Origin of the sequence: Mesorhizobium sp. CO1-1-8 (assembly GCF_020164875.1) — a bacterium.
Taxonomy (GTDB): domain Bacteria; phylum Pseudomonadota; class Alphaproteobacteria; order Rhizobiales; family Rhizobiaceae; genus Mesorhizobium.
This window is the reverse complement of record NZ_JAIUGZ010000002.1, coordinates 346,029-400,747: the sequence shown is the minus strand read 5'-3', so window position 1 is coordinate 400,747 and position 54,719 is coordinate 346,029. Positions and strand designations below refer to the sequence as shown.

The window sequence follows — 54,719 nt, the reverse complement described above, 5'->3', positions numbered from 1 at the left end:
CTGCCCGGCATCGGAGCCGGCTTAAGGTTGCCTTCTATTGGCGTTTTTCACAGGGGTCAAACTGTGATCTGGCGGATTTAGTTTTGACACATTCGGTTGGTTTCTGCTCTGCTCCATCCGCCGTTGAACGCCCGCCGCCATGCCGGCGCAATGATAATGAGGAACGATTATGCGTACCCTGATTGGCGCCATTGCCGCCACGCTGCTGCTTTCCACCGCCGCTTTCGCCGGCCAGACGGAAGGCCTGATCAAGAAGATCGACAAGGACACGGCGACGCTGACGCTGGATGACGGCAAGTCCTACAAGCTGAACGCCGAGACCGACCTCGACGCGCTGAAGCCGGGCATGGACATCGTCATCGCCTACGATGTGACCAATGGCGAAAACATCGTCACCGACATGGAACTGCCGGACAGCTCTGCGAACTAGAGCTCCAACCTCAACTGAATTCAGCTTTCGCCGGGCCGCCTGCCAAATGGCCTAAAGCCACTCCAGACTCTTGCCTTCGAGCTTGAGCAGGCGATCCTGCGGTATTTCCAGGTTCGCTGCCTCGTCCTCGGCCAGCCCCAGAACGAAGCGAAACAAGGTGCGCATGACGCCGCCATGGGTCACGCATATCGTCTGGCGTTCGATCGCGTCGAAGCATGGCCTCACCCGTTCGAGCAGCATTTGATAGCTCTCGGCGCCTTCGCCGGGCGGCTGAAAGTTCCACTTGTCCAGAGCGCGCGTGCTGCTTGCTCCGGGATACCGTGTCTCAAGCTCGGGAAAGGTAAATCCCTGCCAGTCGCCGAAATTGACCTCGACGAGGCGCGGATCGGTTCGATAGGCACCCGGATCGAGCTTCATCGCGGCGCGAATACGCTGCATCGTTTCGCGCGTCCGTTTCATCGGGCTGGCGACGAAATCGAATTCCCAGGGATTTGGGACCAACGCGGCCAGCCGAAGCCCGTTTCCGGTCGCCTGCTCGCGGCCAAGAGCGTTGAGATCGGTGTCGGCCTGCCCCTGAAGCCGCATTTCGGCGTTCCACGCGGTCTGGCCGTGGCGCGCGATATAAACCAGCGGGTACATCAGGTCTTCCGGTGCGGGATCGGGACGGACGACGGTTGGCGGGGTGTTAGTCCTTGACGGTCGAAATATCAGGCGCGTCGACCGCCTTCATGCCGACGACGTGGTAGCCCGAATCGACGTGGTGCACTTCACCGGTGACGCCGCGCGACAGGTCGGACAGGAAATAGACGCCGGAATCGCCGACTTCCTCCTGCGTCACCGTCTGCTTCAACGGCGAATTGTACTCGTTCCACTTCAGGATGTAGCGGAAATCGCCGATGCCGGAAGCGGCAAGCGTCTTGATCGGGCCGGCCGAAATCGCGTTGACGCGGATCTTCTTGGCGCCGAGGTCGACCGCCAGGTAGCGCACGCTGGCCTCGAGCGCGGCCTTGGCGACACCCATGACGTTGTAGTGCGGCATGACCTTTTCGGCGCCGTAGTAGGTCAAGGTCAGCAGCGAGCCGCCATCGGTCATCAGCGCCTCGGCGCGCTTGGCGATGGTGGTGAAGGAATAGACCGAAATGTCCATGGTGCGCAGAAAATTGTCGCGCGTCGTCTCGACATAGCGGCCGGTCAGCTCGTCCTTGTCGGAGAAGGCAATGGCGTGGACGAGGAAATCAAGCTTGCCCCAATGTTTGGCGACATTGGCGAAAACCTCGTCCAGGCTCGCCGGATCGGTGACGTCGCAATGGCCGGCGACAAAGGCGCCCAGTTCCGTCGCGAGCGGCTCGACGCGCTTCTTGAACGCCTCGCCCTGATAGGTCAGCGCGATCTCGGCGCCATGGTCGACGCACGACTTGGCGATGCCATAGGCGATCGACCTATTGTTGGCGACGCCAAGAATGAGGCCGCGCTTGCCGGCCATTAGGCCCTGTCCACCCGCCATGTCAGCGCTCTCCGCAAGATTTCAGCTTTGTGGGTTGCCCTATCGCACAGGCACAGAGCCCCTTCAAGCGCTCAAACCGGACAGTTCAGGGGACAAAAGCCGCCGATCAGCCTTTTTGGCTGCGCAACAGCGCTTCGAGCGCGCTATCACCGCCTTCCGGCAGCATGATGCGCACATGAGCGTAGAGATCGCCGTGGCCGCCGGCCTTTTCCGGCAGGCCCCTGCCCTTGAGCCGCAGGACCTTGTCGGAGCTCGACCAGGCCGGAATGTTGACCGCGAGCCTGCCGGTGGGCGTCTCGACCGGCACCTTGGCGCCGAGCACCGCATCCGCCAGTGTCACCGGCAGATCGGCGTGCAGGTCGCGGCCCTCGATGCGGTAGCGTGGATGTCGGCGCAGATGGATCTTGACCAGCGCGTCGCCTGGCTGGCCCGGCCCCTGCTCGCCTTGGCCCTTGAGGCGGATGGTCTGGCCATCCTCGACATAGGCCGGCAGCTTGACCGCCACCTTGCGGCCGTCGGGGAACATCGCCGTCACCTTTTCGGCGGTCGCCGCTTCCTCGATGGTGATGTCGAGCGTCACGTTCAGATCGGCTGCTGTCGCCTGCCGGCGGCGATCGCCCGCGCCGGAACCGCGCGCGCCCGAAAAAGTGTCGCCAAAAATCTGGCTGAAGATGTCGCTGTTGCCGTCGAACGGATCGCCACCCGGTCGGCCGGAGCGGAATTCGAACCGCGAGCCGCCAGGACCTTGCTGCCGGCGGAATCCGCCGAAGGGATCGCCGCCACCGGCAGCGCCCTCAAAGCCCTGGAATCGCGGCTTACCATCGGCGTCGATCTCGCCGCGATCGAAGGCAGCGCGATTCTTTTCGTCGCCGACGATCTCGTAGGCTTGGTTGGCCGCGGCAAAACGGTCCTTCGCCTTGGGATCATTCGGATTCTGGTCCGGATGATGCTTCTTGGCGAGTTTCCGATACGCCGACTTTATGTCTTTGGCCGATGCGTTCCTGGCAACGCCCAGCACCTCATAGGGGTCGCGCATGCTTACCGCCCTGGAGAAGAGTTGAGTCTATGATTGCCTCCTATATGCGCTCGCATAGGAAGAAATTCCAGTGCTGGAGCAGCATATCGGACGCGGAAAATCAGAGTGCCTTGAAGTCCTGCATGCGCCAGCCGCCGGCGCTGGCCAAGCACAGTTCGCCTTCGAACATGGCAACGCCGTCAAAGCTTTCGCGCGAGGCCTTGAAGCGGCGGCAGGTCTGGCCGTTGTCCTTCAATTCCGCCAGATCGGTGATGGAACCGCGTGAGCCGGTACCGGCATTGGCCCATGGGACGGCCTGCCCGCCGAGCTGCTCGATGTCGGCCGAGGAGACTGCATTGCCGATCGTCGTCTGGTCGGAGTCGCGATCCAAATTGGCCGGCGCGGGCGAGGCCGACGTGCTGCTGGTCAGAATCGAGCGGTCGACTTCGGCTTTTTCCAGGCTGAAGCCGCCGGCGCCACAAGCGGCAAGCGGCAAGGCGACCGCCACGATCGCGGCTTTCGCGCTGGCCGAAGCGATAACGCTCCATTGCCTGCTGTCAAAAGCTTGCGCGATACGCGACAATCGGCAGCCTCCCCCTTGCTTCGTTAAGAATCTTGGCTTCGTTAAGAATCTTGGCTTTGTAAGAATCTTCGCTTCGTGACAATTTGAGAAAAACTATGAGTGACACTGAGTTAACAAGCGGTGACTTTACCGAGGCTGCCGAGCCGTTTCGCCTCTTTGCCGCATGGCTGGACGACGCAACGAAAAGCGAGCCGAACGACCCCAACGGCGTGGCTCTGGCGACCGTCGATGCCGACGGCATGCCGGATGTGCGTATGGTGTTGCTCAAGGGGTTCGATGAAAGCGGGTTTGTCTTCTACACGAATTTCGAGAGCGCCAAGGGCCGGGAGATTCTTGGCAGCATGAAGGCGGCGATGTGTTTCCATTGGAAATCGCTGCGCCGCCAGGTGCGCATTCGCGGACCGGTGGAGATCGTCAGCGACGCCGAAGCCGACGCCTACTATGCGACACGGCCACGCGGCAGCCGCATCGGCGCGTGGGCCTCGAAACAATCGCGGCCGCTGGAAAGCCGCTTTGCGCTGGAGAAGGCAGTGGCCGAATACACGGCACGCTATCCGATCGGCGAGATCCCGCGGCCAAAGCACTGGTCCGGCTTCCGAATCGTGCCCAGCGCCATCGAGTTCTGGCACGACAGGCCGTTCCGCCTGCACGACCGGCTCGTCTTCAGCCGCGACGCGAAAGGCGCCTGGGAAAAAACGAGGCTTTATCCCTGAAGAAGAGGGTCAGGCCTTCTTTCTCGTCATGAACGCGGTGAGCGCGGCGCGGGCCTCATCCGATTTCAGGCGCTCGCGAAAATGCTCGCTTTCCTCGCCGATCCGGGCGACGAGATCGTCGCGCGAACCACGCATCAGGTCGCGCGCGATCATCAGCGCCTGCGGCGGCTTGGCTGCGATCTGGCCGGCTGCCGCCAGCACCGAGGCCTCGAGCGCCGCTTCCTCGACCACCTCGTAGATCAGGCCGGCGGCCTTCGCCCGTTCAGCCGAAAAGCCTTCGCCGAGGCCGAGCAGCGCGAAGGCACCCTGCTGCCCGAGGATGCGCGGTGCCAGAAGGCTCGATCCCGCCTCAGGCACCAGGCCAAGGTCGACGAAAGGCGTTCTGAACACGGTGCGCGGCGTGGCGAAGGTCAGGTCGCAATGCAAATTGAGCGTCGTGCCGATGCCGACCGCGATGCCGTCGACGCCGGAGACCATGGGTTTTTCGACCTTGGCCAGCGCCATCAGGAAATCCCAGACTTCCGTGCCGCCGTCGCCGCCCGTGGCGACGACCATGAAATCGGCAAGGTCGTTGCCTGAGGAGAAGGCGCCGGGCACGCCGAGGAAGACATGGACCCGGATCGCAGGATCGGCGTCGCCTTCGGCCAGGGTTTTTGACATTTTCGCATACATGGCGCGCGTCAGCGCGTTCTTCTTGTCCGGCCGGTTCATGCGGATGATCTGGATGGCGCCCTGGCGCTCGACGAGGATATGGTCTGTCACGATGTTTTCCTTATGAACGTCAGGCAGAGACAAGCGTCGTGCCGGCAGCGGCGAGGCTTTCGGCGCCACCGATGACGCGCGCCCTCAAAGCGCTCACCTCGCCGAGCAGGTTTTCGGCGAAGAAGCGGCAAAGCGGAACACGGCCTTGATCGACAAGAGCGCCGCGCGCCAGATAGGCGCCGCCAGCGGCAAGCGAGATCAGCCTGAGATATGGCGTCGCACCCGCCAGCGCCTCGTCCGACCGGCCTTCGGCCGCCAGTTTCTGCAGGAAGCGGGTCGCTTCGCCGAGATCGCCAAGTGCCGCGTCGAGAGCGTCGGCGGTGCGGCCGAAACCCTGCACGTTCGAGGTCCGCACCGCTCCGGCCATATCAGCCAGTTCGGCGATGTAGCCATGCACATGGTCGCCGCCGCCGAGCGGCAGCTTGCGCATCACCAGATCGATCGCCTGGATACCGTTGGTGCCCTCATAGATCGGGGCGATGCGCGCATCACGATAGAAGGCGGCCGCTCCCGTCTCCTCGATGAAGCCCATGCCGCCATGAACCTGGAGGCCGAGTGAGGCAACCTCGACGCCGATATCGGTCGAGAACGCCTTTGCCAGCGGCGTCAGCAGATTGGCGCGGTCGCGCCAGTGTGCCGCCTCGTCACCGGCGGAGACACGGGCCATGTCGATGGCGTGGGCACAGGAATAGCTGATGGCGCGTGCGGTTTGGGTCAGCGCCTTCATGGTTAACAGGTTACGCTGGACATCGGGGTGATGGACGACAGGCGCCATACCCGTGCCAGTGTAGCTCGCGGCCTTGCCCTGCCGGCGCTCATTGGCATAGGCGATCGCCTTCTGCGTTGCGGCTTCCGCGACCGCTACCCCCTGCATACCGACACAAAGCCGCGCATTGTTCATCATGGTGAACATGCAGGCGAGACCCTTGTTCTCCTCGCCGATCAGCCAGCCGACGGCGCCTGGCTTGGCGCCCTGGAAACCATCGCCATAGATCATGGTGCAGGTCGGCGAGGCATGGATGCCGAGCTTGTGCTCGAGGCCGGAACAGAAGACGTCGTTGCGCACGCCGAGCGCGCCATCGTCGCCAACAAGGAATTTCGGCACCAGGAACAGCGAAATGCCGCGCGTGCCGGCCGGCGCATCGGGCAGCCTTGCCAGCACCAGATGGATGATGTTGTCGGTAAAATCGTGCTCGCCATAGGTGATGAAGATTTTCTGGCCGAAAATGCGGTAGCTGCCGTCATCCGCCGGCTCGGCGCGGGCGCGCAAGGCGGCGAGGTCCGAACCGGCTTGCGGCTCGGTCAGGTTCATCGTGCCCATCCACTCGCCCGAGACGAGCTTTTCGAGATATTTCACTTTGAGGTCTTCGGAGGCGTGTTTGTCGAGCGCTTCGACCGCGCCCATGGTCAGCGTCGGGCCGATGCCGAAGGCCATGGCGGCGGAGTTCCACATTTCGAGCGCGGCGACGCCGAGCATGGTCGGCAGCGCCTGGCCGCCATAGGCTTCAGGCCCGGAGAGCGCGTTCCAGCCGCCGTCGATCCAGCGGCGATAGAGTTGCTTCCAGCCGGGCGGGGTGGTGACGGCAGCGTCCTTCAGCACGGCACCTTGCCGATCGCCGATCGTGTAGAGCGGTGCGACCTCTTCGGTGGCGAAGCGGCCGGCCTCACCCAGAACGGCATCGACCAGATCCTCGCCGAGATCGCCGAACCTGCCGGCATCGAGCGCCGATTTCATGCCGGCCACGTGCTTGAGCGTGAAGGCGATATCCTCGACCGGTGCCCGATACATGCCTCTCACTCCTCCTGATGCATCGGCCCTGCTACCCTAGAGTTAGTGCCGCTGCAAAACCATCCGCCCTTTGGGGGGATCTCCCATCTTCTTTTTACGTAAACGTCAAATTTTGTCACGTGGATTTTGCAATCGCGGCGGCGCGTATTAAATTCAAACGGCGCCGAACCAAATCAACCGGCGGCAGATCAGAACCAGCACACCGGAACCATCCCCATGCTCGCCAGACCCGACGCCTATCGCTGCATCGAATGCGGCCTGCCCTATCGAGCGGAGGGGTTCTGCTACCATGAGGGCAAACTCGAACACGGCGCCGCCTACTGGTCTGATCGCGGCATATTGTGCTCGCCGCAATGCTCGCTGGCCCACCACCGCAAACGCGCCGCCGAAGGCACGCTGCGGCAGGAGCCGGCGCCGGACCCGTTTGAATTCTAGCCACTGATGCGACGCCAGCTTTTCCGACGCCGGCCCCCGGAAAGCAAATCCTTAACCATACCGGTTCAGCATCTGCTTTTGATCAACGGGGATTCCGTGTTTTGAAAAGGACGGCACGGCTCCTTCGCCGCACAGCGCTTCTCGCCTTTGTTACGACGATGGCACTGTCGATGGCGGCCAAGGCTTCGGACTTCTCCGAGCCCTGGAAGAATGCTGACCGCGCCCTGGTCATCGATGCCTATGAATACAATTCCATCGACTGGTCCCAGCTCGCCACCGACAAGCGCATCGTTGGCTTCATCAACAAAGCGTCCGACGGCATGCCACCGCCGTATTTCTGCCTGGGCAACGACACCGAAGTGAAGCTTTGCAAGGCGCTGTGGAAACGCCACGCGGTGACGCGCGAACTGTTCCAGACGCGCCGGGTGGTCGCCAAGGCGCTCGGCCTGAAATGGGGCGCCTATCACCTCGCCCGCCCCGGCAATCCGGTCGAGCAGGCCAATAATTTCCTCGATTTCGCCGAGCCCGGGCCGGACGATCTCATGGCTCTCGACATCGAGGGCAATGATCCTTCGCAATGGATGTCGCTCGACGATGCCGAGGAGTTCGTGCGCCAGGTGCATCGGCGCATCGGCCGTTTCCCGGTGCTCTACACCAACGGCAAGACCGCCCAGTACATTGCCGACAACAGCTACCGATACCGGCTCCTGTCGCGGTTGCCGCTCTGGTATGCGCGCTACACCAACGACATCGACGTGCATTTTCCGATGGGCAACTGGCAAGGCTACGCACTGTGGCAGTTTTCGGCGCAAGCCAATTGCGGCCGGTTCCGCTGCCCTTACAGGGTCGCCGGCACGCCCAACGACATCGACGTCAATGTCGCACCGATGGACGCCGCCACACTGCGTGCGCAATGGCCGTTCGGTGGGCTCATCGATGTGCCGCCCGACTATCTCGCCTCGATACCGCTGCCGGTCTCTCGCGAGGCCGGCCTCGCCGGCAATGTCACCATCACCTACGCCTCCGTGGCCGCGCCACCGACTTTCGAGGAAATGGTGGCAGCGCTGGGCACACGCTGGTCGCGGTTCCGCGACGGCTTCCGCATGCCAGTGGTGAAGACGGTGCCGCGGCGGCCGGGCTTCGGCATTGTCCAATATGTCGCCTGGAAGCGGACCGAGCAACGTTCGCCGGCACAACTCGACGCCGCCTTTGCCGCGGCCGATCCGCTCAGCACCGCTTCCACCGAACTCGATCGCGGCCAGCGGTAGACCGCGGTTTTCTCCTTCAGCCAGCCTGCTCGCGCGCCACGGCCTGCCAGCCAATGTCGCGCCGGCAGAACCCATCCGGCCAGTCGATGCGGTCGAGCGCGGCATAGGCTCGTTTCTGTGCCTCGCCGACCGTGGCGCCTGATGCCGTGACGTTGAGGACGCGGCCGCCATTGGCCACCAGTGCACCGCCATTGATGGCGGTACCGGCGTGGAAGATCTGGACGCCGTCGCTCGCCGCATCTTCGACGCCGCGGATGACCGATCCTTTTTCCGGCGTGCCGGGATAGCCTCTCGCCGCCATCACTACGGTGAGTGCTGCGTCGTCGCGCCAGCGCACGGACATATGCGCAAGCTGGCCGTCGCTCGCAGCGTTGAGCAGGACCAGCAGATCGTCCTTCAGCCGCATCATCAGCACCTGGCATTCAGGATCGCCGAAACGGGTGTTGTATTCGATCAGCTTCGGCCCCTTGTCAGTGATCATCAGCCCGGCGAACAGCACGCCGGAGAATGGCGCGCCAAGTTCAGCCATGCCGCGCATGGTCGGCTCGATGATCTCGCGCATGGTGCGCTCGACCAGTTCCGGCGTCATCACCGGGGCCGGCGAATAGGCCCCCATGCCGCCGGTGTTGGGGCCGGCGTCGCCATCGCCGACCCGCTTGTGATCCTGCGCGGTGCCGAAGGGCAACGCAGTGGTGCCGTCGCAGAGGCAGAAGAAGCTCGCCTCCTCGCCGGTCATGAACTCCTCGACCACAACTTCCGCGCCGGCGGCGCCGAAGGAACCATCGAAGCAGGCATCGAGTGCGGCCTTTGCCTCACTGAGCGTCATGGCGACGGTGACGCCCTTGCCGGCAGCGAGCCCGTCGGCCTTGATGACGATCGGCGCCCCCGTCTTTTCGACATAGGCCTTGGCCGAGGCCAGGTCACTGAAACGGCCATAGGCGGCGGTCGGGATGTTGTAGCGGGCGCAGAGGTCCTTGGTGAACCCCTTCGAGCCTTCGAGCTGTGCCGCAGCCTTGGAGGGACCGAAGACGCGGATATTTTCGGCGCGCAGATCGTCGGCAATGCCGGCGACGAGCGGCCCTTCCGGCCCAACCACCACGAGGTCAATTTTTTTGTCCTTGCAGAACGCGGCCACGGCCGCATGGTCGGCGATGTCGAGCTTCACCTGTTCGGCCTCGCTGCCGATGCCTGGATTGCCGGGGGCGGCATAAAGCTTGGTCAGCAGCGGTGATGCGGCGATCTTCCAGGCGAGCGCATGTTCGCGGCCGCCGGAGCCGAGAAGAAGAACGTTCATGGTCACCTCTTGATGCCAACCCTTGGAGAGCACCCGCTATTGCTCTCTGGACGATGGGTCAAGACATCAGGGCGTTTTGAGCCGAATTGCGCACGGGAACGTTATCCCCAGCCGAATATGGGCGCCGAATACCGGCGCCCATATTCGGCCCGCTTCAGCCTTGGTAGACCACTGGAAACCAATCCTCGCGCAGCCTCTCGCCCGGCTGCATCCCGTGGCCGTGATAGGGCGGCGAGGTACGCCCCGGCCGCTCGACATAGCGCGCATCGTCACCGACCCAGCGCAGCGACAGCGCCCGGCGCCGCGCCGCGGTCAGGTTGCCGCGCGCGCCATGTGCGGTCCTGAAGTCGAACAGGATGGCGTCGCCCGGCTCCATTTCCCACTCGAGCACCTTCATCGACGGATCGTTGTCGGGATCGGGCACCGGCAGATAGTCGCCCTCGCCGGCATAGAAATTGCTGTCGTCGAGCCAGCGCACCGGCAGGATCATCTTGCCCCATTTATGCGAACCGGCGATCAACCGCAGCGTCGCCTCCTTCACCGGATCGATGGGAATCCAGAAACTGACCGTCTGCCGGCCATCGACGAAGTAGTAGGGGATGTCCTGGTGCCAGGGCGTCGGTTTCTGCGTGCCGGGTTCCTTGACCAGCACATGATCGTGGAAGAACTGCGCGGTGCGCGACTGCATCACCGCCGCCGCCAGTTCGGCGGCGGGTGAGTCCCGCACCAGGCTGACGAATTCGGGGATGCGCTCCCAGTTGCAGTAGTCATCGAAGAAACTTCCGCGGCCGTTGGCGATGTCGGATGCGGTGGCGCTGCGGTTCTGCATGTTGCGTTCGATGCCGGCGGCGATCGTGTCGACCCAGCCCTTGAAGGCGCCGCGAATGCAGACAGCGCCGTCACGCTGATAGTCGGCAATCGTGGATGCGCCGATCATGGTGGCGTCGAGGGGGCAGTCTGGGAAGCCATGGCGTTCTCCTTTTGGAATGAAGCCACTATCGCAACACCTATTCATTCAGTAAAATAATAACTTTCCATCTGACATATAGAGTATTCCTATGAGTGTGACCCTCACGCAGCTGCGCTATCTGGTTGCCGTGGCACGTCACGGCAGCGTCACCGGCGCGGCCAGGGTGCTGAACGTTTCACAGCCGTCGATCTCGGTGGCCATCGACGCCGTCGAAAAGAATTTCGGCCAGAAACTGTTTGTCCGCCAGCGGGGAAGTGGCGTGTCGCCGACATCGTTCGGCCGCGCCGTCGTGGCCAAGGCAAGGCAGGTTCTCACCGAAACGGAGGAGCTCATCGGCCTGGGTTCAAGCAAATCGGCTGTCAGCGGTGAGTTGGTGCTGGGATGCTTCGAGGATCTGGCGCCTTTCTTCGCGCCGGCTTTGATCCGCGCCTTCTCCGAACGCTATCCGGCCGTCAAAATCGTCGTTCGCGACGAGACGTTCGAGACGCTGGGACGACGGCTGGGGGATGCGGCCATCGATCTCGGCCTGACTTACGATCTCAGCCTGCCCACGCATTTCGCCCGCATCCTGCTGCGTGAACTTCGCCCGCACGCGCTGTTGCCGGCGGGCCATGCCCTGGCGGACCAGCCAACGGTCAGCCTTGCCGATCTGGCTGCCTATCCGCTGATCACCACGGACCAGCCGCACAGCTGGCAGCATATGCTCGACCTTTTTCGCAGCCGTGGCCTTTCGCCGGTGGCCGATACAACGACAAGCTCGTTCGAACTGCAGCGCAGCATGGTCGCCAACGGCTTCGGCGTTGCGGTCAGCTACACCCGCCCGCATGGCGATCGCAGCTATGACGGCCTGCCGCTCATCTGCAAGCCGCTGTCCGATCCGCTGCCCATGCAGCGGATCCTGCTCACCTATGACACGCATCAGCGTGTATCGAATGCAGCGCTGGCCTTCATCGAGGTGGCCAAGGACTGGTTCGCCACCCGCGACATCTTTGCCTCGTGAAAGGCTGACGGGCGCCGCGTCTCCGCTTGCCGCTTGACGGTTTCCGCCGCTGCTGCCACTCCATGGACATGGAAAACGTCCAGTCGAAAGCGGCCCAGGGCCGTGTCGCCGATGCGCCGAACGGCCATTGGGTCTACCGCGTGCTGCCGCGCTCGATATGGCCCTATGCGCAGCTTGCGCGGTGGGACAGGCCAATCGGCTGGCAGCTGCTGCTGTGGCCGTGCTGGTGGTCGGCGGCCTTGGCGGCAAGCGCCTATCCGCGTCCCGGCGACCCGCTGCTCTCACTGTTGCCGGCACCAGTGTATCTCGTGCTTTTCCTGGTCGGGGCCATCGCCATGCGCGGCGCCGGCTGCACCTACAACGACCTCGTCGACGAGGACATCGACAACCAGGTGGAGCGCACGCGCTCGCGACCGTTGCCGTCGGGCAAGGCGACGCGCTGGCGGGCATGGCTGTTTCTCGTCCTGCAGGCTCTGGTCGGCCTCGTGGTGCTCATCCAGTTCAACAGCTTCGCCATCCTGCTCGGCATCTGCTCACTGGCGGTCATCGCCATCTATCCATTCATGAAGCGGATAACCAACTGGCCGCAACTGGTGCTTGGTCTTGCCTTTTCCTGGGGCGCGCTGATGGGATGGGCGGTCGAGTTCGGCGATCTCGATGGGCCTGCCGTCATGCTCTATATCGGCTCGATCCTGTGGGTGATCGGCTACGACACGATCTATGCGCATCAGGACAAGGAAGATGACGCCATTGTCGGCGTGCGCTCGACGGCACGCTTGTTCGGCGACAGCACCAAGTCGTGGCTGGCCGGGCTTTATGGCGGCGCGCTGATCTGTTTTGCGATCGCTTTCGCGTCGGCGCAGGCGCCGGTGGTGGCGCTGGCCGGACTGATCGCCGCCGGCGCCCATATGGCCCGGCAGATCGCGGTTCTGGATATCGACAATCCGGACCAATGCCTGCGCCTGTTCAGATCGAACAACCAGGTCGGCTGGCTGATCTTCCTCGGCCTGATCGGCGGCGCAGTGTGGGTGGCTCTGAAGCCGCTGGTTTAGCGGCTTCGCGTTTCAGCATTCCCAGCGGGATCATGCTCAGTCGCGCGAGATGATCTCCTGACCGTCGATGACCAGCCTGAGACCGAGGTCGCCAGCTCGGCGGCGAGCGAGGAAACGCGGGCGGCGCGTGTTCGAAATCCGCCCCTTGCGCCGATCCTGCGGCGGCAGCGTCTTGATGGCGGCGCCGAGCGATTCTTCCAGGGTGCGGGCGACGCCGTCCGATTCGATCAGCAGCATCGGCAGACGGTAGGCGTCGGCCCAGGCGCGCCAGTCGGCGGCGACATCGTCGAGATCGTCGGCCACCAGCAGCGGCACCGACAGCATCGGGTCGTTGTGCAGGAGTTCCAGCGTCACCGTGACATTGCCGTCCGGGTCTTCCATGGCACGGGCGGCAACGCCGCGGAACGCATTGGAGGGCAGAACGATGATCGCGGGCAGGCCGCTCATCTCGAGCAAGCGGCGGATCACGGCGCCGCGCTGGTCGATGGTGAAGGTTACATCGCCGTAGTCGTCACGAGTCGCGTAGCTCACCACTTGCGGCAGGCGGAATGGGTCGAGACGCATGTTGCGTCCCGCCCAGACTGGCTTCAGTCCGGTGTTCATAGAGTGGCCTTCCTGTCTGTCTCCTGAGAGCCGGTGTCCGGTTCTCTCCGGGCCGGTTTTTCCAGCCTCGTTTGTATGGAGACAGTAGCGCGGGCTCCTTACCGCCCCGCTTAAGAAAGTCGGTTAAATTTTGCTGATCTCAGGGATGGTTATCGGAATCCCACCAGCCACAAGATGTCGAAAGGATCAGATAACCTTACCCGGATTCATGATGCCGGCCGGGTCGAAAGCGGCCTTCACCCTTCGCATCAGATCGATCGCCATCGGCGGCGCGGTGGCGATCAGTTCGTCGCGTTTCAACTGGCCGATGCCGTGCTCGGCCGAGATCGAACCGTGCAGGCTGCGCACCACATCGTGCACCGCCTTGTTCATGGGGTGATAGAGAGCGAGGAACGCGTCATCGTCGCCGTCGACGGGCCGCGAAATGTTGTAGTGGAGATTGCCGTCGCCCATATGGCCGAAGCAGACCACGCGGGCACCTGCACTTACCGACGCCACGGCGCCGGCAGCCTCCGCGATGAAACGCGGGATCGATGCAATAGGCACCGAAATGTCGTGCTTGATCGAGGCGCCCTCCGGTTTCTGCGCCTCGGGCAGCAGTTCGCGGAAATTCCAGAAGGCATCGCCCTGCGCAAGACTCGCGGCAATGACGGCGTCGCCGACGAATTCCTGTTCGAGGCCGGCCGTAAGCACATCCTCGATCAACGCTCTCGAATCCTCCGACGAACGGCCTGATGAAATCTGCATCAGCACGTACCACGGCCAGTCCTCGATCAGCGGCCGCACCACACCCTGGGCATGCGCCAGCGTGAAATCATATGGCCGCCTGCCGATCAGTTCGAAAGCGGTGAGTGCCGCCCCGGCACGGTCCATGGCCAGGCTGAACAGCGAAAGTGCCGCCTCGGGCGACGACAGGCCGGCGAAGGCGACTTCGCGCCCCTTCGGCTTCGGGAACAGCTTGAGCACGGCGGCGGTGATGACGCCGAGCGTGCCTTCGGCACCGACGAACAGGTTTTTCAGATCGTAGCCGGTGTTGTCCTTCTTCAGCTTGCGCAGGTCGTCGAACACCTCGCCGGTCGGCAGCACCACCTCGACACCGAGGCAGAGTTCGCGCGCATTGCCATAGGCAAGCACGCCGGTGCCGCCGGCATTGGAGGAAAGATTGCCGCCGATCTGACAGGAGCCTTGCGCGGCCAGCGACAGCGGGAACAGCCGGTCGGCGGCGTCGGCTGCCTCCTGCAGCGTCTGCAGGATGACACCGGCCTCGACCGTCACCGTGTTGGACAGCACATCGATCTCGCGGATGCGGTTCAGCCGCGACAGCGACAGGACAATTTCGCGCCCGGACCTGTCCGGCACCTGCGCGCCGACCAGCCCGGTGTTGCCGCTTTGCGGCACGATCGGCGTGCCTGTCTCGGTCGCCAGCCGCATGATCCGGCTGACTTCGTCGACGCTGCCCGGCCGCAGCACCAGCGATGTCGCGCCGTGCCAGAGCCCCCGCCGCTCAATGAGGTAGGGCGCGATATCGCGCTCGTCGCGCAGTGCATATTTGTCGCCGACGATCGCCGTGAAGCGATCGATGAGAGCGGGATCGAGTGTCTCTGTGATTTCGGTCATGGGGGAAAACTATGTTGCGGGCCGTGTGATGTCACGAGGGGCGGCGGCACGCGACAGCCGATCGTTGATCGCTTCGCCGAGCCCCTCGAAGGGAACAGGCTCGACGGCGATGGTCGGCGCGCCGCTGCGGTCGAGTTCCTGCATATAGGCGAACAGATTGCTCGCCGCTTCGCGCAGGTCCCCGGTTTCGGATAAATTGAGGAAGGCTTCGGCGCGGCGCCAGCCTTGCGCCCTCTGGCTGCCGAAGCCTAGCAAAGCCTCGCCCTCGCCGACCGTGCCGGCATTGAGCCGCATCGCGGCACCTGGCGCATAGTGCGAGGCAAGCATGCCCGGCGCCTCGATACCGGCGGTGCCGCCGCGCAGCAATTCCATGCCGATGGCCGTCTCGATCTCCTCGGCGGCGATGCCGCCGGGCCTCAGCAGCCGCAATCTGTCCCCCTCGGCCTTGACGATGGTCGATTCCAGCCCGACGGGGGTCGCGCCGCCATCGACCACCAGCTTTATCCGCGCACCGAGATCGGCGGCCACCGCTTGCGCGGTCGTTGCGCTGATCCTGCCGGATGAATTGGCGCTGGGCGCTGCAAGCGGGCGGCCGAGCCTGGCGATCAGCTCGCCGCCAAAGCCCCTCGGCATGCGCAAGGCAATCGTATCGAGCCCAGCGGTGACCAGCGGATGGATGCCGTTGCCGGGCCGTTGCGGCAGCACCAGCGTCAGCGGGCCGGGCCAGAATGCCAGCGCCAGTTTCTTCGACAGCGGATCGAACAGCGTGAGGCGCTCGGCCATCGCCATGTCGGCGACATGGGCGATCAGCGGGTTGAAGCGCGGGCGCCCCTTGGCTTCGAAGATGCGCGCCACGCCGATGCCGTTGGTGGCATCGCCGGCAAGACCGTAGACGGTTTCCGTCGGGATGGCGACGACATCGCCACCCCTGAGCAGCGACAGCGCCCGTTCCAGCGCCTCGCCGACGGCAAGTATTTCAGCCACTCTCGTCACCTCGCAGATGCGGGGTGCGTAATACGATGGCGGCCGTTGGGCAAGTCGGCTGTGGGGTACCGATTGTTGGCGAGCAGGAGCATTGGCGATTTATCAATCCCTAAAATGCTACGTTTCCGCGAAAGCCCGCATCAATTGCGGCCTGCTATTAAGCGGCTTCTAGGCAAAAGGGGAGCTATGTCAGTGTCTGTGCGCATACTGATGGGGATCGTTGTGGCCGCGGTGACCGGTGGGGCTCAGGCCTCGTCGCTGGTTTTTCCCGGCGCGCCGTCCTCGACACCATCGATCGTCAGGGTCGGTGCTCCCAACCAGCCTAAAACCGCCGAAGTAGCCAAAACCAAGCATGCGCCGTCGGTGCTGGCACTTGGCGCAGCAGAGCCCGACGTCACCTATGAGAAGGTGGCGGCGATCCCGGACAAGCCCGCGACCGGCTTCCAGCCAGGCCCGATGGTCATTCGTGGGGGCGTTACCGGTCCTGATTTCCCAGCACCGGCGCCAGCCGCTGCACCTGCGACAGGTGCCGCGCCGGCCGCTGGCACGGCGCCGGCGGCAGGCACGGCGCCGGCAACGGCCACCGCCTCCGCAGCCCCTTCGGGGAACGCCGAGAGCCAACCCACCCCGCCAAGCCCCCCGGCGCAGACTGCAGGTCAGCGCATGCCTCCCAACGGCTACACCAAGTAGCCCCGGCTCAAAGACAGCCTGGCATCGATGGCGTGACTTGACGACGGTCTGGCGCCCGGCGCACGATTGCCAGGCCAAACCCGTTTGGTTATGGCAGCCGCGGGACGCCATCGCCTGTATTTCGTCAGGCCGCTCTGGCAGACGGGATTTCATTACTAGGGGTGAAGGGGACCATGAGAAAATTTGGAATCGTAATCGGGGCAGGCCTTCTGCTGGATTCACTGCTTGGCGTCGCCGCGGCTCATGCCGACGATATGCTGGGATCCTATGTTGCACGTATTTCCGATCGGGATCATCAGGCGAGTGACGGCTATGCGCTGGACAATGCCGCGCAAATGGTGCGGCAGGACCGCGCCAACTGGCACAAATTCCACCGCCGCGACAGCGACGACGAGGGGGATGGCTGGTTCAGGACCAACGACCAGCGCGCCGATCTGCAGCGCATGCTGGAGCGCGGCGGCGCGATGAGTTCCTCGACCAAGCGCGCCATCGTCAATGGCGAACCGCTGATCCAGGTCGATGTCTACGAAAACAGCGTGCGCGTCAGCATTATCGAGAACTGACCGGACCGTGGCACACGGCGGCTAACAATCGGCTTCGGGGACGACTGATAGGAAAAGGCGGCGCCTCAGCGCCGCCTTGCCATCGACGGAACCGACGCCTGAAAAATCAGGCCGCCTCTTCCTTGTCCTCGTCTTCTTCGGACTTGTCGCCTTCAGCCTTCACGCTGTCCTCGGCGCGGTCTTGGTCCTCGTCATCTTCGTCTTCATCCGAGAGCGTGGCAGCTTCGGTGGACTCTTCGCCTTCTTCATCGTCGCCGTCTTCGTCGTCATCCGACAGGTCAGCGGCTTCGATCGCTGCGGCGGCGGCATGATCGAGGATGGTTTCGGAAGCGGATTCAAGCGCCTCGGCGGGAGCCGGGGTTTCTTCTGTCACTTCGATTTCGTGATCGGAATTCATGGAAGCCTCCGTGGGGTTGGGGAACATGTCCCTTTTGCCACGGAGAGATCATCGCCATATGACTGTAAGCCGGCTCGAACGGCCGGCAACAGAGAATATTTTCTTCGCCTTAACCTGCGATCCTGGAGAAATCCGCGACCTGACCGGTGGCCGCGCGGATGCGGGCGAGCAGCGCCAGGCGGTTGGCACGCACCGCCTGATCCTCATCGTTTACGAGAACATGCTCAAAGAATGAATCAACCGGCTCGCGCAACACGCTAAGCGCCAGCAGGGCGCCGGAAAAATCATCGTTTTGAATCGCTTCGCCGGCTTTCTTCTCAGCCTGATTCACCGCCGCAAACAGCGATCTCTCGCTATCCTCGCGAAACAACGCCGGCTCAGCGGTTTCGGCAACCGCCGTTTTCTTCTTCTCCTCGGCGGCCAGAATATTGGCCGCACGCTTGGTGCCGGCGAGCAGATTCTTACCGTCCTCCGTGTCGAGGAAGGAGCCGAGCGCCTCGACCCTGCGCACGATTTGCAGCAGGTCGTCGGACTGTGGCGTGATGACGGCGTCGATGAGATCGTGGCGCGCACCCTGATCGCGAAGGTAGACTTTCAGGCGGTCGTGGAAGAAGGCAAGGAGGTCGCGATCCCCAGACTTTCCGTCGCCGGCGTGCGCGCTTGCACTCACATAGTCGCCGCCCAACTTAGCCTGCTCTTCAGCGTGCTTTCGGTCGATCTGGTCTTCAATGATTTTTCGATGCTCAGCCACGATCGAAAGAAGGCTTACCGGCGTCTGATTATCTAGCACCAGCCTCACCACCCCAAGAGCAGCTCTGCGCAGCGCGTACGGGTCCTTCGAGCCGGTCGGCTTTTCGTCGATCGCCCAGAAGCCGACCAGCGTATCCAGCTTGTCGGCGAGCGCCACAGTGATCGAAACCGGATCGCTCGGCACATAGTCGGACGGTCCTTGCGGTTTGTAGTGCTCTTCGATGGCTGCGGCCACGGATGGGTGTTCGCCCTGAAGCAGCGCATATTTGCGACCCATGGCGCCTTGCAGTTCCGGGAACTCGCCAACCACCTCAGTGGTGAGATCGGCCTTGGCCAACACAGCGGCGCGACCTGCGAGCGCTATAATCTCCCCCCTCGAGGGGGAGATGTCGCCAAAGGCGACAGAGGGGGTCGGTACGACCGGACGCGACCCCTTCTCGCGGTCAGAGGATGCCGGCGCTTTACGCGAGGCGACCCCCTCTGGCCTGCCGGCCATCTCCCCCTCGAGGGGGGAGATCGACTGCGCCACCATTGGCGCCAGTTCCTCGGCAAGCCGGGCAATCCGCTCCACCCGTTCGCCCTGCGTGCCCAGCTTGGCGTGGAAAGTCACGCCGAGATGGTCGAGGCGAGCCATGCGCTGGTCGAGCGGCTTCTTGAGATCAAGCCCGAATTTTTCCGCCGATGCCTCGAGCTCACGCAGGTCAGGCAAATCGCCCTGGTCGGTTGTCCAGAAATAGAGTGCATCCGACAGGCGGGCGCGCACCACCTTGCCGTTGCCGTGGGCGATCTCCTTGCCGCCGTCCCTCGCTTCGATATTGGCGGTGAGGATGAAGCGGTTGGAAAGCGCCTCGGCGACACCCTGCGGCCGCGTGACAAAGCACTTCTGGTTGGCGCGGATGGTCAGCCGGATCACCTCGGCCGGAATGGCGAGGAATGCCTCTTCGAACTCGCCCATCAGCACGACCGGCCATTCGACCAGCCCGGACACTTCCTCCAGCAGCCCGTCGTCTTCGACCAGGTCGAGCCCGTTGGCAAAGGCGAGATTGCGGGCATCGGCAAGGATGATCTCCTTGCGGCGGTCGGCATCGAGCACGACCTTCGCCGCTTCCAGCTTGGAGACGTAATCGTCGAAGCGGCGCACCGTAATGGCATCAGGCGCATGGAAGCGATGGCCATAGGTGATGTTGCCGGAGCGAATGCCGTCGATCTCGAAATCGACCACGACAGGCTCCTCAGTCTCCGGGCCGAAGGTGCACAGGATCGATTGCAGCGGGCGCACCCAGCGCAGCGAACCGGGCTTGGCCGAGGCCGGCCCCCAGCGCATCGATTTCGGCCATGGGAAATTGCGAATGATGCCCGGCACCAGCTCGGCGATGATCTCCTCCGCCGCCCTGCCCGGCTTCGAAATATGGGCGACGTAAAAGTCGCCCTTCTTCGGGTCGGAATGGACATGCGCCTCAGCGATCGAAGCAAGCCCGGCCTTGCGCAGGAAACCTTGGACCGCCTGTTCGGGCGCTGATGTCGAAGGTCCTTTGATCTCTTCGCTTACCTCCTTCGAGCGGGCGGTCAGGCCCCTGATATCGAGCGTCAGCCGACGCGGCGTCCAGTACTCGCGCGCCGCCTCATAGGTCAGCCCCGCCTCGACCAGACCGTCGGTCAGCATCTTCCTGAGATCACCCGCCGCCTTGCGCTGCATGCGGGCAGGTATCTCCTCGGAGCGAAGTTCTAGAAGCAGGTCAGGCATCGGGGTCAGCTCATGCGGGAGAGTGGTCCGGGCGGGGCATAGCAACTCGGCTGGCCGCTGTCACCCTTTCCAGAAATTTTGGCTGCCCTGTCGGGACGAGGCGATGCCACCCGTCCTTGGATCAAAGATTTCCATGAACCGGACGCAGCGCTGAAGCGACCCACGCTCAGGCAGGGAACCATTGGCTTAACGACCATGAAAACGGCATCCAGACTTCTGCAGATCCTCGCACTCGGCGCCTGCTTTACCGCGCAGGCCCACGGCGCCTTCTCGATGCCGGGCGTGAGGCAGGCATTGCGTACGATCGACGGTACCAGCAGCCAGAACCTACTGCCGATCAAAGCTTCCTTCGAGATGATGAAGCGGGCCTGAGACTCAGGCTGCCAAGCCACCCGCCTGCGTCTTCAAAAATGCCTCGCCGCAAGCCTTGGCCAGATTGCGCACCCGCAGGATGTAGCTCTGCCGCTCGGTGACCGAAATCACGCCGCGTGCGTCCAGCAGATTGAAGACATGGCTGGCCTTGATGCATTGGTCGTAGGCCGGGAAAACCATGCGGTGCATCGGCAGATTGTCGTTGGACGCCGGCGCACCGGCGTCGAGCAGCGCCTTGCACTCGGCCTCGGCATCCTCGAAGTGGCGCAAAAGCATCGCCGTGTTGGCGTATTCGAAATTGTGACGCGAATATTCCTGCTCGGCCTGCAGGAAGACATCGCCATAGGTGACCTTGTCGGCGCCTTCGCGGCCATTGAAGTTGAGGTCGTAGACATTGTCGACGCCCTGCACATACATGGCCAGCCGTTCAAGCCCGTAGGTCAGCTCGCCGGCCACCGGTGCGCATTCAATGCCGCAGACCTGCTGGAAATAGGTGAACTGCGAGACTTCCATGCCGTCGCACCAGCATTCCCAGCCGAGCCCCCAGGCGCCCAGCGTCGGGCTTTCCCAATCATCCTCGACGAAGCGGATGTCGTGCAGCAGCGGATCGACGCCGATCGCCGCCAGCGAGCCGAGATAGAGCTCCTGCAAATTGGGCGGGTTCGGCTTCAGGATCACCTGATACTGGTAATAATGCTGCAGCCGGTTCGGGTTCTCGCCATAGCGGCCATCCTTGGGACGGCGCGAGGGCTGGACATAGGCGGCGTTCCAGCGCTTTGGGCCGAGCGCGCGCAGCGTCGTTGCCGGATGAAAGGTGCCGGCGCCGACTTCCATGTCGTAGGGTTGCAGGACGACGCAGCCATAGGCCGCCCAGTAATTGTGCAAGGTCAGGATCAGCCCCTGAAACGAGCGGCTGGGATGCATATGGGCGGGGATTTCAATGGTCACGGGGGCCTCGACAGCACAGGCTAGCTTGCCGGCACGTCCTAGAGACACGGCGGCGAAGCGTCAAGCAAGGCGCACCGGTGCGGATCGCCGGGAGCGTGCGGGACGATGTTGAAAGCATTGGGAAGGCTTGGCCCATTGCCGGCCATGGAAGCCTGAGGTCTGTTCGATGCATCGTCCGTGTCAATGACAAACAGGTCCAGCCATGCCCAGCCCGATCATCATCCGCCCCGTTGCGCGCCAGGATTTCAAGCAATGGCTGCCGCTGTGGGACGGTTACAATGCATTTTATGGCCGCTCGGGCGAAACGGCCCTGCCGGGCGAGATCACCCAGATGACATGGTCTCGTTTCTTCGATGCCTATGAGCCGGTTCACGCGCTGGTGGCCGAAGGCGAGGGACAGCTTCTCGGCCTCGTGCACTATCTCTTCCATCGCAGCACCACGGCGATCGCGCCCAATTGCTATCTGCAGGATCTTTTCACCACGCAGGCATCGCGTGGCAAAGGCATCGGACGGGCACTGATCGAGGGCGTCTACGAGCGCGCCCAGGCGGCCGGCTCAGGCCGGGTATACTGGCTGACGCATGAGACCAATCACACGGCGATGAAGCTTTACGACAAGGTCGCCGAACACTCCGGCTTCGTCGTCTATCGCAAGCTCTTCTGAGGCAGCCGAATACGCGGTTCAAACGAAAACGGGACTCCGAAAAGAGCCCCGTTTGCGTTGAATTCAATTGCCAACTTCATCCCTTCGGGGCGGGCACCGGCTCTGGCTTGACCTTCGGGGTCTCCTGCGCCGTGTTGGATTCGATCGGCGGCAGGCCCTTCATCAGCTTCTGCTGCAAGTTGGCCAGCACATCGGGGTCCGGCTTCAGGTCGCGAGCCTGGTTCCACTGGAAGGTGGCTTCCAGCTTGCGGCCGACGCGCCAGTAGGCATCGCCGAGGTGATCGTTGAGAACCGGATCTTCCGGCTTCAGCGACACGGCGCGTTCCATTTCGCGCACCGCGTCATCGAACCTGCCGAGGCGGAAATAAGCCCAACCCAGCGAATCGACGATGTAACCGTCGCTCGGCCTGAGGTCGACGGCCTTTTGAATCATCGCCAGGCCTTCCTTGAGGTTCATGTTCATGTCGACCCAGGAATAGCCGAGATAGTTCAACACTTGCGGCTGGTCGGGGAACAATTCCAGCGCCTTGCGGAAGTTCGGCTCGGCCTTGGGCCATTCCTTCAGACGCTCATAGGCGATGCCGCGCTGGTAGAAGATGTTCCAGTTGGCCGCGGTCGGCGTCTTCAGCGCCTCGACAGCCTTGTCGTAGAGCGTAGCGGCCGAACGGAAATCCTCCTTCGAGGAATAGACGCCACCGAGCGCCAGATAAGCGCGCATGTCATTGGGATGGGCGTCGACGAAAGCCTTCAGATGTGTGATCGCTTCTTCGTGACGGTCGAGATCGGCAAGGTTGAGGCCGAGCTGCAAGTCCGAAAGTTCCTTCAGCGGCGAAGCGGCGGGTATCCGGCGATAGAGCGCGATTGCGCCTTCGCCGTCCTTCAATTGCTCGGACACGGCGGCGAGTTGCACAAGCGCAGCGTCGCTATCAGGCTTCAAAGCGAGCGCATATTGCAGATAGAGGCGCACGAAGGGCTCGCCGCCGCCACGGTTGAGCGCGGTAGCGAGGTCGAGCAGGATTTCGGAGGCGCCATCGGATGGGCTGGCCACCAGGGGCGCAATCTTGTCGCCTTTTGCAATTCGGTCGCGCAAGGCGACGATTTCCAGCTTGCCCGGCGAAAACGCCTCGGCCTGGTCGAGCACCGACAGCGCCTTGGCCTTGTCGCCCTTGCGGGCCAAGAACGAGGCGTAGGCCTGGGCGTTGCGCATCCAGGTTTCGGGAGCCGCACCACCAGCGGCGGTGTCCTGCATGGTCGCGGCATAGATCGCCTCGGCCTTTTCGGGCATGCCGGATGCATCAGCGATCAGGGCACGGTGGAACGACTTGAACAGGCCGAACCAATCCGGCCCCTGCAGCTTGTCGATGGACGCCATCGCATCGGCAGGCTCGCCGGCGCCTTGCTGCGCCCAGCCGGACATCACCCCGGAGATCAGCCGGTCGAGATCGGATTCCAGCGACAGCTTGAGCCAGTACTGCGCCTTGGTGAAATCCTTCTTGTGGAAGGAATCGACGGCGAGCGCCAGGCGCGAGAAACGCTCAACGTCGGGCACTTCCTTGAGCTTGTCGGCATAGACCAGGGATTCGTCGAAGCGGCCTTGCGCGATCAGCGACAGCATCAGGCTCTGCTGCAGGCCGGTGTCGCTCGGGTCGAAGGCCAATGCCTGCTTGTAGTAGGCGATGGCGCTGTCGAGGTCGTTATCGCCTTCGGCGATCCGGGCTGCCAGATAAGCGCCCGAAAACGACGTGATCTTGACCGGTTCGGGGGTTTGCTTGGCATAGGCCGGCAAAGCCGAGATCGCCATGCCTGTCACAATTGCCAGCCCTGTCAGCCAGCGCGCACGTCCTTGCCGCATCGTATCCCTTTCAGCCAGGCGCCATCTCCGCATCAGCGGGATCGGCGTAGACTCGATCTTTCCAGGCAAAGCATGGCCTTTTTGGGGTCGCGCTTCAATCCGCCTCGAATTCACAATCCGGGCACCCGATTAACAAACCATGGCGGCAGGCACCAGTTTCCGATCTTGAATTTCGGCCATGGCCCTACGCCGCGCCGAATATATCGCAGATTCGACCCTTGAGCTCGGCGCAATATTCAGCCCTCGGCTGGCGAGGCGGACCGCTGCACCAGCGTCTCACTATAGCCGCCGGCCGCTATCGTGCCGCACAGTTCGTTCCACTCGCAGCCGCCGCAGGCCTTGCGTACAAGGCCAGCCGAAAACGCCTGCCGCATCCGGCCCAGCATCGCCGCATCGAGATCAACACGGGCGCCGACGCGGATTGGACGCGCCAGCAACTCCCCCACATCCAGCGTTGCGAGCCGGTCCCGCTCAACGACGCTCTCGTTGAGGCAGTGAGGTTCCGGCCCATCAAGCAATGGGGCGCAGACATCGTCCGGGCCGGAAACAAGGAGGACGTCCTCGCCCCGGCTCAGGCGCTCCGCGACGCGATCATAATTGGCCGTGAAGGCGGGACTGTATCCTTTGCCCACATAGGTGAGCAGGCAAAGGAGGTGATGGGCGCGCAGCCTGATCGTCACGGCTTGATCGATTTCGCCTTGCCGCCGGGAAGGGCCATGAGGGTCGCGGCACCAAGCGCCGATTTCAGCAGTCCGCCGAGCAAGAAGGGCAGGAAGCCGAAGGTGATGGCCTGTCCGGTTCCAATCATCACGGCAAGCCATGCCGTTCCGAGCACCAGGCAGGCCAGGTTGCCAAGCAGCATGGCGATAAAGGCCAGCATCACCCTTTTGCCGTTCCAGCCGCGTTCGGCCAGCCAGCCGACCAGGGCGCCGACAAGCGGGAAGGCGAAGAGATAGCCACCCGTCGGCCCGACGAAGTGCGACGCACCTGCTGCCCCTCCGGACAGAACCGGAAAGCCTACAGCGCCCTCGACCAGCCAGGCGGCAATGGTGACGGCGCCAAGCCGCCAGCCATAGAGCGCGCCGACCAATGTTACGGCGAAGGTCTGCATGGTCACCGGGACCGGCACCATCGGCACTTCGATGTAGGAAGCCAGCGCCAGGAACAGGGTGCCGAGCACGACGGCTCCAACCTGCCAGGCAAGAGAACGATCCTGAAGCCGGAGCGGGCTGAACGATGGCTTGCTGGGCGAGAATGCGACGTCTGTCATTGGGATTCCTTCAGTCGATTGCAAATTATAGATAATTTCTATTTTCGATCTATTATCGAATCCACACTTCCCTGGAGATTGCAAGCCCTGGCTATGGCGCAGGCCGTCTAACCTACGATGGCGAAGGCTTCGCGCGTCGTCCCGGAGGCCGTCCTGACCGGCTTGCGGCCAATCCATTGGACGTGCCGTCCCAGCGTCACGGCGGCCGATTCGGTGTTTCCCTGCCGTAAGGCGGCAAGTATCAAGCGGTGGTCCTGATCGGTGCGAGTCTCCCACTCCGAGCGCCATGCCGCGAACAGGAAACGGGCACTTGCCGCGTGCAGGTCGTCGATGGTGGCGAGCAGACGCGGCATGCCGCATGGCGCCAGGATCAAGCGGTGGAAGGCGCGGTTGGCTTCCTCCCACGACCTGACATCGCGGGACTTGTCGCCGGCCTTGGTCGCCTCCTCCGCGAGATCGAGGATGGCCGATGTCAGGTGCGGCGCGGCGTGGCGCAGCGCCAGCACTTCGAGTGCCGCCCGCATTTCGGCGACTTCCTTGACCTCGCTCAGATCGAAAGCCGCGACGCGCACGCCACGGCGTGGTTCACTGACGGCCAGCCCCTGCGCCTCAAGACGCCGGAAGGCCTCGCGCACCGGAACATGGCTGGTTTGGAATTCCTCGGCGATATGATCCTGCCGAAGCCTGGCCCCCGGCTCGATCGCGCCCGAGATGATGCGGTCCGCCAGAACCTTGCTGATGCGCACCGCGATGGTGTCGTCTGTGCCCTTTGCCATGTTTTATAGATAATTTGCGGCAGGGCAGCTTGTCGAGCCAATTGCAGTCGAAATCGCGAAGGCGCCAGAAGCAAGGCTCAAGGCCGTGAGACGAAACCGTCGAGCGCCGGCATCGCCACGGTGACCAGGTCATGCAGCCGCTTCTTCGGCACCCCGTCGCGCGCCTGCACAGAGAGGCCAAACAACAGCGTGGTGTAGTAGTCGCCAAGCGCTTCCGGATCGGTATCCGGCTTGAGATCGCCGTCGCGAACACCCTTTTTCAGGCGCTCCACAATCAATGCATTGCGCGCCAGTCGACGCTCGGCCAGCCAATGCAGCACGCCGTCATTTTCGGTGGCGCAGTTGGTGGCAGCCGAGACGACCATGCAGCCCTTCGGCAGATCCGGCCTTGTGTAGATATCGATAGCATCGCGCAGCAGTCGCTCGACAAACCGCCGAGCGGTTGGTTCTTCGGCAAGGGCACTGGTGGCGAAGCTTCCTTCGCTGGTTTCGTAGAGAACAACGGCCTCCCGAAACAGCCCCTCCTTCGAGCCGAAGGCGGCATAGATGCGCGCTGAGGCCAGGCCTAGCCCGGAGACGAGGTCGGCCATCGACGTGCCCTCGTAGCCGCGCGTCCAGAAGGCATCGCGCGCTTTCTGCAGAGCCTGGGCCCTGTCGAACTCCCTTGGCCTTCCCGCCATCGCAGCCTCCATTTCTTTATCGATCAACAAATAATCCGCTTGACTCAAGATTGCAAATTCAATTCTTTGTCGATCGATCAAGAATCAAAAGGAGACTGGCATGAGTTCACTCGATCAAGGGGTGCCGTTCGGCGCCACGGCGACACAAGGAGGGCTCGGCGCGAAGCGCGGCGCTATGCTCGCATTGCTCGCCTTCGCCCAACTCATCATCGCTCTCGACATCAACATCGTCTTCGTGGCGCTGCCCGAAATCGGGGCTGGGCTGGGCTTTTCCGGCCAGACCTTGCAATGGGTGGTGAGCGCCTACACCGTGTTTACCGGCGGCTTTCTGCTGTTCGGCGGCCGCGCAGCCGACCTCATCGGCCAGCGCCGCATTTTCATTTTTGCACTCTGGCTCTACGCGCTTTCGTCGCTGGTTGGCGGCCTCGCCTGGTCGCCGGAAATCATCATCGCTGCCCGCGCTGTGCAAGGCATCGGCGGCGCTTTCCTGTTTCCGGCGACGCTCTCGCTGATCAACCGCCTGTTTGCCGAAGGACCGGAACGCAACCGGGCGCTGGCGGTGTGGGGCGGTGCCGGCGCGAGCGGCCTCACCCTTGGCTCACTGGCCGGTGGATTCCTGACAGGCGCCTTCGGCTGGTCGTCGGTCTTCTACGTCAATGTGCTGCTGGCTGGCATCGCCATCATCGCCGCATTTGCCATCATTCCACGCGATCCCAAGCGGCACGAGCACCGCAACTTCGATCTGCCGGGCGCACTGACCGTCACCGCGGGCGCCACGTTGCTGGTCTTCACGCTGGTCCAGGGACCTGAATATGGCTGGGGTTCGCCAGCGATCATCGCCAGCGCCGTGCTGGCAGCGATCTTCATCATCGCCTTCGCGCTGATTGAGGCAAAAAGCGCCGACCCTCTGATGCCGCTGCGACTGTTCCGCAATCGCAGCCTCGTCGCAGGCATGACGATCACCTTCCTGTTCATGGGAACGTTCGGCGCCCTGCCCTATTTCCTCACCGTGCTGTTGCAGACCGTGCATGGCTTCACCGCGCTGGAGACCGGCCTGGCCTTCCTGGTGCCGTCGATCGCCATCGCCGCCGGCACGCAACTCGGTGAACGCCTGGCGACGCGCTTTTCGACCCGCTCCACCCTGGTCGGGGGCATGGTCATAGGGGCGGCCGGCACAGCGCTGATGGTCCTTGGAGCATCAGCCGACAGCTTCTATCTGGCTCTCGTTCCAGGGCTGATCATCTCCGGCGTCGGCCAGGGCATCGTCTGGACCGCCATGTGGATCGCCGCGGCTTCGGGTGTCGCGCATGACGAGCAAGGTGTTGCCTCGGGGATGGCCTGCACGACGCTCAACATCGGCAACGCGATCGGCATGGCGACGTTGATCGCGATCGCCAACAGCCGTGTCGGCGGGCTGACAGGCGAAGCGCTGAAGACCGCGATTGCCGACGGCATACAGGTCGCCTTCTGGTTGGCGGCGGCGGGCATCGTTGTCAGCCTGCTTGCCGCGTTCGCTTTGCCGGGAAAGGGGAAGCAGCCGGCAACCGGGTGACGCCGCTCAGTTCACCCGGCTGATGCAGAAATCGATGACGTCGATCAGCGCCGATTTCTGCGGCGTCGCTTCCAGCGGCGCCAGCGCGTCGCGGGCGATTTCGCCGAAATGGCGGGCTCGCCCGATCGTGTCGGCAATGGCGCCGTGGCGGGTCATAAGGCCGGTCGCCTTTTCCAGGCCGGCGTCATCGGTGACGTTGTCCTCGATGGCGCGCTTCCAGAAGGTGCGCTCGGCCTTGGTGCCACGCCGGTAGGCGAGAATGACCGGCAAGGTCACCTTGCCTTCGCGGAAATCGTCGCCGACATTCTTGCCGAGGTCCTTGCTGGTGCCGCCATAATCCAGCGCGTCATCGATCAGCTGGAAGGCCAGGCCGAGATTCATGCCATAGGAGCGCAGCGCGGCACGATCGTTGCGCGTCGCCTGGGCGATGACAGGGCCGACCTCGGCAGCGGCCGAAAACAGTGCCGCGGTCTTGGCCTTGATGACGGCGAAATGCTCGTCCTCGGTGGTTTCGAGGTTCTTGGCGGCGGCAAGCTGCATGACCTCGCCCTCGGCGATGATGGAGGCAGCACTCGACAGGATATCGAGCGCTTCGAGCGAGCCGACATCGACCATCATGCGGAAAGCCTGGCCGAGCAGGAAGTCGCCGACCAGCACGCTTGCCTGGTTGCCCCAGATCATGCGGGCGGTCTTCTTGCCGCGGCGCATGCCGCTCTCGTCGACGACATCGTCGTGCAGCAGCGTCGCCGTGTGCATGAATTCGACCGAGGTGGCAAGCTTGACATGGCCCTCGCCGGCATAGCCGAACATCTGGGCTGCGGCGAGCGTCAGCATCGGCCGCAGCCGTTTGCCGCCGGACGAGATCAGATGGTTGGCGACCTCCGGGATCATCTCGACGTCGGAGCCGGCCTTGGACAGGATCAATTCATTGACGCGCCCCATATCGGCCGCGGTCAGATCGATCAGATCCTTGATGGAGGCGGGTTCCCGCTTCCCGTTTTCGATGTTGAGAACGACACCCACAACAATCACTCCCGTCTTGGTATAACGCGTGCGACGGCACCCTTAGTCCCTGTATGGACTCTAGGGCGGCGGACATGGCCACGGCAAGTGGCGAATTGGCGCGGCGGCGGCAACAGAATGTCAACGAGCCCAAGGGAGCGGCTCTGCCTCGGAATCCCCTGCCCGTTTACATCAATAGCGCAAACTGCGAGTTTCATACGATGATAGAACTTGTCCGCACCAACGATGCCGTGATCATCTCCTTTGTCGAATCGCTGATGCGAGACGCCGGCATCGCCTGCTTTGTCGCCGATCAGAATATGAGCATTCTCGAAGGGTCGATCGGTCTTTTGCAGAAGCGCGTCATGGTCGACGCCGACCAGGCCGACGCGGCACGGCGCATCCTGATGGATGCCGGCATCGCCAACGAAATCCGCGGAAAATAATGTCCGCCGTGCCCGCCGCCCTTGTCCCGGACACGCCGGCCCATACGGTCGACGCTTTCCATCGCGGCCGGTTCTGGCTCGTGCAGCCCAAACATGGCGGTCATCGCGCCGGCATGGATGCGATGATGCTGGCGGCATCCGTGCCGTCCTCCTTTGGCGGGCGGCTCGCCGATTTCGGTGCCGGAGCGGGGGCCGCCGGCCTGGCGGTGCTGTCGCGCTGCCCGGCCGCCGAGGCGGTGCTTGTCGAACGCGCGCCGGAAATGGCGGCCTTCGCGGCGGCCACCCTTGCCCATCCCGGCAATGCCCATCTCAGCGATCGAGCATCCGTGCTCATCGCCGATGTCACCGTGTCGGGCCGGACGCGGGCAGCCGCCGGCCTCGCCGACAATGATTTCGACTTCGTCATCATGAACCCGCCTTTCAACGCCGCACGGGACCGCGCCACGCCGGATCGGCTGCGAAAGGAAGCCCATGTCATGGACGACGGGCTGTTCGAGAGCTGGATCCGCAGTGCGGCAGCGGTGGTCAGGCCGCGCGGCGGGCTTGCCGTGATCGCTCGCCCCGAACAGCTCGGCCCCATTCTCGATGCGATCGCAGGGCGCTTCGGCGATGCCGAGATGCTTGCCGTCCACCCTCGCCCAGACGCGGCGGCGATCCGCATTGTCGTCAGGGCAGCGCTCGGGGCGCGAGGCAAGCTTGCCATCCGCCCTCCTTTGATGCTGCACGCGCAGTCCGGCAACGGCCCCGACGAGCGCAGCGAAATGATCACCAACGGCCTCGCCTCGCTGTTCGGAGATTGAGCTATTCTGCCCGGCCACATTGCCGTTGGCCGGGAAATCCCTACATGCCTGCAACCCATCGACCGGAGACCGCGCCCTCGTGAAACGACTTATCAACCGCCTGCTGCCGAAATCCTGGCGCTCCACCGTCGTCACCATTCCGGTCATCCGACTGCACGGCACCATTATGGCAGGCGGTGGCCAGTTCCGGCCGAGCCTGTCGCTGGCCTCCACCGCCGGCCTCATCGAGAAGGCGTTCTCCTACGACGCGCCGGCGGTCGCCATCTCGATCAATTCGCCCGGCGGCTCGCCGGTGCAGTCGCGGCTGATCTTCAAGCGCATCCGTGACCTGGCAACGGAAAAGAACAAAAAGGTGCTGGTCTTCGTCGAGGACGTCGCGGCATCGGGCGGCTACATGATCGCGGTCGCCGGCGACGAGATCTTCGCCGATCCGTCCTCCATCGTCGGTTCGATCGGCGTGGTCTCGGCCTCGTTCGGCTTCCCGGAACTGATGAAGAAGATCGGGGTCGAGCGCCGTGTCCACACCGCCGGCCAGAACAAGGCGGTGCTGGATCCGTTCAAGCCCGAGAAGAAGGAAGACGTTGAACGCCTGAAGGCGCTGCAGCTCGAGGTGCACGCAACCTTCATCGATCTCGTCAAGGAGCGGCGCGGCACGAAACTGAAAGATGATCCGGACCTGTTCACCGGCCTGTTCTGGACCGGCATCAAGGGCCTTGAACTCGGCCTGGTCGATGCGCTCGGCGACATGCGCACGGTACTCAAGACCCGTTTCGGGGCAAAAACCCAGCTCAGGCTGATCACGGCGCCGCGCGGTTTCCTCAGCCGCTTCGGCCTGTTCGGTTCGAGCAAGGGCTTCTCAGTGCCCGATATCGCAGCCGCTGCCGCCAGCGGCGTGATCGATGCGGCGGAAGAGCGCGCATTGTGGGCACGCTTCGGGCTTTGAAAACCCGGCAAAACCGTCTAGCATAAGAGACTTGAAGTCTCGTGCATGTCGTTTCCCAAAACCGGATCCACTTTTGGGCGACATGCATCAACCGACCCGACCGGCCGCCTTCGCCGGCCCAGCGTGGGAGGAGTTTTGGTATGCCGCAGATCATTTTCTTCACCGTCGTTGGCGTCGCCGCCTATTTCGGCTACCGCACCTTCATCCGCGAAGCCGAACGCGTGACCGCCAAGGTGCGGCGCACCGAAAAGCAGGCGGCCAACGGCGCGATCGGAACGCTGGTCAAGGATCCTAAGACCGGCGAATACCGGCTGGCCAAGGACTGAGCATCATTTCGCAGACCATTGTGGACACCGACATCGGGTCGCGCAGCTGGCACGCACACGCCAAAATCAATCTTGCGCTGCATGTCACCGGCAGGCGTCCTGACGGGTATCATCTGATCGAAAGCCTTGCGGTGTTCACGCGATTTGGCGACAGGGTCGAAATCGCGCTCGCCGACAGCGATGAGTTTACCGTGTCCGGCCGTTACGCCCCGGCCGTTCCTCTCGATGCCAGCAATCTGGTGCTCAAAGCGCGCGATGCCCTGAGACAGGCAGTCGGGCACGAGAGAACACCGCCGGTCGCTATCCGGCTGGAAAAGACCCTGCCTGTTGCCTCCGGCGTCGGTGGCGGTTCGAGCGACGCGGCGACCGTGCTGCGCGGTCTGGTGGAGACATGGGCCTTGGACATCGACGGCAGCGAGCTGGCGCGGATCGGCATCTCGCTCGGCGCCGATGTTCCGATGTGCCTGGCGGCAAAGCCGCTGGTTGCGCGCGGCATTGGTGATGAGCTGTCGATGGTGCCGGATTTTTCGGCGCTTGGGCTGGTGCTGGTCAATCCAGGCACGCCGGTCTCGACGGCCGAGGTCTTCGCAGCGCTTGCCCGTCGCGACAATGAGGCACTGCCGCCGCTGCCGCGCAGCATCGATTTCCACAGCCTGCGCAACTGGCTGGAGATCACCCGCAATGATCTCGAGCCCCCCGCGCTGGCGATGCAACCCGCGATCGGCAGGGCGCTTTCCTGGCTGAACAAGGCTGGATCGGGGTTCTCGCGGATGTCGGGATCCGGGGCGACATGCTTCGGCCTGTTCGAAACCGGCAATGTCGCCAAGCGCGCCGCCGCCGAAATCCGCGGCCGCCAGCCCGACTGGTTCGTCGCGGCGACGCGCAGCATCGCATCGGAGGGCGCTGATGGCCAGAATTGACGAGAGCCGTTCCTTCATCCCAATACGCATTGCGGTGCTGACCGTTTCCGACACACGCAGCTTCGCCGACGACAAATCCGGCCAGACGCTGGCCGATCGCATCTCTGAAGCCGGCCACATCCTGGCCGCCCGCGATATCGTCACCGACGACCGCGAGAAAATCCGCGACAAGGTTCTGGCGTGGTCGCGGGACAAAGATATCGATGTTGTCATCACCACCGGCGGCACTGGCTTCACCGGCCGCGACGTGACGCCGGAGGCGCTGGAGCCGATCTTCGAAAAGCGCATGGACGGCTTTTCGGAAGTGTTCCACCGCATCTCCTACGACAAGATCGGCACCTCGACGATCCAGAGCCGGGCAACTGGCGGCGTCGTCAACGCCACCTTCGTCTTCGTGCTGCCGGGTTCGCCAGGCGCCTGCAAGGACGCCTGGGACGGCATCCTGAAAGCGCAGCTCGACTACCGGCACATGCCGTGCAACTTCGTCGAGATCATGCCGCGCCTGGACGAGCATTTGCGGCGCGGCAAACCGGCTCCGTGAAAGCCCAGGCAAAGCGCCGGCTTCACACCGCGTTTGCCACGCAGAACGGCATCGGTGCCTTCGAAACGCCATTCCAAACCCAATCCCGGAAAACTACCTTGCTTGAAGGCGATCATCGCCGTCACGACAGGGGCAGATACGATGACCGTGCATACCGGTGGATGCCATTGCGGCAACATACGCCTTGGATTTTCAACCGAGCTCGACCCGTCCCAAATCGAAGTTCGCGCCTGCCAGTGCTCATTCTGCATCAGACACGGTTCGCGCGCGGCTGCCGATGCGGCCGGCAGACTGACCATCTCGGTCAAGGACGAGGCGCACCTGCAGAGATATCAGTTCGGGCTGAGGACGGCCTACTATCTGATCTGCCGGGAGTGCGGTGTCTACGTCGCCGCAATCATCGGAGATGACGATGCAATCGCCAGAGACGACGCTAGGGCGATCGTCATCATAAACGCCCTGGACGACAGGGAGCGGTTCAATCGGGAGCCGGTCCGTGTCGACTTCGATGCCGAAAGCAGGGCGCAGCGCCAAGACAGGCGCCGCACACATTGGATGCCTGTCGAGATGAGCTTCGGATAGACAGCTCTCAGCGGATGACCGGCTCCGGCGCTATCCATATCTCGGCGTCGAGCCGCTTCGTTGCGAGGCCGCGGGCGATGGCCTCGGCACTGCCTGCACTCTTGGCAGCAGCCGCCGCCTGACGCTTGCTGATCAGCAATCCGTCGGCCAAGGCGCGGTTTCCCGAAAAGACGCGGGCCAGGAACGGCTTGCGGCTGGCTCGCGTACGCGAAAACCGTGCCGCCATGGTCTGCCTGGCCGTATGGGCGACAACCTCATCGATCCAGCCCTCCACCAGCCGCGCGCCCGGTTCCAGGAGCAGCAGCCAATCCCCTTTCGCCTGGCGGATGCCGGCAGCGACACCGCCCGTCATATACTGACAGCCGGCATGCTCGGCCACACGATGCGTCTGGTCGGTCGAGCCCGCGTCGCAGACGATGACTTCACGCACCACGCCCTCGACCGCGCCGCCAACCAGCGAGGCGAGCGTGCGGGCGAGGCCCTCCTCGTCATTGCGGGTTTCGATGAGAACACTGAGCATCCTTAGCCGAATAGCGGAAAGCGCCGGACAGCGCCAGTTTTTGCATCGCACCATAAAAAGTTCTTGCTTTGTTCCCGTCAACGAAATAGGAATAATTTCATGAGCAGAGCGATTCGACACAACATGGACAGTCCCTGGGAGCGGGCGAAAATGGAACAGATCGTGCGCGCCGACATTGCAGCTTTCGGAGCAGGAAGAGCCGAGATGGCCAATGCGATGGTCGAGCAGAGTGGCATGCGTGTCCGTCCGGATCGCAATCGCGGCAGGTCGGCTGGCATCAACCCGTCCGGACGGTTCGAGCCGGTCAGCCGCCACGTGTTCGACGATGGCTGGAATTCTCTGGAAGAACTGCCGCCTTTCAAGACCGAAGTGCAGGTCGAGAAGCCGCGCACCATCATCACCCGCAACGAATCGCCCGACATTTCCTTCGACCGTTCCATCAACCCCTATCGCGGCTGCGAGCATGGCTGCGTCTATTGCTTTGCCCGCCCGACACACGCGTTCATGGGCCTGTCGCCGGGTCTGGATTTCGAATCGAAGCTGTTCGCCAAGCCTGATGCGGCGCGCCTGCTCGACAAGGAGCTTTCGAAGGACAGCTACCAGCCGCGCACGATCGCCATCGGCACCAACACCGACCCCTACCAGCCGATCGAGAAGCAATACCGGATCATGCGCGAAATCCTCGAAGTGCTGGAAGCGCGCGGCCATCCGGTCGGCATCGTGACAAAGTCCGCTCTGGTGACGCGCGATATCGATATCCTGTCGCGCATGGCCGAGCGCGGGCTCGCCAAGGTGGCGCTGTCGGTGACGACGCTCGACCGTATGCTGGCGCGCACCATGGAGCCGCGCGCGTCGACGCCGACCAAGCGGCTGGAGGCGATCCGGCAGCTTTCGGATGCCGGCATTCCGGCGTCGGTCATGGTGGCGCCGATCATTCCGGGCCTGACCGATCCGGAGATGGAACGCATCCTCGATTCCGCACGCGCCGCCGGTGCGCGCGAAGCGGGTTATGTGATCCTGCGGCTGCCGCTGGAGGTCAGCCCGATCTTCAAGGACTGGCTGCTGCGCCATTATCCCGACCGTTACCGCCATGTGATGTCGCTGGTCCGCTCGATGCGTGACGGCAAGGACTACGATTCGGAATGGGGCAAACGCATGAAGGGCGCCGGTCCCTATGCCTGGCAGATCGGCCGGCGCTTCGAGATCACAGCCAAGCGGCTCGGCCTCAATGCCGAACGGCGCACGCTGCGGACCGACCAGTTCGTTGCCGCCGGGAAAGACCAGGTGCAGTTGACGCTGCTTTGAAGAGGCAATTCGTCGCGGCGGGTTGATCCGTCGCGGCTTGAAATTTTTGTTTTATGCATGTCGTCCTCCCAAAACCGCCAAACACTTTAGGGCGACATGCATTGGAATCCCGTCCGGCCTGCCCCGGCCTGCAGACGGTGCCCTCCCGGTCCGGCGCCCCACCCGACCCGGAGGGACTTGCGGAGAATCGGAGCCGATGCGAACCTCGCCGCAACATGGCTCGCGCGCGTTCTGATTCTCCGCCTCTCTTTGAGATCATCGAGAAGCCCGACTTCTCCTTCGAGACGAAGGCGATGGCGGAGGGCCTGTGGCCGGTCGCCGGGATGGACGAGGCCGGTCGTGGCCCCCTGGCCGGGCCGGTGGTCGCCGCGGCGGTGGTGCTCGATCCCGCCAACATTCCCGACGGCCTCGACGATTCCAAACGCCTCAGCCATTTGCAGCGTGAAGCCTTGTTCCTGCGGATTATTGGCTCCGCCCAGGCGGTCTCGATGGCCTCCATCAGCGCCGAGGGCATCGACGGCAGCAACATCCTCAAGGCAAGCCTGGAAGCCATGCGCCGCGCGCTGGTCGGGCTGTCGGTCCGGCCGAAGCTCGCGCTGGCCGACGGACGCGACGTGCCACCGGGGCTGCCTTGTGCAGGGCGCGCACTGATCAAGGGCGACCAGCGTTCGCAATCGATCGCCGCCGCCTCGATCGTCGCCAAGGTGATGCGCGACCGCATGATGTGCGGCTGCGGCAATCATCACGACCGCTATGGGTTCGAAGTCCACATGGGCTACGCCACGGTTCGCCATCGCACCGCGATCGAAGCGCATGGCCCGGTAGCGCGGCTGCATCGCGTGTCGTTTTCGCCGTTCAGGCTGGGCGGGGTGGAAGTGACGGACGAAGAGAGCTTCGCGGGGCTGGAGTGAGCCTACGGGATGGCAGCTAATCTCCCCCCTCGAGGGGGAGATGGCCGGCAGGCCAGAGGGGGTCGTCGCGCGTGAAGCGCCGGCGCCTTCTCGGCTGCAAAATGGCGTCGCGCCCAGTCGAAGCGACCCCCTCTGTCGCCTTCGGCGACATCTCCCCCTCGAGGGGGGAGATTATGCGCTCGTCCGTCCTCGCCAATCTCCACTGCCGCACAACAAAAAAGCCGCCGGGTTGCCCGGGCGGCTTTTGATTTGTCGGATGCAATCGGCCTCAGTTCAGCTTCGACTTCACGTCCGCAAGCGAAGCCTTGAACAGATCTGCACCCGCCTTGGCGTCGATCTTGCCGGCAAGCAGCGCGCGCGCTGCCTCGACGGCGATGTCGACGGCGCTGGCGCGGACTTCGCTGACGGCATCACGTTCGGCTTGGCCGATCTTCTGCTCGGCAAGCGCGGTGCGCCTGACGACATAGTCCTCGGTCTTCTTGTGCGCATCGGCGGCAAGCATATCGGCTTCGCGCTTGGCGGCGGCGACGATGTCGGCGGCCTCCTGCTCGGCTTCCTTGCGCTTGCGCTGGTACTGGCCGAGCAGTTGCTGGGCCTCCTCGCGCAGCCGGCGCGCCTCGTCCAGCTCATTGCTGATCCTGGCGGCGCGGGCGTCGAGCGCCTTGGCGATCATGCCAGGCACCTTGATGTAGACGGCAACGCCCAGGAAGATGATGAGGGCTATCGTGGCCCAGAGCGTCGCGAGAGATGTGTAATCCATGATGCGCTCCTCACCGGGCCACGGATTTGACCGCGGCCGCGATCTCGGCCTTGCTGGCCTTGCCGCCGACCAGGGCCTCGACGATTGCCGAAGCGGTGTCCTCGGCGATGCTGCCGACTTCCTTCATGGCATTGGCCTTGATGGAAGAAATGCGGGCTTCGGCCTCGCCAAGCTTCGCGTCGAGCGCGGCCTCGACCTTCTTGCGTGCGGTCTCGGCCTCGGCCTTGGCCGCATCATTGGCCTGCTGGCCGATCGCGTTGGCCTTGGTCTTGGCCTCCGCCAGTTCCTGCTCGTAGGCAGCAACGGCGGCGTCGGCCTCGCCCTTCAACTTGGCCGCCTGGTCGAGATCCTGCGTGATGCGATCGTTGCGGACATCGATGATGCCGCCGACGCGCGGCATCACCACCCGCTTCAGGAAGAGATAGAACAGCCCGAAGGTGATCGCCAGCCACAGAAGCTGCGACGGGAACGTCGCCGGATCGAATGGCGGAAACGTGCCATGCGCTTCAGCAGGCACGCTGGTGCCGGAATGCGTTTCGCCTTCCGTCGCAGCGTGGCTGGTATCGGCTGATGGCGCGGACTCTTGCGCAAAGGCAGATGTCACGAACATGGACTATCCCCGAAATTCAGGCCCGCCGCTTGCGCGGCCGGCCTGTCCAATCTTCCCGAGTGCTCAGCCGAACAGGGCCAGAAGCGCGATGAGAAGCGAGAAGATGCCCAGAGCTTCGGTCACGGCGAAGCCGAAGATCAGGCGGCCGAACTGGCCATCGGCAGCCGACGGGTTGCGCAGTGCGCCCGCCAGGTAGCTGCCGAAGATGTTGCCGAGGCCAATGCCCGCGCCACCCATGCCCAGGCAAGCGATGCCGGCGCCGATGTACTTTGCTGCTTCTGCGTCCATTTGTTCAACTCCTTTGGATCTAAAATTCCGTTGCGATTCCATCCGGCGCCAATGTTGGAAATTCTTGGGCCGGAAACTTTTGGACCTAGTGCCCGGGGTGCAGGGCGTCGTTGAGATACATGCAGGTCAACACGGCAAAGACGTAGGCCTGCAGGAAGGCGACAAGCAGTTCCAGTGCCGTCAGCGCCACCGCCATCGCCAGAGGCAGGATCGAGCCGGCGACGCCAACCGCGCCGAGCGCGCTCAGGCTGACGACGAAGCCGGAGAACACCTTCAGCGTGATGTGGCCGGCGAGCATGTTGGCGAACAGACGAACCGAGAGGCTGACCGGGCGCGACACGAAGGAGATCACTTCGATCAGCACCACCAGCGGCAGCAGGAAGACCGGCACGCCATGCGGCACGAACAGTTTCAGGAAGCCAAGACCGTGCTTCATGAAGCCGTAGACGACCACGGTTGCGATCACCAGCACGGCAAGGCCGAAGGTGACGATGATGTGGCTGGTGACGGTGAAGAAATAGGGGAACAGGCCGAGCAGGTTGGCGACGAGCACGAACATGAACAGCGAGAACACGAGAGGGAAGAACTTCATGCCTTGCGTGCCCGCGGCGTCGCGCAACATGTTCCCGACGAACTCATAGGCCATCTCGGAGACCGACTGAAGCCGCCCGGGAACCAGGCTGCGGCTCGACGTCGTGAGAAACAGAAATCCAGCCGCGACGATCACGGTTGCGACCATGAACAGCGCCGAATTGGTGAAAGACAGGTCATAGCCGCCGATGTCGATCGGAATCAGCTTGTTGATATGGAACTGGTGGATCGGATCGACCTTGTCAGCTGCCACGTTCAAACCCCGTCAATGCCGCGTACGGCCTCGTTACCATTACCGCACATGAAGCGCGGTCATTTCTTGTCGTCTTGGCCACGGCGCGATTTATCGCCCTGTCCAAACTCTGCCACAACGCCTGCGGAACGCATTACATTGAGCACTCCGGCGCCAAAACCAAGCAGCAGAAACACGATCAGACCCCATGGCGATATCCCCGCCAGACGGTCGACGATCCAGCCGATGCCGGCACCCACCACCACCCCGGCGATAAACTCGCTGGAGAGTTTGAGCGCCTGACCATAACCGGCCACACTGCCCGCTTTCGCGTCGTCTTTCCCCTCGAGCCGGCCCGGCCGCCTTGTCGCAAGCGAAGCTTCAAGGTCACGGCGGCGGCGTTCAAGATCGTCGTCGCGGATGTCGGGTTCATTCTGATTGCCGCGGCCGGTTTCTCCGGTTCCGTCTGGCCCATTCTTGTCGGCCATCGCAACCCCCCTGCCCGGTCAGACCGTCACCGTCCGTCCGCTTCTAAAGTCGCCGGCAACATAGTTAGAGGGTTTGCGCCCGTCAAGCCACGGGCGGAAGTTCATTGCCATGTATTTTAGGCAATGAAATCAATGGATTACAAAGGTGCGACATCGTGCCCGCCATGATGGCGAGGATGCATCGCGCGAATCCCCCGCGCAATGGCTCTTTGATCGGCTGCGCGCTACATCAAAGATCAGCGGCTGCTCCGCACTCAGCTCCAGCCGCCGCCATAGGTCCGATAGAAGATATGCAGGCCGATCTTGGTCATCTTCTGCATCGTGCGCGCCCAGCCGGGATGGACATATTGCGCATAGTAATGGGTCGACGATCCGACCTCCGGGATGAAGATCTTGCCGGCAGTGACGGCCATGGCGATCTCCTGGGCGGTGTTGTAGGCGGCTGGGCTATCGATGCGCTTCTTCCTGCCGTCGCAGGCGAAGGAGAACTGGCAACGGTTGAACCAGCTGTCGTTCTGGTAGACGACGCCGCAGATCGAATTCGGATAGGTCGGATTGCGAACGCGGTTGAGGATGACCTGGGCGACGGCGGCCTGGCCGCGCACGGATTCGCTCCTCGCCTCGAAATAGATGCCGTTGGCAAGGCATGCCTGCTCCTTCTTGGAGAAGACACTCGCCGGCAGGGGGTTCTGGATCCACGAATGATCGCCCTTGGCCATCGGCGGAATGAAGCGGCCCTCATTGGGCTGCTCGTCCTGAAGCAAGGCTTCGAAGGGCGATGCCTTGGCATAATCAGGCTCGGACTGCGCATAGGCGGTCGCCAGCACGTCCGGATGGTCATTGTTGACCAGCGCTGCCAGCATGGCCGGCATGCCGGGATCCGGCTTCTTGTCCTCGCGCGCATGGAATGCCGCGGCGATCTGGATTTCCTTGCCTTTGATCTGCGGCTTGGCGAAAGCCATTTTCAGGCCGCTGTCCATGCTGGGCCGCAGCAAGGAAGAGGTGCGCTCGAAGATCGAGCCAGCGTTGAAGTTCTTTGGCGGCGCCACGGGAGACATCTGGACGATGCGCCCTTTCTTCTCGGCGCGCACGACGCGGTCCTCATCGGGCGTGGCGTTGACCTTGCCGCCCTTGCCGCGAAACGACACGCTGCCGACACCGGCCAGGTGGACGCCCGATCCGGAAATGGAGCCGGTGACATCGGAATCGACAAAGGGCATCTCGGCCGCATGGGTCGAGCCGGCGACGGATTTCTCGACATAGGAATTCCAGCGCGTGCTCGATGCTTCGAGGCCGGAAACCAGGCTCGTCATGTCCTGATAGGCGGCGACGGTCGGAAAGCCGATCCAGATGCCGAAACCGATGACGAGCGGACCCAGAAAGCCACGTTTTCTCTCACCGGCGGCGGCAACCAGCCGCTTCAACACACGTCGATGCACGGAACTCTCTCCAGGAACGCTACAGACCCCACTGGAGAGCAAAATGATGCATTAACCTTGATGGGACGTTAACGGGTTCGATCGGGTTTTCCCGGTCGGCCCGAGGTCGTGGTTGCGAAGTCGGGCGATTTTGCGGCCGACCGTTCAGGCCGGGCGCAGGAAGATCGGCCGGGCGATCAGCGCGCAGATGGCGGCCGCCGCCCAGACGCCGGCCCAAGACCAGAGATGCAAGAGCCCCGGAATGGCCACCGGCACCAGGAAGAAGCCGACGAAAACAAAGGTGTTGGCAAGGCTGAGCGCGGTTCCGACATGGCCGGCGCCGGCAAGGGTGGCAAGCTCGGTGTAGGCGACGCCGTGCCAGGCGGAGACCGAGATGCCTGCGGCAATTAGCACGACTGGAAGGACCGCCAACCAGATGAGCTGGCCGCCCGGAGCGGTTGGGCCGAACAGGACCAGCAGCCAAAGCACGGCGAAGGCAAGGGCGCTGAACGCGCTGCACAAGCGAAGAAATTGGCGGCGGTTGCCGTGACGGTCGGTGAAGCGGCCGCTCCAGATGCGCATGACCATGGCGCCGATCTGAACGGCGGCGAGGCTCGCGCTGATTGCCGCCGTTCCCAAGCCAACGAAGTCGTGCAGGAACACGGAGGCGAAGGTGAGCACGGCCACCTGCGGAAAGCAGAGCAGGCCGATGGCGGTCGCGATACGCCAGACATCGCGATTGCGCAGCGGCGTCGGCCCGGCCACAGCCGAAGCGAGATGGCCCTCGCCCGCAGTCGGCGGCTCGTGCAACCAGCGCCAGGCGAACAGGGCAGACAGAGCGGATGCGCCCGCCAGGACCCCGAACACCGCGGCAAAGCCGAAAGCCAGGGCAAGCGAGGGCAGCACGAGCGCGCCAAGGCCGCCGCCGAGCGGCACCGCCGTCTGCCTGATGCTCATGGCGAAGCCGCGCTCGTTTTCCCGAAACCAGCCCATGATGGCGCGGCCGCTCGAACCGTTGACGCTGCCGCCGAGCAATCCGGTGATGAGCAGGCTCGCTGACAGCAGCGTGATGCCGGGGACATCGGTCCTTGTCGGCACGACCAGCATCGCCATGACCAGGAGCCACGCCGCAGTCGCGCCGAGCCCGATCAGGAGCATGCGGCGATCGCCCCAGCGATCGGTGAGCAAGCCCCAGGGCAGTTCGCTGAGCGCGACCCCCAGGCCGAGAAGGCCGAGCGCCAGGCCGAGCTCGGCATTGCCCAGGTGATAGCCCTGGCGAACAACGACCGCCGTCGCCGGGATGCCGGAGAACGTAGCCGAGAAGGCGGCATTGGCGGCAACGCCGATGCCCAGGACTTTCCAGCGATGGCCCGGCTTGAACACCCTCCCGGCGGAACCGGTATCTTCCAAGAGTTCCGACTGCTGCCGGTCGGTGCAATTGACAATGGCGGACATGATTTCATTTCCCGTGCTGGCCAGTGGTCCGGCCTTGACGATCTGTCCCTACCGCCATAATTTCATCCCGAAAATCAGGAAGTTTTGAACTTACAATCCTGAAAATCGGGACTTACACATGCGGCGCGTAACTTTCGACCTCGACGTCCTGCGCAGTTTCGTCACCGGCATGGAACTGGGCAGCTTTGCCAAGGCGGCTGACCGGCTTGGCCGGTCGACTTCGGCGGTCAGTGCGCAATTGAAGAAACTAGAAGAACAGGCGGCGACGCCGATCTTCCGCAAATCAGGACGCGGCCTCGCTTTGACCGAGGCCGGCGAGACCATGCTCGGCTATGCGCGCCGGATGATCGAATTGAATGACGAGGCGGCCTCCGCCATCCACGATGTCGAGTTGGAAGGCTGGGTACGGCTCGGCTTGCAGGAAGATTTCGGCGAGGCGGTGCTGCCGGACGTGCTCGGCCGCTTCGCTCGGGCACACCCCAAGGTGAAGATCGAAGCCAGGATCGCACGCAGCCACGACCTTGCCGAAAGGGTCATGTCAGGCAGCCTCGACATCGCGCTCGCCTGGCACTGCGGCGAAACGCTGCCTTATAGCGAGCATGTCGCCGATGTGCCGATGCGTTGGATCGGGCCGGCAAAGCGCATCGAGACCAACCTGCGCGACGGTGAGCCACTGCCGCTGGTGGCGCTCGAAGCGCCATGCCTTCTGCGCACGGTGGCAACCGAAACGCTGGACCGCGCCGGGCTGTCGTGGCGGATGGCTTTCTCCAGCCCGAGCCTTGGCGGCATCTGGGCAGCCGTGGCGGCGGGGCTGGGGCTGACGATCCGCACCGACATCGGCCTGCCGGCCAGCGTCAGCGCGATGACGCCGGAGATCGCCGGGCTGCCGGCACTGCCCAAAATGGCGTTGTTCCTGCATCGCAAGGACGCCGACGCCGAGCCGGTGGCGGCCCGCCTCGCCGACATATTGCTGGACGCGGCGCGGCAAGCGTTGCCTGAAAATGCCAGGGCCAGCGACGGCGACCTGCGCAATGTGGCGTGATCATGCAGCGCCAGCAGGCGCCGACCATCAGCTGCGTTTCTTGCTCGCCCGGCCGGCGAACGGATTGTCCGAGGTGCGCAGCGCGATGCGGATCGGCACGCCGGGCATGTCGAAGGCTTCGCGCAGGCTGTTGGAGAGATAGCGGACATAGGATTGCGGCATCGCATCGGGCCGCGAGCACTGGACAATGAAACCCGGCGGCCGGGTCTTGGCCTGGGTGACGTATTTGACCTTCAGCCGGCGCCCGGCTACGGCAGGCGGCGGATGGTGTGCCAGGATGCCTTCCAGCCAGCGGTTGAGCTTGCCGGTCGAGACGCGGCTGTTCCACACCTTGTGCGTCCTGATGACGGCATCCATCAGCTTGTCGAGGCCGCGCCCGGTCTCGCCGGAGACAGGTACGGCCTGGAGGCCGCGCGCCTGCGGAAGAAGCCGTTCCGTCTTCTCGCGCAGTTCGGCAAGAAGCTCCTGGGGATGGTCGATCAGATCCCATTTGTTGAAGGCGATCACCGGCGCCCGGCCTTCCCTGATGATCAGGTCGGCGATCTGCAGATCCTGCTTCTCGAAGGGAATGGTGGCGTCGAGGACGATGATAACGATCTCGGCGAAGCGGATGGCGCGCAGGCCGTCCTGCACCGACATCACTTCCAGCTTTTCGTGGATCCTGGCTTTGCGGCGCATGCCGGCTGTGTCGAACAGTTTCAGGCGGCGACCATGCCAATCCCAATCGACCGAGATCGAATCACGGGTGATGCCGGCTTCCGGTCCGGTGAGCAGCCGCTCTTCGCCGATCAGCGCGTTGATCAGCGTCGACTTCCCGGCATTGGGACGGCCGACGACGGCGATGCGCATCGGCTTGGTGTCGTCATAGGTGTGCTCGGCATCCGGATCGGCGATATCCTCGCCGATCAGCACCTCGCCGGCAGCGACGTCTTCGTCTTCGCCATCTTCTTCTTCGCCGAAGGCGCGCGCTTCGCCGAGCGCGCCGATCACGGCGTCGCGCAGGTCGGGCATGCCCTGGCCATGTTCGGCCGAAACCGGGATCGGCTCGCCAAGGCCGAGCTCCCAGGCTTCCAGCATGCCGCCCTGGGCGCCCTTCGCCTCGGCCTTGTTGGCGACCAGCACCACCGGTTTGCCGGACTTGCGCACGATCTCGGCGAAGGTCCTGTCGTCAGGCAACAGGCCGGACTTGGCGTCGATGGTGAAGAAGATCAGGTCGGCCTCGCGGATGGCGATCTCGGTCTGCGCACGCATGCGGCCGGGCAAGGTCGAGGCACCAGCGTCCTCGAAGCCGGCGGTGTCGATGACGTCGAAATGCAGGTCGTAAAGCTTGGCGGCATGGACACGACGGTCGCGGGTAACGCCCGGGGTGTCGTCGACAAGCGCCAGCTTCCTTCCCACCAGCCGATTGAAAAGAGTCGATTTGCCGACGTTAGGTCTGCCGATGATGGCGACTTTGAAGGTCACGACGCACTGCCCGACCCGCGGATCAGCTCGGACATCAACGTTGCGCGCTCGCGGGTGTTGCGCGGGGCGCCGTCGTCGGCGGCGATCTGGTCGAACAGTTTCAGCGCATCCTGGGTCTTGCCTTCCTTCCACGCGGAAAGGCCAAGTGCCTCGCGCGCGGTGTGGCGCAGCGTGTTGGTGTCGGATGTCAGCGCTTCGACACGGCTGGAGACATCGGCGAAGGAGCCATGGTCGACAAGCAGAAGGGCTGCCCGCAGGCGCGCCATGTCGCGAATGCCCTGGGGAATGGCCGTGTCGGCGGCGACTTCGTCGAAATCCTTGACGGCGGCGGGGACGTCACCCTTGTTCGCCTTGACGGTCGCGCCACGCATGCGGGCGAGCAATGGATAGGCGCCGTAGCCATCCTTCTCCAACTGATCGAGCGCGGTCAGCGCCTCATCGTTCTTGCCGTCATTGGCAAGCTTCAGCGCCTGCGAGAACGCGTCGCCGGAGCGGTTGGCGCGCGTCTCGTCCCAATAGCGATAGCCGACGAAGGCGGCGGTGCCGAGCACCACGAGGATCGCAACGACAATCAGGGCTGGGCCAAAACGGTCCCACAGCGCCTGCGCCTGTTCGCGACGGATCTCGTCATTGACTTCACGGATAAAACTGTCGTCGGACATCAAATCAAACCATTCCTGCCCGGTCGGGCTTTGTCAGCCCGCGTTTTAGCGAAATTCTGCCGGCATGGAAGGGGTTCAACCGGAAAATCGCCTATTGTCCGGGGCAAACGGATGTTTGCCCCGGACAAGCAGCCGAAAAGCCCAATCGCACCCACGCCACATTTAGGCGATAAGCGGTCTGCAGACGTTCCCTGAGTGAAGATCAGATTGCCTATGCTTCGTCCGTTCCGCGTTGTTGCGTTTTCGCTTGCCGCACTCGCCACTGCCGGTGGGGCTTTGGCCGATCCGCCGGCGCCGGCAAAGCCGAAACAGGTCGTCATCATCTCATTCGACAGCGCGCGCGATATTTCGCAGTGGAAGCGCAGCCGGGCATTGGCTCAGCGCACCGGCGCGCATTTCACCTATTTTCTGTCCTGTGTCTTCCTGCTGTCGCCGGAAACACGCAAGGAATACACCGCACCCGGCAAAAGCGCCGGCAAATCCAATATCGGCTTTGCCGCCTCGAAACAGGAAGTCACCGAGCGGCTCGAACAGATCGGGCTTGCCGCGCATGAAGGCCACGACATCGCCAGCCATGGCTGCGGCCATTTCGATGGCAAGGACTGGAGCAAGGCCGACTGGCTGAAAGAGTTCGGTTCGTTCGAGTACATTCTCGAGAACGCCTATGCGATCAACGGCATCGCGCCCGAACCCGAAGGCTGGCGCGATTTCGCGCGGCATGCGGTTGTCGGTTTTCGCGCGCCGTATCTGTCGACTGGCAAGGCGCTTTACGAGGCGCTGCCGGCCGCCGGCTATCAATTCGACGCCAGCGGCGTCTCGCAGGGTCCTGCCCGACCGGCGGCCAGCAACGGCATCATGCACTTTTCGCTCCCGCAGATCCCCGAGGGACCGAAGTCGCGGCCGGTGATCGCCATGGACTACAATCTCTATGTCAGACATTCCGGCGGCTTCGAGCGGCCAAGCCAAGCGGACGAGTTCGCCAACCGGACTTATGACGCCTTTCGCGCCGCCTTCGACAGGCAGTATGCGGGAAAACGCATTCCGCTGGAACTCGGCTTCCACTTCGCGCTGATGAATCACGGCGCCTACTGGAACGCGCTTGAGCGCTTCGCCGGCGAGGTCTGCGTCAAGGCCGATGTCGAATGCATCAGTTTTCGCGACTATGTTTCGCGCCAGGATGTTTCCCAGAAGCAGGTCTCGGTCGGCGGCTGAGCCGCGCTCGGCGGTTTTCCTCTCCCCATCAAGCTGGGTCGGACTGTTGAGCTTGGCGCTCAATGAAGCGGCGATCTATGCTGGGAAGCGGTTCGCCGTCCAAAGTCGCCTCAAAAGCGCGCAAACGTTTGTAGATGGACGTCAGCACGACAATGTCGCTCCAGGAATTAACGAGATACTGGAACGAAGAACGCACCTGATCAAACGAATTAAGTATCTGGTTAAGCGCCCCGAGCTTAATTTTCCCCGCCACCATCGTAGGGACAAGAACTATGTATGGGAATATGTTGTCTATCTGCAAATAGAATATTCTGGCGACGTTAAAGTAAACATAATGAAAATATAGCCTGAAATAATTCTTTCGAACGCTATCGAATAGCTCCCTAACAGTTTGCGGCTGCGCACGATTTTCATCATCTTCGCCATAAACAAGTTCCTTGCGGTAGGCAGCTTCGACACGCTGATTGCGAAACTCGAGCCCCGGCAACTTAATCCCAACCAGCCAAAGGAAAGTGGTTCCGAAAATCGACCATAGGATAGCGACCACCACAAGTGAGTGCGGCACCTCACCTACGATAGGGAGTTCCGTGACAACCGCAGAAAAATGCATGAGAAGCGGCAAGAATGCGATCAACGTCATGATCGAACTCACTAGGCTAACTCCGAGACCCTCCATCATATTGGAAAACCGCATTGTGTCATCCTGGACACGTTGCGATGCACCTTCGATATGGCGCAATCTGCCCCAATTGGCCATGTAGTAATCATTCATCGCGGTGCGCCAACGGAAAATCCAATGGCTAACGAAGAACCTATTGAGAACCCCTACGGTGACCGCAACAAGCGCTATCCAGGTAATCGTGAGAAGCTGCGAGTAGAAATCCCATGGGGTGGTAGAAAATGGCGTTCCAAGCGCCTTCTGGATCAAATCATAGAACGGGCCATACCAATCGTTGAAAGCGACGCTTACCTGAACCTGATAATAGATTACAAAAAGAATTAAGGACGATCCAAGAATGGACCAGTTTTGCCATGGATGAGGCCGATACCAGGCCCAAAAACCATAAAAAACGATCACTACCACGGCGAAATATACGTAGAACCAAAGAAATGGCTTCGACCAGAAAACTGACACACCAACGATCTTTGCTACATCGGGAGCATCGGGTGGTAAGCCGACAAAAGCGCCGATTTGTTCACCGCCGAAGAACCAGAACAAGACCGCCGCAAGGCTCCAGATGACCGCCGAAGAGAAAAAGAGCTTCGGCTGCGGGAAAAAGGATACGAACACTGTGGCGAATTCCTCGATCTAGGCGCAAATCAGCTGACGACAGCGGGCATAAAGTCACACATTAGTGGGAAAGAAAATGCCCGTGCCCGATGCCTCGCATCGAGCAAGCCCACAATCATGGCGATTTTGGCGCAGCCGACCATGTGATGGCGGCGGAGACGACCAGCACGATTGCGGCGGTGATCGAGGCGAGGAAGAAATCGCCCGACATCTGCGCCAGAAATCCGGCGGCGACCGGCCCGATGATCTGGCCAAGGCCGAACGCAGCCGTCATCAAGGCAAAGATCCGGCGCGGCGCGCTTGGCGCCTGCTGCCGGGCGGCCTGCAGGCCAAATGCGGTGATGGCAATGAAGGTGCCGCCGAGCAGCACGCCGGCAAGCAGCGGCCCGGTGGCGCCGCCGATGGCGACGCTGGCGGTGACGCCGGCAACTTCGATGAAGCACGCCAGCGCATAGGCGGCATAGAGGCCGGTCCGCGCGGCGATCTTCTGCCAGAGCCAGACCGAGGGAAGGCCCGCAAGACCGGCGACCATCCACACCATGGCTTCGAAGACGCGGCTGCCGCCGCCTTGCCGGACGATCGCGACCAGGAATGTCGCCGTCACCACATAGCCAAAGCCGAACAGGCCGTAGGCGATGATGACCTTGGCCAACGACCGGTCCATCCGCAGTGCCGGCTCGCGGGCGACTTCGCCGTTGCCGAGCGGACCCTCGTTGACCAACAGAGCCACGAGGACGAAACCGCAGGCCGAAATCGCCGCCGACCACAGCCAGCCTGCCGCCCAGCCCGAATGCTCGGCGACCAGCACCGCCATCATCGCCGCCGATGCCGCGATGCCGAGCCCGACGCCGCCGAAATGCCAGGCCTGCAGGTCGTTGCGACCGGCAGCCGCGATATGGCTGAACACGATGCTGGCCATGAAAACCATGACGAAGGCGCTGGCCAGACCGGCCAGAAAGCGGATGGCGAGAAAGGCCGCCATCGCATCGGTCAGCCCCATCAGCGCGGCAAGGACCGCACTGGCGCCAAGCCCCGCCAGCATCAGCAGGCGCTCGCGCCCATGCGCCCAGCCGCCCGCCGCCGCCAACGCGCCAATGAGATAGCCGAGATAGTTGGCGGAGGCGATCCATCCGGCATCGGCCGGCGACAGATGCAGTTCCTGCATCATGCCGGGCAGGATCGGTGTGTAGACGAAGCGTCCGATGCCCATGGCAACAGCCATGGCAATCATGCCGGCGAAAGCGAAACGCAGCGCTGTTGAGGCGACGGATGTCATTGCAGTGCACAATAGGTGCGCGAGCCGGGGAAACAATCCGCCTTTGTTGGGCCAGACCGTCGCGGGCGCCGTGATCACCTGGACCTGCGCTTAAATCGGGAGGCGCGTCGTCCGCTCAGCAGCGTCCGCCAAAACCCGCATGCAATGGGCCCATCTCGTGCACTGTCCGCCGTGCCGTCAGCCTGAACGGCACGTCGCCGAGTTCGCGCTCCGACATGGTGTTCAGCACGGGATGCGAAAGCGGATCGGTCAGCCACCTCTGCGCCTCGCTCTCCCGGCGCGGCTTATATGGCGTACTGGCGAAAAAGACCTTCAGCGACGACGACAAGATCCTCAGCATTTCCGGCTCCACAAGCCTGTCTCCCCTGATAAAGTCTGCCGTTTCGACATCGCTTTCAATTGAGATTTCGGCCGGATCGGTTTAGAAAAACTCAAATGGCTATGCTCAACCGCGTCCATCTCAACGGCCTTCGCGCCGTCGAAACCGTTGCCCGACTCGGATCGCTGGCGGCGGCCGCCGGAGAGCTCAACGTTTCCGTCAGCGCCGTCAGCCAGCAGATCAGCCGCACCGAAAAACAGCTCGGCCAGGCGCTGTTCGAGCGAACGGCAAGCGGTCTCGTGCTGACCGAATTCGGCGCCGTCTTCGCGGCCCGCCTCGGCGCTGGCTTCCGCGAGCTTGCCCATGCCGTGGCGCTGGCCGACGAGGCGACGCAGTGCACATTGGTGGTTTCGGTGGCGCCGGCCTTTGCGTCGAAATGGCTTTTGCCGCGACTGTCGCGCCACTTCGACCGGTATCCCAATGTACTGCTGCGCATCGACGCTTCGGTGCGGCTGGCCAATCTCGATCACTCGGACATAGACATCGCCATCCGGCTTGGCGACGGCAAATGGCCGGGCGGGCGCACGGAACTGCTTTTGGCGCAGGAAGTCTTCCCGGTCTGTTCGCCGGCGATCGGCCAAAAACTGAAATCGATCGAGGATCTTGCCCAGACCTGCGCGATCACCGACGAGCGGGCAATGATCAACTGGGAAAGCTGGTTCGAGACGGCCGGTGTTCCACCTGTCACCTTCCTCAAGGGCGCGCGTTTCACCGACCCGATGCTGTGCCTGGAATCGGCGATTGCCGGCCATGGCGTGATGCTGGGCTGGCAACTGCTCGCCGCCGATGCGCTGGCCGACGGGCGGCTGGTGGCGCCTTTCGGGATCCGCGCCCAGAGCGGGCTCGGCTATTGGCTGGTGACCTCGTCCGCCAAGGCCGAAAGCCGCAAGGTCCGGGATTTCAAGGTCTGGATCAGGGAAGAGATCGAGGCAACCATGGCGCGGTTCGGGTCCGCAAACCCAGAACCCGCCGGCGCGATCGCGGTGGAAAGCACGGCGCCGCCGCTCTATGGTAGGTCGGACATCAAACTACGGCAGGCAGGATCATGACCACACATTCGCGCGGCGTTTCCGCATCGATCGACCCAGTGAAGCTCGACAGGCTGGCGGAAGTCGCCATCAAGGTCGGGCTGCAATTGCAGCCAGGACAGGATCTGGTGCTCACATCCTCCATCGCGGCACTGCCGCTGACCAGACGGATCGTCGAGCATGCCTATAGGGCCGGCGCCGGGCTGGTGACGCCGATCTTCAACGATGACGAGATGACGCTGGCGCGCTACCGCTTCGGCGCCGATGCGAGTTTCGACCGCGCCGCCGGCTGGCTCTACGAAGGCATGGCGAAAGCCTTCTCCAACAATGCGGCGCGACTTGCCGTGCGCGGCGAGGATCCGTCGCTGCTCTCCGCACAGGATCCGGCGAAAGTAGCGCGCGCCAACAAGGCCAATTCGATGGCCTACCAGCCGGCGCTGGAAAAGATCACCGGCTTCGACATCAACTGGAACATTGTCGCCTATCCGGACCTCGCCTGGGCCAGGCAGGTCTTCCCCGGCGATCCCGACGACGTTGCCGTGGTGAAGCTCGCCGATGCCATCTTCGCCGCCTCGCGGGTCGATGTGGAGGATCCTATCGGCAACTGGAAGGCGCACAATGCAGCGCTGCGCAGCCGCACCGAATGGCTCAACGGCCATAATTTTCATGCGCTCCACTTTACCGGACCGGGCACCGACCTGACGATTGGGCTGGCGGACGGCCATGAATGGATGGGCGGCGCCTCGACCGCCAAGAACGGCATCACCTGCAATCCCAACATCCCGACCGAAGAGGTCTTCACCACGCCGCATGCAAGGCGCGTCGAGGGCCATGTCTCCTCGACCAAGCCGCTGTCCTACCAGGGCACGCTGATCGACGAGATCTCGGTTCGTTTCGAAGCGGGCAGGATTGTCGAGGCCAAGGCCTCGAAGGGCGAGGACGTGCTGAAGAAAGTGCTCGACACCGATGAGGGCGCGCGCCGCCTCGGCGAGGTGGCGCTGGTGCCGCATTCCTCGCCAATCTCGGCGAGCGGGCTGTTGTTCTTCAACACGCTGTTCGACGAGAACGCCGCCTGCCACATCGCGCTCGGCCAATGCTATTCGAAGTGCTTCGTCGACGGCGCCTCGCTTAGCCAGGACGAGATCGCGGCGCGCGGCGGCAACAAGAGCTTCATCCACATCGACTGGATGATCGGTTCGGACAAGATCGACATCGACGGTGTCCACAAGGACGGCGCCCGCGTGCCCGTCATGCGCAAGGGCGAGTGGGCCTGAGCCGCTTGCGGAGGGGCCGATGACCTTCGACCTGGCGGTCAAGCGCATCTACGAGCCACCCGCTTCCGACGACGGGCAGCGGGTGCTGGTCGACCGCATCTGGCCCCGCGGCGTCAGCAAGGAAGGCGCCGCACTGACGCTGTGGTTGAAGGATATCGCGCCGAGCGACGAGCTGCGAAAATGGTTCGGCCACGAGCCGGCGCGCTGGGCGGAGTTTCAGAAGCGGTATCGGGTTGAGCTGGATGGGAATGGCGAGGCCGTGGCAGAACTGCGCGCCCTCCTCGGCAAGGGTCGAGTGACGCTGCTCTACGGCGCGCATGACGAGGCGCACAACAATGCGGTGGCGCTGGCGGGGTATCTTTCCAAAACGGGTTAAGGGGCACTTGCCTTCCTGCGCTGGAGATTGGCGAAAGCCGCGGCGACGTCCGATCGCCCCCCCTTACGGGGGAGATTGGCAGCGTCGCCGTCTCGCTACGCTACCTCACCGCCGCCTCATAAACATCAGCCTTGAATCCAACCAGAACCCGGTCGCCAACCTCCAGAACCGGCCGCTTGATCATGGTCGGTTTGCCCAGCATCAGCGCCTTGGCCTTCTTCTCGTCCAGGCTCTGCTTGTCCTTGTCGGCCAGTTCGCGGAACGTGGTGCTACCCTTGTTGAGCAGCTTTTCCCAGCCGACCTTGCCCGCCCAGCCATCGAGCCGCTTCGCGTCCAGTCCCTCTACCCTGAAATCGTGAAACCGGTAGGCTATGTCATGGCCCTCCAGCCAGACGCGCGCCTTCCTGACCGTGTCGCAGGTGGTGATGCCGTACATGGTGATCGTCAAAAGCGCGCTTCCTTGGCTGACTGTCGAATCCGTTCCACAGACTAAAACCGCCCTTCCCGCTTTGCCAGAGCCGTTGCCATATCTCCGTGTCACACGACGGCCAGGACAATGTCCTGGCCGTCTAATTTCCAGATCATGCAGCAGCGACGTGAGCCGGAAGCCGGCGGCAGCCTCAATAGTAGAAGCGCTCTTCGGTGATCTTGCCGTTCTTGACCGTGTAGAGGCCAACTTCATCCATGGTGACACGCTCGCCGGTGGCCTTGGGCGTTATGTCGAACTTGAAGCGCACCGCGAACTGGTCGCCGTTGACATAGGGACCCTCGACCGACCCGCCATGCACTTCATTGTTCTCCTGCCACCACTGGCCCTTCTGTCTGAGAGCCTCCTTGCCATGGGAGATGGCCATCGGCCCCGCCATGGCTTCGAGACTGACGATGTCATCGGCGTTGTACTTCTCGGCAGCAGCTTCGTTATCGCCCTGCTTGAGCAGTTCGGTGAAATCCTTGGCAATTTCCGCGATGGTCATTTGTGTTCCTCCTGTTCAGACGCATTGCAAATAGGGAAGCGCTTACCGGCCCGCCACCCTTGCCGGCACTACAGCTGACAAGCCGTGTCAGGACGACTGATATAGCGGCTATGTGACGACGATTTCTCACATGACGGCTAGGGAATCGTCCTGACCGGTCAATTGCCAGGTCGCCGGACATTTGTATTCACCCTGGTGGCTGCGGATCAGCGAAAAACTCCGCACTGTCCAGGATATCGGCTCAACAATCTGTTCCCGCACTTTCGGAACGCCCCTCCTGTCGCGAAGCAGCGTGACATGTGGCTCCAGCGAGGTCGTGATGAATGGCTTTAGCGGGCTGTCGTCAATCACGGCAGAGAGCTTGCGCCAGAAGGCTTGCAAAGTCGGCGAATGGTCGCTGCTGCGAAGCACCAGCGCCCCGCCGCCGAAAGCCGACAGCCGGTCGAAGCAAACATCGAATGGTGTGGCCTGGATCAGCAAGCCGACTTGGCGGGCGATCTCCACCACACGCTTCTGTTTGCCGTCGCCAAGGCCGATCAGGGACATATGCATTTGATCGGTTGGCGTCAGCCATCCCCGCAATCTCAGTTCCTGATTGTAGTGCTCAGCCCTGCGCCGCAGCATGGCATTGACCGGGTCTTCAACGAGAAATCCGTAGAACAGATGCGGCTCCCGGATCGGGTTCTGTCCTTCAAATTGGAAAAAGGTCTGACCGTTCTTCGCGGTTCCGTATGAAAATTGCCCACTCACAACCGATCTCGTCCGGCAGATTGTATCAAGCCGAGAAATCTAGAACAAAAAGCGAACAAATCAAGTGAAAACAAAACCGGCGCTAATGGTTTCCGCATCAGCGCCTGCAAATTTAACGGTAGAGGAAGCTTTTCGAGCAGGGGGCGAACCCTGCGCCGTAGCCGATGCCCTTGACCTCCCCGAAAATCAGTCGGCATACCCCCGGCCGTTGACAGACAGCTTGTAGCCACCGCGCGGCGCGAACGTGTGCTCCGGCTATTTAACGTCGACAAAACTAGCCTGGCAGCACCGGGCAGTTGGCGCCACGGCGCAGGCTGATATGCGCCACGTCTCCGGCGCTGAATTGAAAACCCTCAGCCTGGCGCGGCGCATCGATGACAACAGGTGCGCCCTGCCCGAGTTCGGCATGCAGGCGCAGCGTGCGGCCGTGAAAGACGATGCTGTTGACGCGTGCCGGCGCGGTGCCGGGCGCGGCCTCGGTCATCGCCAGCAGATCCTCCGGACGCACGCCGATGGTGCGGGAGGCGCCCTCGGCAGGCGCCTCGCCGGTTTCAGAAATAGCCTCCAGCTGCAGGG

At 63.1% G+C, this 54,719-nt stretch carries 62 protein-coding genes (1 of these 62 only partly in view); 25 read left to right on the top strand and 37 right to left on the bottom strand.

The genetic code is table 11. The annotated features are described in order from the left end of the window. The first annotated feature begins 169 nt into the window (after positions 1-169). A complete protein-coding gene (locus LB558_RS05300) occupies positions 170-430 on the top strand; it encodes a DUF1344 domain-containing protein (protein ID WP_027035965.1) in 261 nt (86 codons plus the stop codon). A 51-nt stretch (positions 431-481) separates the two neighbouring features. Here LB558_RS05300 and LB558_RS05295 read toward each other — a convergent pair whose 3' ends face one another. From LB558_RS05295 to LB558_RS05280, 4 genes are all read right to left on the bottom strand, one after another. Next, on the bottom strand, positions 482-1,069 hold the full coding sequence (locus tag LB558_RS05295; RefSeq protein ID WP_224696548.1) for a histidine phosphatase family protein: 588 nt from the start codon (positions 1,067-1,069) through the stop codon (positions 482-484). A gap of 46 nt (positions 1,070-1,115) precedes the next feature. Beyond that, complete coding sequence (gene fabI, locus LB558_RS05290) at positions 1,116-1,934, bottom strand: enoyl-ACP reductase FabI (protein ID WP_224696547.1); 819 nt, start codon at positions 1,932-1,934, stop codon at positions 1,116-1,118. 106 nt (positions 1,935-2,040) lie between these two features. Continuing rightward, positions 2,041-2,970 carry a DnaJ C-terminal domain-containing protein gene (locus LB558_RS05285; protein WP_224696546.1) on the bottom strand — a complete coding sequence of 310 codons (930 nt, stop codon included), beginning with the start codon at positions 2,968-2,970 and terminating at the stop codon, positions 2,041-2,043. 100 nt (positions 2,971-3,070) lie between these two features. Next, the gene (locus LB558_RS05280) at positions 3,071-3,532 is read right to left on the bottom strand and encodes an RT0821/Lpp0805 family surface protein (RefSeq protein WP_224696545.1); all 462 of its coding nucleotides are present in this window, start codon (positions 3,530-3,532) and stop codon (positions 3,071-3,073) included. Between the two features lie 95 nt (positions 3,533-3,627). On the opposite strand from LB558_RS05280, the gene pdxH reads away from it, so the two are divergent. Next, positions 3,628-4,245: a pyridoxamine 5'-phosphate oxidase gene (gene pdxH / locus LB558_RS05275; RefSeq protein WP_224696544.1), complete on the top strand. Its 618-nt coding sequence runs from the start codon at positions 3,628-3,630 to the stop codon at positions 4,243-4,245. 9 nt (positions 4,246-4,254) lie between these two features. Here the strand turns inward: pdxH and LB558_RS05270 are convergent, their stop codons facing one another. Continuing rightward, complete coding sequence (locus LB558_RS05270; protein WP_224696543.1) at positions 4,255-5,007, bottom strand: crotonase/enoyl-CoA hydratase family protein; 753 nt, start codon at positions 5,005-5,007, stop codon at positions 4,255-4,257. 19 nt (positions 5,008-5,026) lie between these two features. Next, entirely contained in the window at positions 5,027-6,796 is a 1,770-nt protein-coding gene (locus LB558_RS05265; RefSeq protein ID WP_224696542.1) for an acyl-CoA dehydrogenase, read from the bottom strand. A gap of 216 nt (positions 6,797-7,012) precedes the next feature. Between LB558_RS05265 and LB558_RS05260 the strand changes: the two genes are divergently transcribed. Both LB558_RS05260 and LB558_RS05255 read left to right on the top strand, forming a co-directional pair. Then, positions 7,013-7,231 (top strand): hypothetical protein, encoded by a 219-nt coding sequence (locus LB558_RS05260; protein ID WP_224696541.1) that lies wholly within the window; start codon positions 7,013-7,015, stop codon positions 7,229-7,231. Positions 7,232-7,332: 101 nt separating this feature from the next. Further along, on the top strand, positions 7,333-8,499 hold the full coding sequence (locus LB558_RS05255; protein ID WP_412033437.1) for a glycoside hydrolase family 25 protein: 1,167 nt from the start codon (positions 7,333-7,335) through the stop codon (positions 8,497-8,499). A 16-nt stretch (positions 8,500-8,515) separates the two neighbouring features. Here LB558_RS05255 and purD read toward each other — a convergent pair whose 3' ends face one another. Both purD and LB558_RS05245 read right to left on the bottom strand, forming a co-directional pair. Further along, the gene (purD, locus tag LB558_RS05250; protein ID WP_224696540.1) at positions 8,516-9,793 is read right to left on the bottom strand and encodes a phosphoribosylamine--glycine ligase; all 1,278 of its coding nucleotides are present in this window, start codon (positions 9,791-9,793) and stop codon (positions 8,516-8,518) included. A gap of 154 nt (positions 9,794-9,947) precedes the next feature. Continuing rightward, positions 9,948-10,730, bottom strand: coding sequence for a phytanoyl-CoA dioxygenase family protein (locus LB558_RS05245; RefSeq protein WP_412033436.1), 783 nt, complete (start codon positions 10,728-10,730; stop codon positions 9,948-9,950). Positions 10,731-10,851: 121 nt separating this feature from the next. Between LB558_RS05245 and LB558_RS05240 the strand changes: the two genes are divergently transcribed. Beyond that, a complete protein-coding gene (locus LB558_RS05240) occupies positions 10,852-11,763 on the top strand; it encodes a LysR family transcriptional regulator (protein ID WP_224696539.1) in 912 nt (303 codons plus the stop codon). Between the two features lie 68 nt (positions 11,764-11,831). Further along, on the top strand, positions 11,832-12,815 hold the full coding sequence (gene ubiA / locus LB558_RS05235) for a 4-hydroxybenzoate octaprenyltransferase (protein ID WP_224696749.1): 984 nt from the start codon (positions 11,832-11,834) through the stop codon (positions 12,813-12,815). 36 nt (positions 12,816-12,851) lie between these two features. Here ubiA and LB558_RS05230 read toward each other — a convergent pair whose 3' ends face one another. From LB558_RS05230 to LB558_RS05220, 3 genes are all read right to left on the bottom strand, one after another. Beyond that, positions 12,852-13,418: a DUF6101 family protein gene (locus LB558_RS05230; protein WP_024502652.1), complete on the bottom strand. Its 567-nt coding sequence runs from the start codon at positions 13,416-13,418 to the stop codon at positions 12,852-12,854. Positions 13,419-13,604: 186 nt separating this feature from the next. Continuing rightward, complete coding sequence (locus LB558_RS05225) at positions 13,605-15,035, bottom strand: FAD-binding oxidoreductase (RefSeq protein ID WP_224696538.1); 1,431 nt, start codon at positions 15,033-15,035, stop codon at positions 13,605-13,607. A 9-nt stretch (positions 15,036-15,044) separates the two neighbouring features. After that, positions 15,045-16,019, bottom strand: coding sequence for an L-threonylcarbamoyladenylate synthase (locus tag LB558_RS05220; RefSeq protein WP_224696537.1), 975 nt, complete (start codon positions 16,017-16,019; stop codon positions 15,045-15,047). 186 nt (positions 16,020-16,205) lie between these two features. On the opposite strand from LB558_RS05220, the gene LB558_RS05215 reads away from it, so the two are divergent. Together LB558_RS05215 and LB558_RS05210 are read left to right on the top strand one after the other, a co-directional pair. Beyond that, positions 16,206-16,709 (top strand): hypothetical protein, encoded by a 504-nt coding sequence (locus tag LB558_RS05215; protein WP_412033435.1) that lies wholly within the window; start codon positions 16,206-16,208, stop codon positions 16,707-16,709. Between the two features lie 173 nt (positions 16,710-16,882). Then, positions 16,883-17,272, top strand: coding sequence for a hypothetical protein (locus tag LB558_RS05210; protein WP_224696535.1), 390 nt, complete (start codon positions 16,883-16,885; stop codon positions 17,270-17,272). A gap of 106 nt (positions 17,273-17,378) precedes the next feature. On the opposite strand, the gene LB558_RS05205 is transcribed toward LB558_RS05210, so the two are convergent. Together LB558_RS05205 and glyS are read right to left on the bottom strand one after the other, a co-directional pair. Beyond that, positions 17,379-17,669 carry an ATPase gene (locus tag LB558_RS05205; RefSeq protein ID WP_224696534.1) on the bottom strand — a complete coding sequence of 97 codons (291 nt, stop codon included), beginning with the start codon at positions 17,667-17,669 and terminating at the stop codon, positions 17,379-17,381. 109 nt (positions 17,670-17,778) lie between these two features. Further along, positions 17,779-20,163: a glycine--tRNA ligase subunit beta gene (glyS, locus tag LB558_RS05200; RefSeq protein ID WP_224696533.1), complete on the bottom strand. Its 2,385-nt coding sequence runs from the start codon at positions 20,161-20,163 to the stop codon at positions 17,779-17,781. 78 nt (positions 20,164-20,241) lie between these two features. Here glyS and LB558_RS05195 point away from each other — a divergent pair, with 78 nt between their 5' ends. Then, positions 20,242-20,535 carry a hypothetical protein gene (locus LB558_RS05195; RefSeq protein ID WP_224696532.1) on the top strand — a complete coding sequence of 98 codons (294 nt, stop codon included), beginning with the start codon at positions 20,242-20,244 and terminating at the stop codon, positions 20,533-20,535. Between the two features lie 3 nt (positions 20,536-20,538). Here LB558_RS05195 and LB558_RS05190 read toward each other — a convergent pair whose 3' ends face one another. Beyond that, a complete protein-coding gene (locus tag LB558_RS05190; RefSeq protein ID WP_224696748.1) occupies positions 20,539-21,459 on the bottom strand; it encodes a glycine--tRNA ligase subunit alpha in 921 nt (306 codons plus the stop codon). Between the two features lie 226 nt (positions 21,460-21,685). Here LB558_RS05190 and LB558_RS05185 point away from each other — a divergent pair, with 226 nt between their 5' ends. After that, the gene (locus LB558_RS05185; protein WP_224696531.1) at positions 21,686-22,147 is read left to right on the top strand and encodes a GNAT family N-acetyltransferase; all 462 of its coding nucleotides are present in this window, start codon (positions 21,686-21,688) and stop codon (positions 22,145-22,147) included. Between the two features lie 76 nt (positions 22,148-22,223). Here LB558_RS05185 and LB558_RS05180 read toward each other — a convergent pair whose 3' ends face one another. From LB558_RS05180 to LB558_RS05160, 5 genes are all read right to left on the bottom strand, one after another. Further along, positions 22,224-23,999 carry a tetratricopeptide repeat protein gene (locus LB558_RS05180; RefSeq protein WP_224696530.1) on the bottom strand — a complete coding sequence of 592 codons (1,776 nt, stop codon included), beginning with the start codon at positions 23,997-23,999 and terminating at the stop codon, positions 22,224-22,226. 236 nt (positions 24,000-24,235) lie between these two features. Continuing rightward, positions 24,236-24,679 carry a DUF1284 domain-containing protein gene (locus LB558_RS05175; RefSeq protein WP_224696529.1) on the bottom strand — a complete coding sequence of 148 codons (444 nt, stop codon included), beginning with the start codon at positions 24,677-24,679 and terminating at the stop codon, positions 24,236-24,238. Further along, the gene (locus LB558_RS05170) at positions 24,676-25,269 is read right to left on the bottom strand and encodes a biotin transporter BioY (RefSeq protein ID WP_224696528.1); all 594 of its coding nucleotides are present in this window, start codon (positions 25,267-25,269) and stop codon (positions 24,676-24,678) included. Before LB558_RS05170 ends, LB558_RS05175 begins: the two co-directional genes overlap by 4 nt. A gap of 107 nt (positions 25,270-25,376) precedes the next feature. Further along, positions 25,377-26,045: a GntR family transcriptional regulator gene (locus LB558_RS05165; protein WP_224696527.1), complete on the bottom strand. Its 669-nt coding sequence runs from the start codon at positions 26,043-26,045 to the stop codon at positions 25,377-25,379. A 77-nt stretch (positions 26,046-26,122) separates the two neighbouring features. After that, on the bottom strand, positions 26,123-26,725 hold the full coding sequence (locus LB558_RS05160) for a TetR/AcrR family transcriptional regulator (protein WP_224696526.1): 603 nt from the start codon (positions 26,723-26,725) through the stop codon (positions 26,123-26,125). Between the two features lie 100 nt (positions 26,726-26,825). On the opposite strand from LB558_RS05160, the gene LB558_RS05155 reads away from it, so the two are divergent. Further along, positions 26,826-28,277 carry an MFS transporter gene (locus tag LB558_RS05155; RefSeq protein WP_224696525.1) on the top strand — a complete coding sequence of 484 codons (1,452 nt, stop codon included), beginning with the start codon at positions 26,826-26,828 and terminating at the stop codon, positions 28,275-28,277. 6 nt (positions 28,278-28,283) lie between these two features. On the opposite strand, the gene LB558_RS05150 is transcribed toward LB558_RS05155, so the two are convergent. Then, positions 28,284-29,300, bottom strand: a complete 1,017-nt coding sequence (locus tag LB558_RS05150) for a polyprenyl synthetase family protein (RefSeq protein WP_027035988.1) — start codon at positions 29,298-29,300, stop codon at positions 28,284-28,286. A gap of 200 nt (positions 29,301-29,500) precedes the next feature. On the opposite strand from LB558_RS05150, the gene LB558_RS05145 reads away from it, so the two are divergent. From LB558_RS05145 to LB558_RS05115, 7 genes are all read left to right on the top strand, one after another. Next, positions 29,501-29,725: a DUF2007 domain-containing protein gene (locus LB558_RS05145; protein ID WP_224696524.1), complete on the top strand. Its 225-nt coding sequence runs from the start codon at positions 29,501-29,503 to the stop codon at positions 29,723-29,725. After that, positions 29,725-30,525, top strand: coding sequence for a tRNA1(Val) (adenine(37)-N6)-methyltransferase (locus LB558_RS05140; RefSeq protein WP_224696523.1), 801 nt, complete (start codon positions 29,725-29,727; stop codon positions 30,523-30,525). The genes LB558_RS05145 and LB558_RS05140 overlap by 1 nt, the downstream gene beginning before the upstream one ends. 79 nt (positions 30,526-30,604) lie before the next feature. Then, positions 30,605-31,468 (top strand): S49 family peptidase, encoded by an 864-nt coding sequence (locus LB558_RS05135; protein WP_224696522.1) that lies wholly within the window; start codon positions 30,605-30,607, stop codon positions 31,466-31,468. A gap of 140 nt (positions 31,469-31,608) precedes the next feature. Next, complete coding sequence (locus tag LB558_RS05130; protein ID WP_056581167.1) at positions 31,609-31,794, top strand: hypothetical protein; 186 nt, start codon at positions 31,609-31,611, stop codon at positions 31,792-31,794. Between the two features lie 20 nt (positions 31,795-31,814). Then, the gene (locus LB558_RS05125) at positions 31,815-32,714 is read left to right on the top strand and encodes a 4-(cytidine 5'-diphospho)-2-C-methyl-D-erythritol kinase (RefSeq protein ID WP_224696521.1); all 900 of its coding nucleotides are present in this window, start codon (positions 31,815-31,817) and stop codon (positions 32,712-32,714) included. Next, on the top strand, positions 32,701-33,255 hold the full coding sequence (gene moaB / locus LB558_RS05120) for a molybdenum cofactor biosynthesis protein B (RefSeq protein WP_224696520.1): 555 nt from the start codon (positions 32,701-32,703) through the stop codon (positions 33,253-33,255). Before LB558_RS05125 ends, moaB begins: the two co-directional genes overlap by 14 nt. Before the next feature lie 141 nt (positions 33,256-33,396). Beyond that, positions 33,397-33,837, top strand: coding sequence for a GFA family protein (locus LB558_RS05115; RefSeq protein WP_224696519.1), 441 nt, complete (start codon positions 33,397-33,399; stop codon positions 33,835-33,837). A gap of 7 nt (positions 33,838-33,844) precedes the next feature. Here the strand turns inward: LB558_RS05115 and LB558_RS05110 are convergent, their stop codons facing one another. Continuing rightward, the gene (locus LB558_RS05110) at positions 33,845-34,357 is read right to left on the bottom strand and encodes a glycosyltransferase (RefSeq protein WP_224696518.1); all 513 of its coding nucleotides are present in this window, start codon (positions 34,355-34,357) and stop codon (positions 33,845-33,847) included. Positions 34,358-34,507: 150 nt separating this feature from the next. Here LB558_RS05110 and LB558_RS05105 point away from each other — a divergent pair, with 150 nt between their 5' ends. Beyond that, the gene (locus LB558_RS05105) at positions 34,508-35,662 is read left to right on the top strand and encodes a PA0069 family radical SAM protein (RefSeq protein ID WP_023808673.1); all 1,155 of its coding nucleotides are present in this window, start codon (positions 34,508-34,510) and stop codon (positions 35,660-35,662) included. Between the two features lie 215 nt (positions 35,663-35,877). Then, a complete protein-coding gene (locus tag LB558_RS05100) occupies positions 35,878-36,573 on the top strand; it encodes a ribonuclease HII (RefSeq protein ID WP_224696747.1) in 696 nt (231 codons plus the stop codon). 268 nt (positions 36,574-36,841) lie between these two features. On the opposite strand, the gene LB558_RS05095 is transcribed toward LB558_RS05100, so the two are convergent. From LB558_RS05095 to LB558_RS05065, 7 genes are all read right to left on the bottom strand, one after another. Beyond that, the gene (locus LB558_RS05095) at positions 36,842-37,333 is read right to left on the bottom strand and encodes a F0F1 ATP synthase subunit B (RefSeq protein ID WP_224696517.1); all 492 of its coding nucleotides are present in this window, start codon (positions 37,331-37,333) and stop codon (positions 36,842-36,844) included. Between the two features lie 10 nt (positions 37,334-37,343). Then, complete coding sequence (locus tag LB558_RS05090; protein ID WP_224696516.1) at positions 37,344-37,943, bottom strand: F0F1 ATP synthase subunit B; 600 nt, start codon at positions 37,941-37,943, stop codon at positions 37,344-37,346. A gap of 63 nt (positions 37,944-38,006) precedes the next feature. After that, entirely contained in the window at positions 38,007-38,231 is a 225-nt protein-coding gene (locus LB558_RS05085; protein ID WP_006206606.1) for a F0F1 ATP synthase subunit C, read from the bottom strand. Between the two features lie 85 nt (positions 38,232-38,316). Further along, positions 38,317-39,075 (bottom strand): F0F1 ATP synthase subunit A, encoded by a 759-nt coding sequence (locus tag LB558_RS05080; protein ID WP_013532843.1) that lies wholly within the window; start codon positions 39,073-39,075, stop codon positions 38,317-38,319. 59 nt (positions 39,076-39,134) lie between these two features. After that, on the bottom strand, positions 39,135-39,542 hold the full coding sequence (locus LB558_RS05075; protein ID WP_224696515.1) for an AtpZ/AtpI family protein: 408 nt from the start codon (positions 39,540-39,542) through the stop codon (positions 39,135-39,137). A gap of 254 nt (positions 39,543-39,796) precedes the next feature. Continuing rightward, the gene (locus tag LB558_RS05070; protein WP_224696514.1) at positions 39,797-40,981 is read right to left on the bottom strand and encodes a cell wall hydrolase; all 1,185 of its coding nucleotides are present in this window, start codon (positions 40,979-40,981) and stop codon (positions 39,797-39,799) included. Positions 40,982-41,125: 144 nt separating this feature from the next. Beyond that, positions 41,126-42,415: an MFS transporter gene (locus LB558_RS05065; protein WP_224696513.1), complete on the bottom strand. Its 1,290-nt coding sequence runs from the start codon at positions 42,413-42,415 to the stop codon at positions 41,126-41,128. A gap of 118 nt (positions 42,416-42,533) precedes the next feature. Here LB558_RS05065 and LB558_RS05060 point away from each other — a divergent pair, with 118 nt between their 5' ends. Further along, complete coding sequence (locus LB558_RS05060) at positions 42,534-43,457, top strand: LysR substrate-binding domain-containing protein (protein WP_224696512.1); 924 nt, start codon at positions 42,534-42,536, stop codon at positions 43,455-43,457. Between the two features lie 27 nt (positions 43,458-43,484). Here the strand turns inward: LB558_RS05060 and der are convergent, their stop codons facing one another. Together der and LB558_RS05050 are read right to left on the bottom strand one after the other, a co-directional pair. Continuing rightward, positions 43,485-44,921 carry a ribosome biogenesis GTPase Der gene (gene der, locus LB558_RS05055; protein WP_224696511.1) on the bottom strand — a complete coding sequence of 479 codons (1,437 nt, stop codon included), beginning with the start codon at positions 44,919-44,921 and terminating at the stop codon, positions 43,485-43,487. Next, positions 44,918-45,583, bottom strand: a complete 666-nt coding sequence (locus LB558_RS05050) for a tetratricopeptide repeat protein (protein ID WP_023808683.1) — start codon at positions 45,581-45,583, stop codon at positions 44,918-44,920. Before LB558_RS05050 ends, der begins: the two co-directional genes overlap by 4 nt. A gap of 213 nt (positions 45,584-45,796) precedes the next feature. Here LB558_RS05050 and LB558_RS05045 point away from each other — a divergent pair, with 213 nt between their 5' ends. Then, a complete protein-coding gene (locus LB558_RS05045; RefSeq protein ID WP_224696746.1) occupies positions 45,797-46,795 on the top strand; it encodes a polysaccharide deacetylase family protein in 999 nt (332 codons plus the stop codon). Positions 46,796-46,823: 28 nt separating this feature from the next. Here LB558_RS05045 and sbmA read toward each other — a convergent pair whose 3' ends face one another. The 3 genes from sbmA to LB558_RS05030 all read right to left on the bottom strand — a co-directional run bounded on the left by sbmA (position 46,824) and on the right by LB558_RS05030 (position 49,702). After that, positions 46,824-48,086 (bottom strand): peptide antibiotic transporter SbmA, encoded by a 1,263-nt coding sequence (gene sbmA / locus LB558_RS05040; protein WP_224696510.1) that lies wholly within the window; start codon positions 48,084-48,086, stop codon positions 46,824-46,826. Between the two features lie 115 nt (positions 48,087-48,201). Continuing rightward, positions 48,202-49,362, bottom strand: coding sequence for a YbfB/YjiJ family MFS transporter (locus LB558_RS05035; RefSeq protein WP_224696509.1), 1,161 nt, complete (start codon positions 49,360-49,362; stop codon positions 48,202-48,204). Positions 49,363-49,477: 115 nt separating this feature from the next. Further along, positions 49,478-49,702, bottom strand: coding sequence for a hypothetical protein (locus tag LB558_RS05030; RefSeq protein ID WP_224696508.1), 225 nt, complete (start codon positions 49,700-49,702; stop codon positions 49,478-49,480). 95 nt (positions 49,703-49,797) lie between these two features. Here LB558_RS05030 and LB558_RS05025 point away from each other — a divergent pair, with 95 nt between their 5' ends. Genes LB558_RS05025 through LB558_RS05015 form a run of 3 tightly spaced genes read left to right on the top strand, consistent with a single transcriptional unit; the run spans position 49,798 to position 52,419 of the window. Beyond that, positions 49,798-50,790 carry a LysR substrate-binding domain-containing protein gene (locus LB558_RS05025; protein WP_224696507.1) on the top strand — a complete coding sequence of 331 codons (993 nt, stop codon included), beginning with the start codon at positions 49,798-49,800 and terminating at the stop codon, positions 50,788-50,790. Next, positions 50,787-52,043, top strand: a complete 1,257-nt coding sequence (locus tag LB558_RS05020) for an aminopeptidase (protein WP_224696506.1) — start codon at positions 50,787-50,789, stop codon at positions 52,041-52,043. Before LB558_RS05025 ends, LB558_RS05020 begins: the two co-directional genes overlap by 4 nt. Positions 52,044-52,062: 19 nt before the next feature. Continuing rightward, the gene (locus LB558_RS05015; RefSeq protein ID WP_224696505.1) at positions 52,063-52,419 is read left to right on the top strand and encodes a DUF488 domain-containing protein; all 357 of its coding nucleotides are present in this window, start codon (positions 52,063-52,065) and stop codon (positions 52,417-52,419) included. Positions 52,420-52,519: 100 nt separating this feature from the next. On the opposite strand, the gene LB558_RS05010 is transcribed toward LB558_RS05015, so the two are convergent. From LB558_RS05010 to LB558_RS04995, 4 genes are all read right to left on the bottom strand, one after another. Further along, positions 52,520-52,867: an ArsC family reductase gene (locus tag LB558_RS05010; protein ID WP_224696504.1), complete on the bottom strand. Its 348-nt coding sequence runs from the start codon at positions 52,865-52,867 to the stop codon at positions 52,520-52,522. A gap of 172 nt (positions 52,868-53,039) precedes the next feature. Further along, positions 53,040-53,393, bottom strand: coding sequence for a nuclear transport factor 2 family protein (locus LB558_RS05005; RefSeq protein WP_127261632.1), 354 nt, complete (start codon positions 53,391-53,393; stop codon positions 53,040-53,042). Between the two features lie 126 nt (positions 53,394-53,519). Beyond that, positions 53,520-54,143 carry a 2'-5' RNA ligase family protein gene (locus LB558_RS05000; RefSeq protein WP_224696503.1) on the bottom strand — a complete coding sequence of 208 codons (624 nt, stop codon included), beginning with the start codon at positions 54,141-54,143 and terminating at the stop codon, positions 53,520-53,522. Between the two features lie 274 nt (positions 54,144-54,417). Beyond that, positions 54,418-54,719, bottom strand: partial view of an ABC transporter ATP-binding protein gene (locus LB558_RS04995; protein WP_224696502.1) — the 3' end only. 784 nt of this gene lie beyond the right edge of the window; 302 of the gene's 1,086 nt are visible here — the last part of the coding sequence; the start codon falls outside the window, past its right edge — the gene reads right to left on this strand; the stop codon is at positions 54,418-54,420.

Bases quoted from the DNA above. Each gene is read 5' to 3' on its own strand.
- LB558_RS05005 (WP_127261632.1), bottom strand. From the start codon at position 53,393: ATGACCATCGCGGAAATTGCCAAGGATTTCACCGAACTGCTCAAGCAG.
- glyS (WP_224696533.1), bottom strand. From the start codon at position 20,163: ATGCCTGACCTGCTTCTAGAACTTCGCTCCGAGGAGATACCTGCCCGC.
- LB558_RS05105 (WP_023808673.1), top strand. From the start codon at position 34,508: ATGGAACAGATCGTGCGCGCCGACATTGCAGCTTTCGGAGCAGGAAGA.
- LB558_RS05045 (WP_224696746.1), top strand. From the start codon at position 45,797: ATGCTTCGTCCGTTCCGCGTTGTTGCGTTTTCGCTTGCCGCACTCGCC.
- LB558_RS05085 (WP_006206606.1), bottom strand. From the start codon at position 38,231: ATGGACGCAGAAGCAGCAAAGTACATCGGCGCCGGCATCGCTTGCCTG.
- LB558_RS05185 (WP_224696531.1), top strand. From the start codon at position 21,686: ATGCCCAGCCCGATCATCATCCGCCCCGTTGCGCGCCAGGATTTCAAG.
- LB558_RS05180 (WP_224696530.1), bottom strand. From the start codon at position 23,999: ATGCGGCAAGGACGTGCGCGCTGGCTGACAGGGCTGGCAATTGTGACA.
- LB558_RS05170 (WP_224696528.1), bottom strand. From the start codon at position 25,269: ATGACAGACGTCGCATTCTCGCCCAGCAAGCCATCGTTCAGCCCGCTC.
- LB558_RS05060 (WP_224696512.1), top strand. From the start codon at position 42,534: ATGCGGCGCGTAACTTTCGACCTCGACGTCCTGCGCAGTTTCGTCACC.
- LB558_RS05295 (WP_224696548.1), bottom strand. From the start codon at position 1,069: ATGTACCCGCTGGTTTATATCGCGCGCCACGGCCAGACCGCGTGGAAC.
- LB558_RS05065 (WP_224696513.1), bottom strand. From the start codon at position 42,415: ATGTCCGCCATTGTCAATTGCACCGACCGGCAGCAGTCGGAACTCTTG.
- purD (WP_224696540.1), bottom strand. From the start codon at position 9,793: ATGAACGTTCTTCTTCTCGGCTCCGGCGGCCGCGAACATGCGCTCGCC.
- LB558_RS05230 (WP_024502652.1), bottom strand. From the start codon at position 13,418: ATGAACACCGGACTGAAGCCAGTCTGGGCGGGACGCAACATGCGTCTC.
- LB558_RS05095 (WP_224696517.1), bottom strand. From the start codon at position 37,333: ATGGATTACACATCTCTCGCGACGCTCTGGGCCACGATAGCCCTCATC.
- LB558_RS05165 (WP_224696527.1), bottom strand. From the start codon at position 26,045: ATGGCAAAGGGCACAGACGACACCATCGCGGTGCGCATCAGCAAGGTT.
- LB558_RS05190 (WP_224696748.1), bottom strand. From the start codon at position 21,459: ATGCATCCCAGCCGCTCGTTTCAGGGGCTGATCCTGACCTTGCACAAT.
- LB558_RS05110 (WP_224696518.1), bottom strand. From the start codon at position 34,357: ATGCTCAGTGTTCTCATCGAAACCCGCAATGACGAGGAGGGCCTCGCC.
- LB558_RS05140 (WP_224696523.1), top strand. From the start codon at position 29,725: ATGTCCGCCGTGCCCGCCGCCCTTGTCCCGGACACGCCGGCCCATACG.
- LB558_RS05300 (WP_027035965.1), top strand. From the start codon at position 170: ATGCGTACCCTGATTGGCGCCATTGCCGCCACGCTGCTGCTTTCCACC.
- LB558_RS05265 (WP_224696542.1), bottom strand. From the start codon at position 6,796: ATGTATCGGGCACCGGTCGAGGATATCGCCTTCACGCTCAAGCACGTG.
- ubiA (WP_224696749.1), top strand. From the start codon at position 11,832: ATGGAAAACGTCCAGTCGAAAGCGGCCCAGGGCCGTGTCGCCGATGCG.
- LB558_RS05020 (WP_224696506.1), top strand. From the start codon at position 50,787: ATGACCACACATTCGCGCGGCGTTTCCGCATCGATCGACCCAGTGAAG.
- LB558_RS05205 (WP_224696534.1), bottom strand. From the start codon at position 17,669: ATGAATTCCGATCACGAAATCGAAGTGACAGAAGAAACCCCGGCTCCC.
- LB558_RS05210 (WP_224696535.1), top strand. From the start codon at position 16,883: ATGAGAAAATTTGGAATCGTAATCGGGGCAGGCCTTCTGCTGGATTCA.
- LB558_RS05030 (WP_224696508.1), bottom strand. From the start codon at position 49,702: ATGCTGAGGATCTTGTCGTCGTCGCTGAAGGTCTTTTTCGCCAGTACG.
- LB558_RS05145 (WP_224696524.1), top strand. From the start codon at position 29,501: ATGATAGAACTTGTCCGCACCAACGATGCCGTGATCATCTCCTTTGTC.
- moaB (WP_224696520.1), top strand. From the start codon at position 32,701: ATGGCCAGAATTGACGAGAGCCGTTCCTTCATCCCAATACGCATTGCG.
- LB558_RS05025 (WP_224696507.1), top strand. From the start codon at position 49,798: ATGGCTATGCTCAACCGCGTCCATCTCAACGGCCTTCGCGCCGTCGAA.
- LB558_RS05245 (WP_412033436.1), bottom strand. From the start codon at position 10,730: ATGATCGGCGCATCCACGATTGCCGACTATCAGCGTGACGGCGCTGTC.
- LB558_RS05215 (WP_412033435.1), top strand. From the start codon at position 16,206: ATGTCAGTGTCTGTGCGCATACTGATGGGGATCGTTGTGGCCGCGGTG.
- LB558_RS05285 (WP_224696546.1), bottom strand. From the start codon at position 2,970: ATGCGCGACCCCTATGAGGTGCTGGGCGTTGCCAGGAACGCATCGGCC.
- LB558_RS05130 (WP_056581167.1), top strand. From the start codon at position 31,609: ATGCCGCAGATCATTTTCTTCACCGTCGTTGGCGTCGCCGCCTATTTC.
- LB558_RS05160 (WP_224696526.1), bottom strand. From the start codon at position 26,725: ATGGCGGGAAGGCCAAGGGAGTTCGACAGGGCCCAGGCTCTGCAGAAA.
- pdxH (WP_224696544.1), top strand. From the start codon at position 3,628: ATGAGTGACACTGAGTTAACAAGCGGTGACTTTACCGAGGCTGCCGAG.
- fabI (WP_224696547.1), bottom strand. From the start codon at position 1,934: ATGGCGGGTGGACAGGGCCTAATGGCCGGCAAGCGCGGCCTCATTCTT.
- LB558_RS05035 (WP_224696509.1), bottom strand. From the start codon at position 49,362: ATGACATCCGTCGCCTCAACAGCGCTGCGTTTCGCTTTCGCCGGCATG.
- LB558_RS05260 (WP_224696541.1), top strand. From the start codon at position 7,013: ATGCTCGCCAGACCCGACGCCTATCGCTGCATCGAATGCGGCCTGCCC.
- LB558_RS05115 (WP_224696519.1), top strand. From the start codon at position 33,397: ATGACCGTGCATACCGGTGGATGCCATTGCGGCAACATACGCCTTGGA.
- LB558_RS05225 (WP_224696538.1), bottom strand. From the start codon at position 15,035: ATGACCGAAATCACAGAGACACTCGATCCCGCTCTCATCGATCGCTTC.
- LB558_RS05100 (WP_224696747.1), top strand. From the start codon at position 35,878: ATGGCTCGCGCGCGTTCTGATTCTCCGCCTCTCTTTGAGATCATCGAG.
- LB558_RS05155 (WP_224696525.1), top strand. From the start codon at position 26,826: ATGAGTTCACTCGATCAAGGGGTGCCGTTCGGCGCCACGGCGACACAA.
- LB558_RS05015 (WP_224696505.1), top strand. From the start codon at position 52,063: ATGACCTTCGACCTGGCGGTCAAGCGCATCTACGAGCCACCCGCTTCC.
- LB558_RS05075 (WP_224696515.1), bottom strand. From the start codon at position 39,542: ATGGCCGACAAGAATGGGCCAGACGGAACCGGAGAAACCGGCCGCGGC.
- LB558_RS05050 (WP_023808683.1), bottom strand. From the start codon at position 45,583: ATGTCCGACGACAGTTTTATCCGTGAAGTCAATGACGAGATCCGTCGC.
- LB558_RS05090 (WP_224696516.1), bottom strand. From the start codon at position 37,943: ATGTTCGTGACATCTGCCTTTGCGCAAGAGTCCGCGCCATCAGCCGAT.
- LB558_RS05240 (WP_224696539.1), top strand. From the start codon at position 10,852: ATGAGTGTGACCCTCACGCAGCTGCGCTATCTGGTTGCCGTGGCACGT.